50 protein-coding genes (2 of these 50 running past the window's edge) are annotated in these 56,654 nt (G+C 70.5%); 26 read left to right on the top strand and 24 right to left on the bottom strand.

Annotation, left to right across the window (positions count from 1 at the left end; translation table 11 throughout):
• Together PKF00_RS19920 and PKF00_RS19915 are read right to left on the bottom strand one after the other, a co-directional pair.
• On the bottom strand, positions 1–1,385 hold the beginning of the coding sequence (locus tag PKF00_RS19920) for a helix-turn-helix transcriptional regulator (protein ID WP_271219073.1). The gene continues 1,510 nt to the left of window position 1, outside the view; 1,385 of the gene's 2,895 nt are visible here — the first part of the coding sequence; the start codon lies at positions 1,383–1,385; its stop codon lies off the left edge, out of view.
• Between the two features lie 110 nt (positions 1,386–1,495).
• Positions 1,496–1,675 carry a hypothetical protein gene (locus PKF00_RS19915; RefSeq protein ID WP_271219072.1) on the bottom strand — a complete coding sequence of 60 codons (180 nt, stop codon included), beginning with the start codon at positions 1,673–1,675 and terminating at the stop codon, positions 1,496–1,498.
• Between the two features lie 469 nt (positions 1,676–2,144).
• Between PKF00_RS19915 and PKF00_RS19910 the strand changes: the two genes are divergently transcribed.
• From PKF00_RS19910 to PKF00_RS19890, 5 genes are all read left to right on the top strand, one after another.
• Positions 2,145–3,311: a M4 family metallopeptidase gene (locus tag PKF00_RS19910; protein WP_271219071.1), complete on the top strand. Its 1,167-nt coding sequence runs from the start codon at positions 2,145–2,147 to the stop codon at positions 3,309–3,311.
• Positions 3,312–3,480: 169 nt separating this feature from the next.
• Complete coding sequence (gene deoC, locus PKF00_RS19905) at positions 3,481–4,419, top strand: deoxyribose-phosphate aldolase (protein WP_271219070.1); 939 nt, start codon at positions 3,481–3,483, stop codon at positions 4,417–4,419.
• 3 nt (positions 4,420–4,422) lie between these two features.
• Positions 4,423–5,850, top strand: a complete 1,428-nt coding sequence (locus PKF00_RS19900; protein ID WP_271219069.1) for an aldehyde dehydrogenase family protein — start codon at positions 4,423–4,425, stop codon at positions 5,848–5,850.
• The gene (locus PKF00_RS19895) at positions 5,843–6,040 is read left to right on the top strand and encodes a hypothetical protein (RefSeq protein ID WP_271219068.1); all 198 of its coding nucleotides are present in this window, start codon (positions 5,843–5,845) and stop codon (positions 6,038–6,040) included. The genes PKF00_RS19900 and PKF00_RS19895 overlap by 8 nt, the downstream gene beginning before the upstream one ends.
• A complete protein-coding gene (locus tag PKF00_RS19890) occupies positions 6,033–6,914 on the top strand; it encodes an aldehyde dehydrogenase family protein (RefSeq protein ID WP_271219067.1) in 882 nt (293 codons plus the stop codon). The genes PKF00_RS19895 and PKF00_RS19890 overlap by 8 nt, the downstream gene beginning before the upstream one ends.
• Before the next feature lie 69 nt (positions 6,915–6,983).
• Here PKF00_RS19890 and PKF00_RS19885 read toward each other — a convergent pair whose 3' ends face one another.
• The 3 genes from PKF00_RS19885 to PKF00_RS19875 are packed head-to-tail and all read right to left on the bottom strand — an operon-like array spanning position 6,984 to position 9,497.
• Positions 6,984–8,405, bottom strand: a complete 1,422-nt coding sequence (locus PKF00_RS19885; RefSeq protein WP_271219066.1) for an amidase — start codon at positions 8,403–8,405, stop codon at positions 6,984–6,986.
• Positions 8,406–8,452: 47 nt separating this feature from the next.
• A complete protein-coding gene (locus PKF00_RS19880; protein WP_271219065.1) occupies positions 8,453–8,650 on the bottom strand; it encodes a type II toxin-antitoxin system antitoxin in 198 nt (65 codons plus the stop codon).
• On the bottom strand, positions 8,643–9,497 hold the full coding sequence (locus PKF00_RS19875; RefSeq protein ID WP_271219064.1) for an SPFH domain-containing protein: 855 nt from the start codon (positions 9,495–9,497) through the stop codon (positions 8,643–8,645). The genes PKF00_RS19880 and PKF00_RS19875 overlap by 8 nt, the downstream gene beginning before the upstream one ends.
• A gap of 104 nt (positions 9,498–9,601) precedes the next feature.
• Between PKF00_RS19875 and PKF00_RS19870 the strand changes: the two genes are divergently transcribed.
• Positions 9,602–10,339, top strand: coding sequence for a hypothetical protein (locus tag PKF00_RS19870; RefSeq protein WP_271219063.1), 738 nt, complete (start codon positions 9,602–9,604; stop codon positions 10,337–10,339).
• A 140-nt stretch (positions 10,340–10,479) separates the two neighbouring features.
• Here the strand turns inward: PKF00_RS19870 and PKF00_RS19865 are convergent, their stop codons facing one another.
• The gene (locus PKF00_RS19865; protein WP_271219062.1) at positions 10,480–13,302 is read right to left on the bottom strand and encodes an ATP-dependent RNA helicase; all 2,823 of its coding nucleotides are present in this window, start codon (positions 13,300–13,302) and stop codon (positions 10,480–10,482) included.
• A gap of 272 nt (positions 13,303–13,574) precedes the next feature.
• A complete protein-coding gene (locus PKF00_RS19860; protein WP_271219061.1) occupies positions 13,575–14,414 on the bottom strand; it encodes an undecaprenyl-diphosphate phosphatase in 840 nt (279 codons plus the stop codon).
• A gap of 148 nt (positions 14,415–14,562) precedes the next feature.
• On the opposite strand from PKF00_RS19860, the gene PKF00_RS19855 reads away from it, so the two are divergent.
• The 4 genes from PKF00_RS19855 to lipB all read left to right on the top strand — a co-directional run bounded on the left by PKF00_RS19855 (position 14,563) and on the right by lipB (position 17,237).
• Positions 14,563–15,054: a SigE family RNA polymerase sigma factor gene (locus PKF00_RS19855; protein ID WP_271219060.1), complete on the top strand. Its 492-nt coding sequence runs from the start codon at positions 14,563–14,565 to the stop codon at positions 15,052–15,054.
• Positions 15,051–16,223 (top strand): hypothetical protein, encoded by a 1,173-nt coding sequence (locus tag PKF00_RS19850; RefSeq protein WP_271219059.1) that lies wholly within the window; start codon positions 15,051–15,053, stop codon positions 16,221–16,223. The genes PKF00_RS19855 and PKF00_RS19850 overlap by 4 nt, the downstream gene beginning before the upstream one ends.
• A 173-nt stretch (positions 16,224–16,396) precedes the next feature.
• On the top strand, positions 16,397–16,582 hold the full coding sequence (locus tag PKF00_RS19845; protein WP_271219058.1) for a PspC domain-containing protein: 186 nt from the start codon (positions 16,397–16,399) through the stop codon (positions 16,580–16,582).
• A gap of 16 nt (positions 16,583–16,598) precedes the next feature.
• The gene (gene lipB / locus PKF00_RS19840; RefSeq protein WP_271219057.1) at positions 16,599–17,237 is read left to right on the top strand and encodes a lipoyl(octanoyl) transferase LipB; all 639 of its coding nucleotides are present in this window, start codon (positions 16,599–16,601) and stop codon (positions 17,235–17,237) included.
• A 133-nt stretch (positions 17,238–17,370) separates the two neighbouring features.
• Here lipB and PKF00_RS19835 read toward each other — a convergent pair whose 3' ends face one another.
• Together PKF00_RS19835 and PKF00_RS19830 are read right to left on the bottom strand one after the other, a co-directional pair.
• Positions 17,371–18,915: an amino acid permease gene (locus PKF00_RS19835; RefSeq protein ID WP_271219056.1), complete on the bottom strand. Its 1,545-nt coding sequence runs from the start codon at positions 18,913–18,915 to the stop codon at positions 17,371–17,373.
• Positions 18,869–19,870, bottom strand: coding sequence for a phosphotransferase (locus PKF00_RS19830; RefSeq protein ID WP_271219055.1), 1,002 nt, complete (start codon positions 19,868–19,870; stop codon positions 18,869–18,871). The genes PKF00_RS19835 and PKF00_RS19830 overlap by 47 nt, the downstream gene beginning before the upstream one ends.
• Before the next feature lie 76 nt (positions 19,871–19,946).
• On the opposite strand from PKF00_RS19830, the gene PKF00_RS19825 reads away from it, so the two are divergent.
• Positions 19,947–22,655, top strand: coding sequence for a GcvT family protein (locus PKF00_RS19825; RefSeq protein ID WP_271219054.1), 2,709 nt, complete (start codon positions 19,947–19,949; stop codon positions 22,653–22,655).
• Positions 22,656–22,695: 40 nt separating this feature from the next.
• Here PKF00_RS19825 and PKF00_RS19820 read toward each other — a convergent pair whose 3' ends face one another.
• Genes PKF00_RS19820 through PKF00_RS19810 form a run of 3 tightly spaced genes read right to left on the bottom strand, consistent with a single transcriptional unit; the run spans position 22,696 to position 24,688 of the window.
• Positions 22,696–23,361: an HAD-IA family hydrolase gene (locus PKF00_RS19820; RefSeq protein ID WP_271219053.1), complete on the bottom strand. Its 666-nt coding sequence runs from the start codon at positions 23,359–23,361 to the stop codon at positions 22,696–22,698.
• Positions 23,264–23,932, bottom strand: coding sequence for a thymidylate synthase family protein (locus PKF00_RS19815; RefSeq protein ID WP_271219052.1), 669 nt, complete (start codon positions 23,930–23,932; stop codon positions 23,264–23,266). The genes PKF00_RS19820 and PKF00_RS19815 overlap by 98 nt, the downstream gene beginning before the upstream one ends.
• A gap of 51 nt (positions 23,933–23,983) precedes the next feature.
• Complete coding sequence (locus PKF00_RS19810) at positions 23,984–24,688, bottom strand: hypothetical protein (RefSeq protein ID WP_271219051.1); 705 nt, start codon at positions 24,686–24,688, stop codon at positions 23,984–23,986.
• Positions 24,689–25,006: 318 nt separating this feature from the next.
• Here PKF00_RS19810 and PKF00_RS19805 point away from each other — a divergent pair, with 318 nt between their 5' ends.
• From PKF00_RS19805 to PKF00_RS19795, 3 genes are read left to right on the top strand one after another with little or no spacing between them, the layout of a single operon-like run.
• Complete coding sequence (locus tag PKF00_RS19805; RefSeq protein ID WP_271219050.1) at positions 25,007–25,357, top strand: hypothetical protein; 351 nt, start codon at positions 25,007–25,009, stop codon at positions 25,355–25,357.
• 53 nt (positions 25,358–25,410) lie between these two features.
• Positions 25,411–26,232: an MEDS domain-containing protein gene (locus tag PKF00_RS19800; protein WP_271219049.1), complete on the top strand. Its 822-nt coding sequence runs from the start codon at positions 25,411–25,413 to the stop codon at positions 26,230–26,232.
• Positions 26,229–27,182, top strand: coding sequence for a sensor histidine kinase (locus PKF00_RS19795; RefSeq protein ID WP_271219048.1), 954 nt, complete (start codon positions 26,229–26,231; stop codon positions 27,180–27,182). Before PKF00_RS19800 ends, PKF00_RS19795 begins: the two co-directional genes overlap by 4 nt.
• 186 nt (positions 27,183–27,368) lie before the next feature.
• On the opposite strand, the gene PKF00_RS19790 is transcribed toward PKF00_RS19795, so the two are convergent.
• The 3 genes from PKF00_RS19790 to PKF00_RS19780 all read right to left on the bottom strand — a co-directional run bounded on the left by PKF00_RS19790 (position 27,369) and on the right by PKF00_RS19780 (position 29,717).
• Positions 27,369–27,740 carry an STAS domain-containing protein gene (locus PKF00_RS19790; RefSeq protein ID WP_271219047.1) on the bottom strand — a complete coding sequence of 124 codons (372 nt, stop codon included), beginning with the start codon at positions 27,738–27,740 and terminating at the stop codon, positions 27,369–27,371.
• 166 nt (positions 27,741–27,906) lie between these two features.
• Positions 27,907–29,064, bottom strand: a complete 1,158-nt coding sequence (locus PKF00_RS19785; RefSeq protein WP_271219046.1) for a sensor histidine kinase — start codon at positions 29,062–29,064, stop codon at positions 27,907–27,909.
• Entirely contained in the window at positions 29,061–29,717 is a 657-nt protein-coding gene (locus tag PKF00_RS19780; RefSeq protein ID WP_271219045.1) for a response regulator transcription factor, read from the bottom strand. The genes PKF00_RS19785 and PKF00_RS19780 overlap by 4 nt, the downstream gene beginning before the upstream one ends.
• A gap of 172 nt (positions 29,718–29,889) precedes the next feature.
• On the opposite strand from PKF00_RS19780, the gene PKF00_RS19775 reads away from it, so the two are divergent.
• The 3 genes from PKF00_RS19775 (at position 29,890) to PKF00_RS19765 (ending at position 38,152) form a co-directional block, all read left to right on the top strand.
• Positions 29,890–31,428 (top strand): phospholipid carrier-dependent glycosyltransferase, encoded by a 1,539-nt coding sequence (locus tag PKF00_RS19775; protein ID WP_271219044.1) that lies wholly within the window; start codon positions 29,890–29,892, stop codon positions 31,426–31,428.
• A 730-nt stretch (positions 31,429–32,158) separates the two neighbouring features.
• Complete coding sequence (locus tag PKF00_RS19770) at positions 32,159–34,774, top strand: RCC1 domain-containing protein (protein ID WP_271219043.1); 2,616 nt, start codon at positions 32,159–32,161, stop codon at positions 34,772–34,774.
• Between the two features lie 708 nt (positions 34,775–35,482).
• Positions 35,483–38,152 carry an RCC1 domain-containing protein gene (locus PKF00_RS19765; RefSeq protein ID WP_271219042.1) on the top strand — a complete coding sequence of 890 codons (2,670 nt, stop codon included), beginning with the start codon at positions 35,483–35,485 and terminating at the stop codon, positions 38,150–38,152.
• Positions 38,153–38,232: 80 nt separating this feature from the next.
• Here the strand turns inward: PKF00_RS19765 and PKF00_RS19760 are convergent, their stop codons facing one another.
• The gene (locus PKF00_RS19760; protein ID WP_271219041.1) at positions 38,233–38,622 is read right to left on the bottom strand and encodes a winged helix-turn-helix transcriptional regulator; all 390 of its coding nucleotides are present in this window, start codon (positions 38,620–38,622) and stop codon (positions 38,233–38,235) included.
• A gap of 62 nt (positions 38,623–38,684) precedes the next feature.
• Between PKF00_RS19760 and PKF00_RS19755 the strand changes: the two genes are divergently transcribed.
• Positions 38,685–39,086 (top strand): YybH family protein, encoded by a 402-nt coding sequence (locus PKF00_RS19755; protein WP_271219040.1) that lies wholly within the window; start codon positions 38,685–38,687, stop codon positions 39,084–39,086.
• 182 nt (positions 39,087–39,268) lie between these two features.
• Here the strand turns inward: PKF00_RS19755 and PKF00_RS19750 are convergent, their stop codons facing one another.
• Positions 39,269–42,319 carry a S8 family serine peptidase gene (locus PKF00_RS19750; RefSeq protein ID WP_271219039.1) on the bottom strand — a complete coding sequence of 1,017 codons (3,051 nt, stop codon included), beginning with the start codon at positions 42,317–42,319 and terminating at the stop codon, positions 39,269–39,271.
• 370 nt (positions 42,320–42,689) lie between these two features.
• Positions 42,690–43,046: a hypothetical protein gene (locus PKF00_RS19745; protein ID WP_271219038.1), complete on the bottom strand. Its 357-nt coding sequence runs from the start codon at positions 43,044–43,046 to the stop codon at positions 42,690–42,692.
• Positions 43,047–43,741: 695 nt separating this feature from the next.
• On the opposite strand from PKF00_RS19745, the gene PKF00_RS19740 reads away from it, so the two are divergent.
• A complete protein-coding gene (locus PKF00_RS19740) occupies positions 43,742–44,881 on the top strand; it encodes a sensor histidine kinase (RefSeq protein WP_271219037.1) in 1,140 nt (379 codons plus the stop codon).
• The gene (locus PKF00_RS19735) at positions 44,878–45,537 is read left to right on the top strand and encodes a response regulator transcription factor (protein ID WP_271219036.1); all 660 of its coding nucleotides are present in this window, start codon (positions 44,878–44,880) and stop codon (positions 45,535–45,537) included. The genes PKF00_RS19740 and PKF00_RS19735 overlap by 4 nt, the downstream gene beginning before the upstream one ends.
• On the opposite strand, the gene PKF00_RS19730 is transcribed toward PKF00_RS19735, so the two are convergent.
• Entirely contained in the window at positions 45,527–46,303 is a 777-nt protein-coding gene (locus PKF00_RS19730) for a DUF2306 domain-containing protein (protein ID WP_271219035.1), read from the bottom strand. The genes PKF00_RS19735 and PKF00_RS19730 overlap by 11 nt on opposite strands.
• Before the next feature lie 283 nt (positions 46,304–46,586).
• Here PKF00_RS19730 and PKF00_RS19725 point away from each other — a divergent pair, with 283 nt between their 5' ends.
• The gene (locus PKF00_RS19725; RefSeq protein ID WP_271219034.1) at positions 46,587–47,573 is read left to right on the top strand and encodes an NAD(P)-dependent alcohol dehydrogenase; all 987 of its coding nucleotides are present in this window, start codon (positions 46,587–46,589) and stop codon (positions 47,571–47,573) included.
• A 16-nt stretch (positions 47,574–47,589) separates the two neighbouring features.
• On the opposite strand, the gene PKF00_RS19720 is transcribed toward PKF00_RS19725, so the two are convergent.
• Positions 47,590–48,690 carry a serine hydrolase domain-containing protein gene (locus PKF00_RS19720; RefSeq protein WP_271219154.1) on the bottom strand — a complete coding sequence of 367 codons (1,101 nt, stop codon included), beginning with the start codon at positions 48,688–48,690 and terminating at the stop codon, positions 47,590–47,592.
• 1,119 nt (positions 48,691–49,809) lie between these two features.
• Between PKF00_RS19720 and PKF00_RS19715 the strand changes: the two genes are divergently transcribed.
• Positions 49,810–52,380, top strand: coding sequence for an RCC1 domain-containing protein (locus PKF00_RS19715; RefSeq protein ID WP_271219033.1), 2,571 nt, complete (start codon positions 49,810–49,812; stop codon positions 52,378–52,380).
• Between the two features lie 163 nt (positions 52,381–52,543).
• Here PKF00_RS19715 and PKF00_RS19710 read toward each other — a convergent pair whose 3' ends face one another.
• From PKF00_RS19710 to PKF00_RS19700, 3 genes are read right to left on the bottom strand one after another with little or no spacing between them, the layout of a single operon-like run.
• Positions 52,544–52,843: a hypothetical protein gene (locus PKF00_RS19710; RefSeq protein ID WP_271219032.1), complete on the bottom strand. Its 300-nt coding sequence runs from the start codon at positions 52,841–52,843 to the stop codon at positions 52,544–52,546.
• A complete protein-coding gene (locus tag PKF00_RS19705) occupies positions 52,840–53,232 on the bottom strand; it encodes a hypothetical protein (protein WP_271219031.1) in 393 nt (130 codons plus the stop codon). Before PKF00_RS19705 ends, PKF00_RS19710 begins: the two co-directional genes overlap by 4 nt.
• A complete protein-coding gene (locus PKF00_RS19700) occupies positions 53,229–53,444 on the bottom strand; it encodes a hypothetical protein (RefSeq protein WP_271219030.1) in 216 nt (71 codons plus the stop codon). The genes PKF00_RS19705 and PKF00_RS19700 overlap by 4 nt, the downstream gene beginning before the upstream one ends.
• Positions 53,445–54,323: 879 nt before the next feature.
• Here PKF00_RS19700 and PKF00_RS19695 point away from each other — a divergent pair.
• From PKF00_RS19695 to PKF00_RS19680, 4 genes are all read left to right on the top strand, one after another.
• Positions 54,324–54,599: a GntR family transcriptional regulator gene (locus tag PKF00_RS19695; protein ID WP_309298418.1), complete on the top strand. Its 276-nt coding sequence runs from the start codon at positions 54,324–54,326 to the stop codon at positions 54,597–54,599.
• A gap of 152 nt (positions 54,600–54,751) precedes the next feature.
• The gene (locus PKF00_RS19690; RefSeq protein WP_271219029.1) at positions 54,752–55,600 is read left to right on the top strand and encodes a helix-turn-helix domain-containing protein; all 849 of its coding nucleotides are present in this window, start codon (positions 54,752–54,754) and stop codon (positions 55,598–55,600) included.
• Positions 55,587–55,796, top strand: a complete 210-nt coding sequence (locus tag PKF00_RS19685; protein WP_271219028.1) for a DUF397 domain-containing protein — start codon at positions 55,587–55,589, stop codon at positions 55,794–55,796. Before PKF00_RS19690 ends, PKF00_RS19685 begins: the two co-directional genes overlap by 14 nt.
• 57 nt (positions 55,797–55,853) lie before the next feature.
• Complete coding sequence (locus tag PKF00_RS19680) at positions 55,854–56,234, top strand: glutaredoxin domain-containing protein (RefSeq protein ID WP_271219027.1); 381 nt, start codon at positions 55,854–55,856, stop codon at positions 56,232–56,234.
• Between the two features lie 220 nt (positions 56,235–56,454).
• On the opposite strand, the gene PKF00_RS19675 is transcribed toward PKF00_RS19680, so the two are convergent.
• Positions 56,455–56,654 carry the 3' portion of a hypothetical protein gene (locus PKF00_RS19675; RefSeq protein WP_271219026.1) on the bottom strand. 97 nt of this gene lie beyond the right edge of the window, so 200 of the gene's 297 nt are visible here — the last part of the coding sequence; its start codon lies off the right edge, out of view; its stop codon occupies positions 56,455–56,457.

Genomic DNA, 56,654 nt, shown 5'->3' with positions numbered 1-56,654 from the left:
TCGATCTCACCGCAGGCGTAGGCGGCCTCGGAGGCCTGTTCCAGGACGGTGGTGTGGTCGACGCCGATCCGCGCGGCGGCGTCGGGGACCTTGTTCCACAGCGTGAGCACCCGCTCGAGCAGCTGCATCTTCTCGTTGTAGGCGAAGGTCCTGGCGGCCTTGCCCGCCGCCTCCCAGGCGGAGATCAGGGCCCACAGGTCGTCGCGGGCGGAGTACCAGTGGTGGGCGATCTCGATGGCGGCCCTGCCCATGGGGACCAGCTTGCGGTTCCTGCCGATCTCCTCGGCGAAGCGGGCGTGCAGCCGTACGTGCTCGCCGGGCAGGAGCTCCTCGTGTACGGCTTCGCGGATCAGGGCGTGCCGGAAGACGTAGGCCCGGTTGTCGGCGACCTGCAGCACGTTGGCGGCGATGGCGGGCCGCAGCGCGTCCTCAAGGTCCACCTCGGACAGTCCGCTGACCGCGGCCAGCAGGTCGTGGCCGACCCTGATCCCGCCGGCGGCCGCGATGCGCAGGATCCGCTGGGTCTCGTCGGGGAGCTGCTCCACGGTGCCGATCATCAGGTCGTGGAGGGAGTCGGGGTAGGAGCAGTCGCTGCCGCACTCGAGCAGCGCCTCGACGAACAGCGGGATGCCCTCGCTGAGCTCGAAGACCTGGTTGACCCGGGCGAACTCGGGTGTCGTGCCGAGGATGCCGGTCATCTGCGCGGCGACCTCGTCCCGGGTGAGCCGGGGCAGGTCCAGTCTGACGACTCCGTCGACCCGGCCGAGCTCGGCGAGCACGGGGCGGAGCGGGTGCTGGCGGTGCAGGTCGTCCGAACGGTAGGTGAGGATCATCAGGACGGGTGCGGTACGGAGGTTCCTGCTGAGGAAGGCGATCAGGTCCCGGCTTGAGCGGTCGGCCCAGTGGATGTCCTCGATGACGAGGATGACCGGGCGGCGTTCCGCCAGTCGTTCCAGGAGATTGAGGATCTGCTCGAAGAGCCGGGCCCTGGCGGTGTCGGTCTCCGCGTCGCCGCTCGGCTCGCCGAACTCGGGCAGCAGTCTGGCCAGGTCGCGCGCGGCGTGCCCGGGCAGCAGCGCGGCGACCTCGTGCGCGCCCTGTTCGCGTACGAGCTGGCGGATCGCGGCGGTGAACGGCGCGTAGGCGAGGCCCTCCGTGGACAGTTCGACGCAGCCGCCGATGAGCACGTGCGCCCCTTCGCCTGCGGCGTGCTCGGCGAAGCGCCCGATCAGCCGGGACTTGCCGACCCCGGCCTCGCCTCCCAGCAGCACCGCCGCGGCCGCGTTGTCCCTCGCCTGCTCAAAGGCCTCGGCCAGGCCAGCGAGCTCCGCCTCCCGCCCCACGAAGACGGGGCTTACCGCCCGACCCATCATGTCTTCCAGCATGTCATGCCTTATATGGGGTCCTCTTCCTATTTATCCCTCAGCGGAAGATCCCTACGGAGGCTGGGAGGCCCGGCCGGACGGGAGGCGGCGGCCGGGCTCTCGTGACCTGGTCATGCGGAGGCGATCCTGCCGAAGAGGCTCCGGCGACGCTCGCCGGAGGAGCGCTTGTCCTGCTTGTCCTGCTTGTCCTGCTCCTGCCGGGCCTCGCGGGCGCGGCGGTACTCGGCCGCCTCCCTGCGAAGTTCGGACGCCCGCTGGTCGATCATCTGACGGTGCAGTTCGGGAGACATCTCTGGTTTCTCCTCACGGGACCGCTGTCCCGGGTGGTGCGACTTCCTTACACACTCAAGAGTCGTTCTAAGGCCCCCCTCGCCACATCGGACGGATGCCCTATCTCCGGGGCGCGGCCGAGACCGGGCATACCTAGGCGACGGCGACCCGCCTTAGTGGGCGTTCGGTCCTGTGTGATCCCGGCTCTTTCGTGCCTGGTCGGAAGATCTGGGAGCTGCTGGAGCATCACCGCGTCCGGCTCCGAGGCGACGGGTGTCCCCGGGCCGCAGCGGGCGTCCCGGGCACGGGCCCGTGCCCGAATACGGCCCTCTGGCTGCTTTTCGGCTTTCTGATTCGTGTTCTCCGACGAAAAGAGCCATGCGACGGCGGTATGGAAAACAATGGGGTTCTCTTGTCGCGTTTCCGGTGTCACGTTCGACGTAGCCCGGCCGGCTGCGGCTCCTGACGAACGTGGAGGAGTCATCGGGAATGAACCCCAGGATCAGGTTGGGAGCCATCGCCGTCGTGGCGCTGGCCCTCACGGGCGCACCCGCCCTGACGAGCGGCGCGAGCGCCGCCCCGGACACGCCTTCGGCCGCCTCGGACGCGCCTCCCGCCGCCCCGGGCGGGCCCTCCACCGCCGCCCCGCCGAGCTCCCGGGCGCGTGAGCGCGTGGTCGCCCACGGCGCCGGCAACAGCCACTTCAACGGCAACCCGGTGACCATCCAGACCACGCGGACCGGGTTCGTCCACTCCATGTCCGACCCCGTCCGCCCCGGCCTCAAATGCGCGCGCCCGAGCGGAGCCGTCTTCACCAAACGGATCGACGTCTGGGGCAACGGAACGGGCACCAACCTGGAGACCGCCTGCGTCGACGTCCTGTTCGGGGCGCAGCGGTTCTCGGACATGCTCCGTGACTGGATGGGACGCGACGGGATCGACGGCGCGGGGCACAGCTATCCCGCGCGGGTCGGCCTGAACGAACCCAGGAACTACTGGCACGTCGACTTCGCCTACTTCGGCCGCAACCAGGCCCGCGCCAAGCAGCTCGTCTCCCTCGACATGGTCGCCCACGAGTACGGACGCCTCGTCTACGACACCTCGGGAAGCGGCGCAGGCCCCGCGGAAACACCCGAGGCCGCGACGCTGGCCACATCGGCCGGGGACATCTTCGGTGCGCTGACCGAGCACTACGTCAACCACCCGGTCGCGTTGGACGAGCCGGACTACACCGTCGGCGAGGAGGTGAACGTGTTCGGCTCCGGGCCTCTCCGCCACATGTACAACCCCTCCGTCGTGGGAGACCCGAACTGCTACACGACATCTGCCATGTCCGATCCGCTGAGCGGGGCGGGTCCGCAGAACCACTGGTTCTATCTCCTCGCCGAGGGCACCAACCCGCCGGGCAGGCCCGCGAGCCCCGTCTGCGGAGGCCCCTCGTCGCTGACCGGCATCGGCATCGTCAAGGCGGGGCAGATCTTCTACGCGGGACTGCAGCTCAAAACCCCTCTCTGGACACACGCCAAGGCGCGGGCCGCCACCGTCAGTGCCGCCCGGACCCTCTTTCCGGGCAGCTGCCTGGAGGTGAACGCGGTCAAGGCCGCCTGGACCGCCGTCAACGTCCGCCCGCAGGCCGGGGAGGTGGTCTGCGACTGAGGACGGAACACGGTCGCGTACGAGCGCGGACAGGCGGACGGGAACCACCGGAGACCCGTCGTGTCCACAGGCCGAAGTCGGCGAATGTTGACGAAAACCAGTGGTGGGACTGGGCAGCGTCCAGTTTGGAAGTAATCACACCAGTCGGCATGCTGGAGAGGTGTCAACTATGACTACTTCGCTCGCGGATGTGGCCTCGTCCAACGTCGCGTTGCGAAACTTCCTCCACGGCCTGCCCGGTGTCGACCGTGTGGGCGCCGACCAGCGAGCTGCGATGCTCGGCACTCGATCGATCAAGACCACGGCCAAGGCGTGGGCCGTCGACCTGGCCATCCGCATGGTGGACCTGACGACGCTCGAGGGCGCCGACACGCCCGGCAAGGTTCGCGCGATGTGCGCCAAGGCGGTCCGTCCCGACCCGAGCGACCCCTCCGTGCCGAAGGTGGCCGCCGTGTGCGTCTACCCCGACCTGGTCGCCCAGGCGGTAGGCGCGCTCGGCGGCTCAGGGGTGAAGGTCGCCAGCGTCGCGACCGCGTTCCCCAGCGGTCGCTCGTCCCTGGACGTCAAGGTCGCCGAGACCGCGTTCGCGGTCTCGGCCGGGGCCGACGAGATCGACATGGTGATCGACAGGGGAGCCTTCCTCTCCGGTGACTACCTCAAGGTCTTCGAGGAGATCGCCGCGGTCAAGGCCGCGTGCGGCGAGGCGCACCTGAAGGTGATCCTGGAGACCGGTGAGCTGGCGACCTACGACAACGTACGGCGCGCCTCCTGGCTGGCCATGCTGGCCGGGGGCGACTTCGTCAAGACCTCGACGGGCAAGGTGCAGCCCGCCGCGACCCTCCCCGTGACGCTGGTCATGCTGGAGGCGGTCCGCGACTTCCTGTCCGCGACGGGACGCAAGGTCGGGGTGAAGCCCGCGGGCGGCATCCGGACCACCAAGGACGCGATCAAGATGCTCGTCCTGGTCAACGAGACCGTCGGCGAGGGATGGCTGGACCCCGACTGGTTCCGTCTCGGCGCGTCCAGCGTGCTCAACGACCTGCTGATGCAGCGTCAGAAGCTGGCGACAGGCCGGTACGCGGGCCCCGACTACTTCACCCTGGACTGAGCGATGTTCGAATACGCACCGGCCCCCGAGTCCCGCGACGTCGTCGACATCAAGCCGTCCTACCAGCTGTTCGTCGGCGGCGAGTGGGTCGACTCGCAGGGCGAGAACCGGCACAAGACCATCAACCCCGCCTCAGAGGAGGTCCTGGCCGAGGTCTCCTGGGCGACCGAGGAGGACGTCGACAGGGCGGTCAGGGCCGCGAGGAAGGCGTTCGGCCCCTGGTCGGCGATGCCCGGCTCCGAGCGGGCCAAGTACCTGTTCAGGATCGCCCGCATCATCCAGGAGCGCTCGCGCGAGCTGGCCGTGCTGGAGACCCTCGACAACGGCAAGCCGATCCGCGAGTCCCGCGACGTCGACCTGCCGCTGGTCGCCGCGCACTTCTTCTACTACGCGGGCTGGGCCGACAAGCTGGCCTACGCGGGCCACGGTCCCGACCCCAGGCCGCTGGGCGTCGCAGGCCAGGTCATCCCGTGGAACTTCCCGCTGCTCATGCTGGCGTGGAAGATCGCCCCCGCGCTGGCCTGTGGCAACACCGTCGTCCTCAAGCCCGCCGAGACCACCCCGCTGACCGCGCTGCTGTTCGCGGAGATCTGTCGGCAGGCCGACCTCCCGCCGGGCGTGGTCAACATCGTGACCGGGGCGGGCGAGACCGGCGCCGCCCTGGTGAACCACCCGGACGTCGACAAGGTCGCCTTCACCGGATCGACCGAGGTCGGCCGCATGATCGCCAGGTCCGTCGCGGGATCGGGCAAGAAGGTCACCCTGGAGCTGGGCGGCAAGGCGGCCAACATCGTGTTCGACGACGCCGCGCTCGACCAGGCCGTCGAGGGCGTCGTCAACGGGATCTTCTTCAACCAGGGGCACGTCTGCTGCGCGGGCTCGCGGCTGCTGGTCCAGGAGTCGGTCGCGGACGAGCTGCTCGACGCGCTGAAGCGCAGGCTCGCCACACTCCGCCTCGGCGACCCGCTGGACAAGAACACCGACATCGGCGCGATCAACTCCGCGGCGCAGCTCGCCAAGATCCGCGAGCTGTCCGACCTCGGAGAGGTGGAGGGGGCCGAGCGCTGGTCCCCGGAGTGCCCGCTGCCGGACAGGGGATTCTGGTTCCCGCCGACGATCTTCACGGGGGTGGCGCAGTCGCACCGCATCGCCCGCGAGGAGGTCTTCGGCCCGGTCCTGTCCGTGCTGACCTTCCGCACCCCGGCCGAGGCCGTGGAGAAGGCCAACAACACCCCGTTCGGGCTGTCGGCGGGCGTGTGGACGGAGAAGGGGTCGCGCATCCTGTGGATGGCGGACAGGCTCCGCGCCGGCGTGGTGTGGGCCAACACCTTCAACAGGTTCGACCCCGCGTCGCCGTTCGGCGGCTACAAGGAGTCCGGGTACGGCAGAGAGGGCGGACGGCACGGTCTGGAGGCGTATCTCGATGTGTGAGCACCGTAGGCCCAGGCGCCGCTCCCGCCGCGCCCAGGCGACCAGGAACCACGGCTTCGCCAGGGCGGGACGCCCGGTGCTGCGCGGCTGGTTCGCCCATCGGTGCGGGGTGAGCCGTTGCGGCCAGATCTTCGTGCCGGCCCGGCTGGCGCAGCAGGAGAGCACGTGGAGAGGGCGGGGCGATGAGTGAGGCCGAGACGGTACGGCTGGCCGTGCGCAAGACGTACAAGCTGTACATCGGCGGGGCGTTCCCGCGTTCGGAGAGCGGAAGGTCCTACGTGGTGACCTCCTCAGGGGGCGACTTCCTGGCCAACGCGTCCAGGGCGTCCCGCAAGGACGCCCGCGACGCGGTCTCGGCCGCGCGCAAGGCCTTCCCCGGCTGGTGGGGCGCGACGCCGTACAACCGGGGGCAGATCCTCTATCGCGTGGCCGAGATGCTGGAGGGCCGCAGGGCGCAGTTCGTCGCCGAGCTGGCCGACGCGGGCGTCAGGAAGGCGAGGGACGCGGGAAGGGTCGTGGACGCGGCCGTCGACCGGCTGGTCTGGTACGCCGGCTGGTCCGACAAGATCGCCGCGGTCGCCGGGTCGACAAACCCGGTCGCGGGGCCGTACTTCAACGTCTCCTCGCCTGAGCCGACCGGGGTGGTCGCGGTGGTCGCCCCCGACGACCCCCTGCTCGGCCTCGTCTCGGTGATCGCCCCGGTGATCGTCACCGGCAACACCTGTGTCGTGGTCGCCAGCGAGCGGGCCCCGCTGCCGTCCATCACCCTGGCCGAGGTGCTGGCCACCTCCGACCTGCCGGGCGGCGTGGTCAACGTCCTCACCGGCTCGGTGGCGGAGATCGCCCCCTGGCTGGCCGCGCACATGGACGTCAACGCCGTCGACCTGACCGGCGTCGCCGACGGGGACCTGGCGGTCGCGTGCGAGGAGGCGGCGGCGGAGAACCTCAAGCGCGTCCTGCGCCCGTCCGCGAGCGCGGGGACCGACTGGTTCGCCGACCCCGGCACCAGGCGTCTGACGGCGTTCCTGGAGACCAAGACGGTCTGGCACCCGAACGGCGTCTGAGCACCGTCAGCAGGCACTGTCAGCGGGCACCGTCAGCGGGCACCGTCAGCGGGCACGTTCCGCTCGTTCTCAGCCGAGCGGGGCGTGCCTGAGCCAGGGGTGGGCCGCCTCCAGCTGGAGCGCCAGGGCCAGCAGCCGGGACTCGCCCCCGGGCGGGGCGACGAGCTGGACGCCGATCGGCATGCCCGTGGAGTGCCAGCCGTACGGAACGCTCATGGCGGGCCAGCCGGCCATGTTCCAGGCGGCGGTGGCGGGGGCGTAGGTGACGTTGACGCGCATGTTCTTCAGCAGCCCGCGGCGGCCCCAGCGTTCGGCGGGGGGCGGGACGTCGGCGAGCGTCGGGGTGACGAGCACGTCGGCGTCGCCGAACCAGTGGTCCGCCGCGTGGGCGCGCCAGCGGTCGCGGCCCGTCGAGCCGGTCATCCCGATCCGGGCGAGCAGCCTGCCCGCCCTCGCCAGCGACCTGGTGCGGCGCTCCAGCCTGCGCGGATCCAGTCCCCGCACGTCCCGTAGGGCGCACGCCAGCCAGGTGGCGATCGCGGCGCTGCCCAGCCAGCCCGGCAGCCGGGCGTCGTGCTCGACCACGGTGTGTCCCACGCCGCCGAGCGTGTGGGCCGCCTCGACGGCCGCCCGCTGGAACTCGGGGTCGACCGTGAAGCCGGACGGCAGCGGTGTGGCGGCCACCGCGATCCGCAGGCCCGTCGGCCCCGAGGGGACGAGTCCGCCCGGACGGTCGCCGACGTCGCCGGAGAACTCGAGGTGTCCGGGGGAGCCCGTCCCGTTCCCGGCCGGGGGAGCCAGGGACATGTCGCCGGCCATCACCGCCAGGGCCAGGGCGAGGTCGGTGACGGTCGTGGCCAGCGGGCCGTTCTCCGACATGCCGTACCAGTCCTGCTCGGGCGGCGGGACCACCTTCTGGCCCGGCTTGATCGAGACGATCCCGCAGCAGGCCGCGGGGATGCGCAGTGAGCCGAGCCCGTCGGTGCCGTGGGCCAGCGGGACCATTCCCGCCGCCACCGCCGCCGCGCTCCCACCTGAGGATCCGCCGGGCGTGCGCCGCGGGTCCCACGGGTTGCGGGTCACGCTGTACACGCTGTCGCAGAACCCGGCCAGGGACAGCTCGGGCACGTTGGTGATCCCGACGACCACCGCGCCCGCCGCCCTGAGCCTGGCGACCACCGGGTGGTCCTCCGTGGCGGCGGCCGACGGCGTCGCCGCCGACCCGTTGCGCGCCGCCTCGCCCCTGACCGCGACGTTGTCCTTGATCGCCACCGGCACGCCGGCGAGCGGCAGCCCGGCCAGGTCCTCCCGCTCCTGTACGGTCCGGGCCTCGGCGAGCGCCCGTTCGGCGCGGACCCTGCGGAAGGCCCCGATGCGCCCGTCGCGTTCGGCGATGACCTGGAGGTGCTCCTCGACGACCGACGGCGCGGTCGCCTTCCCCTGTCGCACGGCCTCCGCGATCTCGGCTGCGGACTTTCCCACCCAGGACATGAACCGAGTGTGATCCGGCGAGTGCGTCAGGGGAAGCTTCTCACGTCTCAATCAGATGACTTGTCCGGCTCGTCGGCGTTATCCCGCTCGGTTCGTCTGGGCTCGCGCCCCGCCCCCTTGAGGGCCAGGCGCAGTGCGTACTCCAGTTGGGCGTTCACGCTCCGCAGGTCGTCCGCCGCCCACCTGGCGATCGCCTCGTAGACGCCCGGATCCAGCCTGAGCAGGATCTTTTTCCGCTCAGGCATACAGACTGCCGGCGTTGACCACCGGCTGGGTCGCCCGGTCGCCGCACAGGACGACCAGGAGGTTGGACACCATCTGAGCCTTGCGCTCCTCGTCGAGCTCCACGACGCCCTCCTCGGCCAGCCGGTTCAGTGCCAGCTGGACCATACCAACCGCGCCGGCCACGATCTGGGTGCGCGCCGCGACGACCTGGGTGGCCTGCTGGCGGACCAGCATCGCCTGGGCGATCTCGGGGGCGTACGCGAGGTGGGTGATGCGCGCCTCGAGCACCTCGACCCCCGCGAGCTCGGTGCGCTCGACCAGCTCGCCGGTCAGCTCGGCGGCCACCTCGACGCCGTCGCGCAGGCTGGTGCGGCCCTCCTCGTGGGCGTCGTAGGGGTGGCTGGTGGCCAGGTGCCGGACGGCGGCCTCCGACTGGATCGCGATGTACTCCTCGTAGTCGTCCACGGAGAAGGCGGCCTTCGCGGGGTCGGTCACCCGGTAGACGACGACGGCCGCGATCTCGACGGGGTTGCCGTCGGCGTCGTTCACCTTGAGCTTCGCCGTCTCGAAGTTGCGCACCCGCAGGGTGATCCGCTGCTTGCTGGTGAACGGCAGCACCCACTGGAAGCCCGCGTCGTTCACCGAGCCGACGTAGCGGCCGAGGAACTGCACGACCTTCGCCTCGTTCGGGTTGATCACCACGAAGCCGGTGCTCACCACGACCGCGACGACGGCCCACAGGATCGCGACCGCGGCGATGACGATCTCCGTTCCCGACGCCAGCGCGATCCCCGCCATGACCGCGCCGAGGATCAGCAGCCCGACCAGAACGGCGAAACCGTTGACTCGGAAGGCACGTCGCTCCATGTGCTCCACCTTTGCTATCGAAGTGATATCACTACGATAGCGCGTCTCCCGGAGGCATGTGAACCGCAAGCCACCCCCAAGCGTTCGGCGGCACACTCGGAGACATGTGGTTCCTCGATCGCACGGCACGGCAGCTCCGACTCAGCCCCGCCCTGCTCACCCCCCGCCCGATAGACCTGAGCAGGCTGGAGAGCCTGCTCCGCCAGTACGACCCCGGCCTGACCGTTTCGGGGGACTGGTTCACCGCGCGGGGGACCAGGCTGCGCCGCGCGGTGATCAGCGAGGAGCAGGCGGCGCTGGCCCGCGTGCCCCTGGGCATGCGCGGCGCGGTCATCGCCCGCGGCGGAGGGAAGGCCGCCCGCCGACTTCTCCTCGCGGGACTGGCCAGCCGCCTCGGCGGCACGCTGCACCCCGTGGAGGAGCACGAGGCCCTCGACGACCACGTGGACCTCGAGGTGCGCCTGGACGCCCACCTCAGCCTCGACTGCGAGAAGGTGGCCCAGATGGTGCGCCCCATCCTCGGGGAGCGGACCGTCGACCATGACCACGACCTGCGGGTGTGCCGCATCGAGGGCAGGAAGGGCGACCCCATCCTCGTCACCTACGAGTATCCGCCCGCCCGCCGTCCGGGGGCTTCGCCGCCCGGCCTGCCCGCACGCGACTCGGGCCACGTGGTCGGCCTGGAGATCGACGCCCGCGATCCACACCGTTCGGACATGGAGGTCCTCTACCGGGCCGCTCTGGCCGTCTCCTCCGCCACCGGCGGCGGCCTCTACTCGATGGACTTCCCCGTCACCCGGTTCGAGGACATCCTTCCCGCGGGGGCCCGCACCGAGGTCTGAGCCCGCTCGCCTTCCGCCGCGGGTCCCGGCCGGTGCTCAGCGGCGTGGGCGGGGAGGCGGGCGACGGGGCCCCGGGCGGCGCTCGGTGGCGCGGCCGGTGCTCAGCGATCCGGCCCGGTGCCCGGCGATCCGGGCGGTGCTCAGCGGCGCGGATTGGCGCGGCGGGTCGCCACGGCGGACAGGGGGTCCTCGGGCCAGGGATGTCTGGGATAGCAGCCGCGCAGCTCCGCCCTGACCGCGCGGTAGCCGTCACCGCGCCAGAAGGAGGCCAGGTCGGAGGTGACCGCCGCGGGCCGTCCCGCGGGGGACAGCAGATGGATCACCAACGGCGTCCCCGCGACGCGCGGCGCCTCGTCCCAGCCGAACAGCTCCTGCAGCTTGACGGCCAGGACCGGTTGCTCCCCCGAGTAGTCGACCCTGATCCGCGACCCGCTCGGCACCTCGATCCGCTCGGGAGCGGTCTCGTCGAGGCGCGCGCTCCAGGGAACCAGGCGGCCGAGCGCCGAGGCCACGTCGAGCCGCTCGAGGTCGGCCCTGCGGCGGGCACGGGACAGCTCGGGCTCCAGCCACAGATCGGCCGCGTCGACCAGGGAGTCGTCGTCCATCGCGGGCCAGGGGTCGCCGAGCGCGCGGTGACAGAAGGCCAGGCGCTCGCGCAGGGTGACGGCCTCTGGGGTCCACCGCAGGATCGACAGGCCCTCGGCGCGCAGGCCGTACAGGAGGGCGGGCCTGACGTCGGCGTCGCTCAGCGGGACCGAGGACAGCTCGACGGCGCCCAGCCGTTCCACCCGGCGCGCCGAGACGTCCCCACGCCGCTCGCCTGGCGGGACCCGCCACCCGATCTCCTCGGCGGAGCCGTACAGGGGCGCGGCGGCGACCCTGGCGATCTCCTCGTCGATCACGACGGCCTGCCTGACGCGGGCCGCCGCCGACCCGGCGGGCCGGTCCGCGACCGCGACCGCGAGCCATTCGGCGCCGCCCAGCCGTGAGCCGGGAGGCAGTTCGGCGGCCGTCCCCGACGCCATCAGGTAGGAGCCGCCCCGCCGCCTGGCCACCCGCTCCGGATAGGCCAGCGCCACGACCAGCCCGGCCAGCGCGTCGTCACCCCGCTCCGCGTGCCAGGGCACGGAGGCCCCGCCCCGTCCCTGTCGCGACCGGACGTCGCCGCCAGGTCCAGGAGACAGAGGCACGCCGCCGGACCCCCGTCCCCGACCGACGCCTGCCCGGGAGGACTCCTGTGCCTGCCCGACTTCAGCCCGGGAGGACTCCGCTCCCCGACCGACGCCTGCCCGAGAGGAGTCCTGTTCCCGTCCGGGTTCCGCCCGGGAGGTCGGCTCTCCCGGAGGAACGGCACGGCTCAGCCGCCTCGCCTCCTGACGCCATCGGGCGGAGAAGCCGTCGCCGCCCCGGCGGGCGGAACGCCAGACCGCGACCAGGTCGTCGCCCGCGTCCGCGGGAAGCCGTTCCGACAGCAGCGCGATCACCTCGGCCGCCTCCGCGCCGACGTCGAGCAGAGCCCGGGCAAGGCGGGGATGCACTCCGGCGGCCGCCATCCCACGGCCTTTGGCCGTGACCCGGCCTCCGGGGGCGTCCAGGGCTCCCAGGGCGTGCAGGGTCCGCCGGGCGGCGTCCATCGCGGCGGGTGGGGGCGGGTCGAGGAGGGCGAGGCCGGTGGCGGCGGGGTCGCCCCAGCAGGCCGCCTGGAGGGCGAAGCCGACCAGGTCGGCGAGGGCGATCTCGGGCTGGGCGTGTTCGGGCAGCCGGTCGTGCTCGGTCCGCGACCAGCACCGGTACACGACACCCGGGGCCTCGCGCCCTGCCCGGCCCGCGCGCTGGGTCGCGGAGGCCCTGGACACGCGCACCGTCGTCAGCGAGCCGAGGCCCCTGGCGTGATCGGTGCGGGGCTCACGGGCCAGACCCGAGTCGACCACGATCCTGACGCCGGGAACGGTCAGGCTCGACTCGGCGACCGAGGTGGCGAGCACGACTCTCCTGCGCGACCCCGGAGACAGCACGGCGTCCTGGACGCGGCCCGCGGCCTGGCCGTGGACCTGGAGCACCTCGACGTCCCCGAGGCCCGCGGAGCCCTGGAGCGCCGCCGCCACCCTGCCGATCTCGCCGACCCCGGGCAGGAAGCACAGCACGTCCCCCTCGTGCTCGCCCAGCGCGCGCCGTACGACGTCGGCGACGTGGGAGAGGAACACGGGGTCGACCCGCAGGCCGCGCGGGGGCGTCACCGTGCCGGGCGCGGGCGCCCAGACGGGGACGACGGGGTGCGCGACGCCGGAGGCGTGCACGATCGGCGCCGCCGCCGTCGACCATACGTCGGGTGCGGAGCCGAGGCCGCCGGGGGCGGGGCCGGGGTCGTCGGGTACGGAGGAGGTCGGAAGGTCGGCGGGGGCGGTGGGGGTGGCGGGGACGTCGCCCGGCGCGCCGGAGACGAGCAGCCTGGCCCACGGGACGGCGTCGGCGGTCGCGGAGGCCGCGACGAGCCGAAGGTCGGGGCGGAGGGTGGAGCGGACGTCGAGGAGGAAGGCCAGGGCGGTGTCCGCGTCGAGGTGGCGTTCGTGACACTCGTCCAGCAGCACCACGTCCACGCCGTCGAGTTCGGCGTCGCGCTGGAGCCGTTGCAGGAGCACTCCCGTGGTGACGACCTCGACGACCGTCCTCGCGGAGGCCCGGCGCTCACCGCGGACCGAGAACCCGATCTCCGCGCCCACCTCCGACTCCAGCAGCCAGGCCATCCGCCGCGCCGCGGCCCGCACCGCCATGCGCCGGGGCTCGGCCACGACGACCCGCCTCGGCGGCGAGTCGCCGACCAGACCGGCCAGCGCGAGCGGGACGAGCGTGGTCTTGCCGGTGCCGGGAGGCGCGGTGAGCACGGCGACGCCGTGCTCGTCCAGGGCGGCGAGCAGCTCGGGCAGGGCATGGCGGACGGGAAGACCCGACCAGTCGGAACGCACCAGGCCAGTCTCTCCGAACCGGGCCGGTCTCTCCCAACCGGGCCGCGCGCCGCGCACCGGCGCCGATCCGCCCCGCTCCGCCGTTCGCCGTACCGGCGCTGTGGACGGTCGCGGAGGGGTGGAGGTTCAGGTGGTGCCGCGCGTCGGTGCGGTTCCGCCCTGCTCCGCCGCTCGCCGTACCGGCGCTGTGGACGGTCGCGGACGGGTGGAGGTGCGGGGCCGCGGCGAGGGAGTGGCCTGGGAGACCAGGCCGGTGGGTGAGGTGGGCGGGGTCAGGCCATGGGCTGGAGGACGTCGAGGCTGACCAGGGCGATGATGAGGATGCCGAGGAGGATCCGGTAGATCACGAAACCGGTGAAGCGGTGCGTGCTGATGTACTTCAGGAACCACGCGACCGCGGCGTAGCCGACGACGAACGAGATCACGGTGGCCAGGATCGTCGGGCCCCAGTCGGGGCTCGCGCCGTCACCGATCTTGAACAGCTCCAGCACGCCCGCGCCGAGCACCGCGGGGATGGCCAGCAGGAAGGAGTACTTCGCGGCCTCCTCCCTGCGGTAGTCGAGCAGCAGTCCCGCGCTCACCGTGCCGCCGGAGCGGGAGACGCCGGGAATCAGGGCGAGCGACTGGGCGAAGCCGTAGATCAGGGCGTGCGGGAAGCTGAGGTGCCTCTCCAGCGTGAGCTTGTTGCGGGCGGTGCGGTCGGCGAACCAGAGGATCACACCGAAGACGATCAGCGTGGTGCCGATCAGACGCAGGTCGCGGAAGACGGTCTCGATGCTGTCCTTGAACAGCAGGCCGAGCACCACGATCGGCAGCGTGCCGACGATGATGTACCAGCCCATCCTGGCCGCGTGGTGTTGGCGCAGCTCGGGCTTCCACAGCGCCTGCACCCAGGTGGAGATGATCTCCCCGATCTCCTTGCGGAAGTAGATGAGCACCGCGGCCTCTGTGCCGATCTGGATCACCGCCGTGAACGCGGCACCCGGGTCCTCCCAGCCGAACAACGCGGAGATGACCCTGATATGGGCACTGGAGGAGATCGGCAGAAACTCTGTCAATCCCTGAACGAGCCCGAGGACCACCGCTTCGAACCAGCCGATCAACTTGGGCACCTTCCGTCCCAGCGCGTGTGCGTGACGTAGGCGAGGCTAGCGGAGCCTGGGACCTTACGTGACGCGGTCATTCGGGTGGTGTCGGCTGTCATCCGGACGCCGGGTCCCGGCGGTAGTCATCCTCGAAGGCGTCACGCTGGAGGCAGGGATGACAGAGTTCGCTGAGTACGTCGCGCAGCGTCACGAACGGCTGCGAAGAACGGCGTACCTCCTCACCAGGGACTGGGCGATCGCCGAGGACCTGGTGCAGACGGCGCTGGCCAGGGCGTGGCTCGCCTGGCGGCGGATCGACGGAGACCCCGATCCGTACGTCTACCGGATCATCACGAACACGCACGCCTCCTGGTGGCGGCGGCGCTGGCGGGGTGAGATCCCGACGGCCGAGCTGCCCGACCGGGTGGAGACGAGGGACTTCACGCGTGAGGTCGGCGACAGGGACGTGCTGTGGACGGCGATCGGCGCGTTGTCGAACCGTCAGCGGGCGGTGGTCGTCCTGCACTACTTCGAGGAGATGACCCTGACCCAGGTGGCCGACGTGCTCGGCTGTTCGGTCGGGGCGGTCAAGAGCCAGCTCGGCAGGGCCCTGACCAGGTTGCGGGTCGACCAGGGGGTTCAGACGATGACGGGAGCGGAGCGATGAGCCACACCGAGCACGACCTGAGGGAGCTGCTCGCCGCGCGCAGCGAGGGCGGGCGCGGGGGCCCCGCCCGGCTCGACGAGATCGTCGCGCGGGGCAGGAGGATCCGGCGGAGGCGCGGGTGGGCGGCCGCGGGGACGGTGGCCGCCGCGTTCGCGGTCCTGGCCGTGCTGGTGCCGTCCCTGCTGTCCGGAGTGTCCGGTGCGAACGGGCGGCGGTCCGACATCGCGGCCAGGGTGGGCGAGACCGAGAGGGCGCCGAGGGAGGAGGGGGTACGGCTGGCGGGCGCGCGCTCGGAGAACACGGCCAAGGTGGAGCGGCTCTCGGTCACGCCCAGGAGCGACGAGACCTCCTACCGGGTGAACTGCGCGGAGGGCTGGGCGTTCGTGCGCCTCGGCGACCAGGTGGACGGCGGCGTGTGCGGAGCGCACGACACCCAGTGGACCCTGTCCGGCTCCCTCGACGAGGCGAGGGAGGGCGTCCCCGCCACGGTGGAGGCGTTCACCGTGCCCGCCTCCCAGGTGCCGCAGGACGTCAGGGAGCGGAGCGACGGCACTCTCTCCTCCGGGGACTTCGACCGGATGCTCGCCGACTCCGCACCGCGGGAGGCGCTGTGGGAGATCGCGATCCACGACGGAGGCGTCTCCAGCATGTCCTGCTCGCCGGACATCTGCCTGGACAGCGGCACGTTGCCCGCCGCGCACGGCGAGCGCAACCTCGCGGGCCTGCCCAACGGGCACCAGATCGAGGGCCGTCGTCTCACCGAGATCAACAGGAGAGTCGCCTTCGCGCCCGCGTTGCACGGCGGGGCGCGGGTGTACGTCCGGTGCGAGGGCGAGGAGCTGCACGCCTTCATCTGGGCGGGGAAGGGCGGTGACGACGGCGTTCTCGCCAAGTCGCTGCCGTGCGGGGCCAAGCCCGCGCTCTGGGAGTTCAGCGCCGACGGGCCCACGGATGTCACCGTCGCCGTCATACGGCGCGACCGGGTGCCGGACGGCGTCGACTTCGTGTCCGACCTGCGGGTCGCCTCGGACAGGGCCAACCTGCTCCTGCGGAAACTCACCCCCGAGGCGGGGAAGTGGGAGGTCTCCATTCAGCAGTGGGACGAGCCGGAGTCGAAGGTACGCGTCTCCGAGGGGCCCGAGGGAAGGAGCTACACCTTCGGGGACTGACCGGGTGGCAGGCCGGTGCGTCGGCCTCCGTGAGGCAGGCCCTGAAGACGGCCGGTGAGGAAACGGGCGATGGGGGAGAACCCTGACAGGGTTTTCTCAGGGATCTCTCGGGAACGTGGGTTTTCCCGCCCGTCGTTGGACCGGGTGAAGAACAACGATCCGGGGAGAGACAAGTGCACCGTTCGAGAAACCACAAGATAATCGCCGGCGTCTGCGGCGGGATCGCGGAGAGCCTCGGCTGGTCACCCACGGTTGTCCGGGTGCTGTGGCTGCTGCTCTCTCTCATTCCCGGGCCGCTGTGGGTGGTCTACGTCCTGATGTGGATCTTCATCCCCAAGGCTCCGGCGGTCCGCTACTGAAATTAGGCTGGGGGCCATGAGGGAACGGCCGCTGGCACTTTTGCAGGACGACCTGGTGGACTACGAGAAGGCGATGGAGCGGATGGCCGACCTGGTCGGCCGGCGGCAGCGCGACGAGCGCCCCGACACGCTCTGGCTTCTCAGCCATCCGCAGGTCTACACCGTCGGCAGGCGCACGCTGGAGCAGCATCTGCCCGATCCCTCACACGGCATTCCGGTCGTGAGCACGGGCAGAGGCGGCCAGCTCACCTATCACGGTCCCGGCCAGCTGGTCGGATACCTGATCGTCAAGCTCGACGAGTCGGAGGGGATCGTCGACTACGTGCGCGAGGTCGAGCTCCGGCTGGTGAGCGCGCTCGCCGCGCTGGGGGTCGAGGCCGAGCGCCGCGACACCCCGCCCGGCTCCGAGCTGCTGACCGGCGTGTGGACCGCCCAGACGGACCGGAAGATCGTTTCGATCGGCATGCGGCAGAGCCGCGGGGTCACCAGCCACGGGTTCGCCCTCAACGTCGACGGCGACCTGACCCCGTGGGGCTGGGCGGTGGCCTGCGGCATGCCCGAGGTCGACATGACCTCGCTGAACCGTGAGGTCTCCGCCGCCGGAGCCATGGACCGCGTCAGGGCGGCGGTGGCGGAGGCCTTCGAGGCGCGCTGACGAGGCAGGCCGCTCGGCGGGCCCCGCTCGGAGGGGACCCGCCGACCTCGTCGTTCAGAAACACGACCGGCCCAGGAACACGACCGGCCCAGGAACACGACCGGTTCAGGGGCGTGACCGGTTCGGCGGCCGGTCAGCCGACCGGCTGCTCCTCGCCGACGTCGTCGACGTCGTCGACCGTACGGCGCGGCCCGGTGAACCAGTGCCGGGCGGACAACGCCCACCACAGCCCGACGCAGAGGACCATCACGCCGACCACGAGGGGCGCGTAGTTCACCGCGCTCCACGTGAAGCCCTCGCCGAACGGCACGGCCGCGGGGACCAGCGGCATGACGAAGTAGACCGACACGACGACGATCTCGACGATCGCGATCCAGCACATGACCCTGTACTTCGAGCCGAGCGTCCACGGCCCCGGCTGGAACCGGTCGCCCATCCGCAGTCTGAGCCAGATCGGGATCGCGAAGGCGATGTAGAGGCCGATGACCGCGACCGAGACGACCGCGTAGAACGCCAGCGGCAGCCCGCCGGGGGCCTCGTAGAGGGCGGGAAGGGTCAGGACCAGCGCGGCGACGCAGCCGAAGACGATCGCGTTGACCGGGGTCCGGTTGGCGTCGACCCTGGACCACAGGCGCCAGCCGGGAACGGCGCCGTCCCTGGAGAAGGCGTAGGTCATCCGGGACATCGACGTCACGCAGCTCATGCCGCAGAAGAACTGGCCGACGGTGGAGATCGCGAAGATCGCCGTGGCCAGGTTGCCGGGGAGCGCGGTGTCGAAGACGGCGCCGACGAAGCCGCCCGCCTTGTTGATCGCGTCCACGTCGGTGGCCGCGAACAGGAAGGCCAGCAGCAGGATCCAGCCGCCGATCGCCGAGTAGAAGATCGACTTCCACAGTCCCTTGGCGGCCGCGGTCGAGGCGCCCTGGGTCTCCTCCGACACGTGCGCGCACGCGTCGAAGCCGGTGATCGTGTACTGGGTCAGCAGGAATCCGAGCGGGAGCACGTAGAACCAGTAGGAGGAGTCGGAGAACCCCGAGTTGTTGATCGTCTCGGTGAAGACGAACGACATCGACTGGTGCGAGTCGGGGCCGAAGACCAGGATGAGCACGACCACCGCGGCGCCGAACACGTGCCACCACACCGAGACGTTCTGCAGGACCGCGATGAGCCGGTGGCTGAAGACGTTGATCAGGGCGTGCAGTGCGAGGATCACCGCGAACAGCAGGAAAGCGCTGGTGAGGGTGGGGGTCCAGCCGGGGACGAACCGGCTGAGGGTGATGTTCGTGAACGTCGCGCAGCCGTAGTCGACCGAGGCGGTCACCGCGATCAGCCCGATGAGGTTGAACCACCCGGTGAACCAGCCGTGGACCGGCCTGCCCATCTTGGCGGCCCACCAGTAGATGCCGCCCGCCGTCGGGTAGGCGGACACCAGCTCGGACATGCACAGGCCGATGACGAGGATGAAGATCGAGATCAGTGGCCAGCCCCATGAGATGGCGATCGGACCGCCGTTGTTCCAGGCCTGGCCGAAGGTGGTGAAGCACCCGGCCAGGATCGAGATGATCGAGAAGGAGATGGCGAAGTTGGAGAAGCCGCTCCAGGTGCGGGAGAGCTCCTGCTTGTAGCCGAGTTCAGCGAGTCTCTTCGCGTCCTCGTCCTGCTGGGCTGGCTTGGTCACTCAAGCCTCCTTGCGTCGTGCGTTTCTTGCGGGGGGTGAAAGATCCGGGGTGCGAGCCCCGGACGTCGTCGACGAGCCGGCCGAACCCCGGGTCGTCCATGTCCCGTACGGCCCGCTCGAACTTGCCGGCGGCCTCCGCCTCGTAGTTGAAGTCCGCCGCGGCGGCCTGCTCGGCCAACAGCCCGTGGTGCACGGCGAACCAGAGGGTCCAGGTCAGGTTGGACATGATCAGGTTGAGCCTGACCCTGGCGGTCAGCCCGGGGTCGTCCTCGCCGAAGTAGGCGCGGGCCAGGCCACGGGTCAGCTCCGGGTCGTAGTCCGCCTCCGCGGCGATGTCGCCCAGCTCGAAGGCCGGATCGTTGTTCCCGGAGAGCTGGTAGTCCACGATCCTGATCTCGGCGCCGCAGCGGATGAAGTTCGCGGGCAGCAGGTCGTTGTGGCAGGGCACGGCGGGCAGCGGACGGGCGGCCAGCGCCCGCTCGATCTCCGCCGCGGTCCCCAGCAGGTCCTCGTAGCCGTCGGGTTTGCGTAGCTGGTGGGTGTGGCACAGGTCGAGGAAGCGTTCGAGCTTGCGGAAGACGGAGAAGTCGTTGACGAAGCGGGGACCCGCGTGCAGTTTGCGGCAGGCTGCCGCGATCGGTGCAGGGAGCGCTCTCACAGCGGGGGCGTCCAGGGTGGAACCGTCCAGATACTCCAGCAGGAGGGCGTCGGGCATCCGGCGCAGGACGCGGGGGCCGACCCCGGACTCGGCCGCCAGCAGCGTGTTGGCGATCTCCAGGTCGAGGGGGATGCCGAGCTCGGCTTCCGAGACCCGGGGGTCGAGCACCCGCAGCACCCAGCGCTGCCCGTCGGCCGCGTCGAGGCGGGCGATCCGGTGACTGAGCCCGCCCTTGATCGGCGTTTCGACGACGGGCTGTCCGGCCCATTCCCGGACCTCTGCGAGAGCATCTGGCATGCCGCACTCCTTTGGCCTACCTTCATACCATTGATCTGATGCCGCGGACAGAGTCGTTACAGAGGGGTTGCCGACCTTGAAACTTCCCAACTCCGCGCGGGCCGTCGTGATCGGCGGCGGGGTGGCCGGGTGCAGCGTCGCCTACCACCTGGCCAGGCTCGGCTGGACCGAGATCGTCCTGGTCGAGCGGCACGAGCTGACCGAGGGGACCACCTGGCACTCGGCCGGGTTCGTCGGCCAGCTCCGCTCGACCGTCACCCAGACAAAGATGATCATGTATTCGGCGGGGCTCTATCCCGAGCTGGCCGAGCTGACCGGGATGGACCCCGGCTGGCGCGGGGTCGGCGGACTGCGCCTGGCGACCACGCCCGAGCGGGTCGAGGAGTCCCTGCGTCTGGCGGGAGCGGGGGAGACCTACGGCCTGGACCTTTCCGTCCTGTCGGGCGCCGAGGCGGGCGAGATGCTGCCGCTGCTCGACGTGCGTGACGTGCGCGCCGCGCTCTGGCTGCCGGGGGACGGCTGGCTCGACCCGGCGCTGCTGGCCAGGGCGCTGGTCGCGGGAGCGGAGAAGCTGGGCGTGCGGATCCTTACCGGCACCCGGGTGACGGGGATCGAGGTGGTCGGCGGCGAGGTATCCGGGCTTCGCCTGGCGTCATGTGTGAAGCCGGGCACGGACACGGACATGGACATGGACATGGACACGGGCGTCGGCTCGGGCGTCGGCTCGGGTTCGGCCGGGGGCTCCGGGGCGAGATCGGGCGCGGAGGTCGGTCCGGGCTCAGGCTCGGGGGCGGAGGTCGGTCCGGGCTCGGGCGTCGGCTGGGAGGAGTGGTCGCTGCGGGCCGAGGTCGTGGTCATCGCGGCGGGAGCCGCCAGCGGGCGGGTCGGACGGCTGGCCGGGGTGGACATCCCGATCGTGCCGATCAAGCACCAGTACGTCGTCACCGAGCCCTTCGGGGTCCCCGCCTCGACGCCGACGGTCCGTGACCCGGACAACATCGTCTACTTCAGGGAGGAGGGCGGCGGGATCCTGGTGGGAGGCTACATCCGGACTCCCGAGATCTGGGACGTGGAACGCCCACTGGAGGAGCCCAGGACACTCTTCGCCCCGGACATGCCGAAATTTCAGGAGTCCTGGGAGTCGGCGACGCGGCGGGTTCCCGCGCTGGGCCGTACCTCGATCGTGAAGGTCGTCCACGGTCCCGAGGCCTTCACCCCGGACGGGGAGTTCCTGCTGGGGGAGACCCCGGTCAGGGGTCTGTGGACGGCGGCGGGGTTCTGCGTGCACGGCCTGGCGGCGGCGGGCGGCGTCGGCAAGGTCATGGCCGAGTGGATCGTGGACGGCACGCCCGAGTACGACGTGTTCGGCATGGACCTGCGCAGGTTCGGGACCCACGCCCGATCCGCCCGGTGGGCGCGGGCGAAGGCGCTGGACTCCTACTCCAAGTACTACGACATCGTCTACCCCGGCGAAGAGCGCACCGCCGCCAGGCCGCTGCGCCGTTCCCCCGCGTGGGTACGGCACGCGGAGCTGGGGGCGGTGTTCGGCGAGAAGGCGGGCTGGGAGCGGGTCAACTGGTTCGAGTCCAACGCCGTCCCGGTCGACGCCGTCCCGTCCGCCGAGGGCCAGGCCGACACGGGCCGGTCGGAACCGGGGCCGGCCGGCGGGCACGCGCCTGGGCGCACCGGCGGCCGGGGGCGTCCCGAGGGCTGGGCGGGCCGGATCTGGTCCTCGGCGATCCGTGCGGAGTGCCTGGCGACCCGGGACGCGGCGGGCCTGTTCGACCAGACCTCGTTCTCCAAGCTCGAGGTGTCGGGCGACCGCGCGCTGGAGGGGCTGCAGTGGGTGTGCGCGGGGCAGCTCGACCGGCCCCCCGGCTCCGTCGTCTACACCCAGCTGCTCAACGACCGCGGCGGCGTCGAGGCCGACCTGACCGTCACCCGCCTGGCCGAGGACCGCTTCCGCCTGGTCACCGGAACCGCCTTCGGCGTCCACGACGCGGCCTGGCTGCGCCGCCACGGCCTCGACGTCCGCGACGTCACCTCCGCCCACGCCTGCTACTGCCTGTGGGGTCCGCGCGCGCCGGCCGTCCTCGGCTCGCTCTCCGACGACGACCTGACCTTCGGATACATGAAGGCCAGGGAGATCACCGTCGGAAACGTCCCCGTGCTGGCCCAACGGGTGACGTTCGTCGGCGAGTTCGGCTGGGAGCTGTACTGCCCCTCGGAGTACGGCCTCACGCTGTGGGAGACGCTCATGGCGGCGGGCACGCCGTACGGCATGCGCCCGGCGGGCTACCGCGCGATCGACTCGATGCGCCTGGAGAAGGGGTACCGGGTCTGGGGCCTGGACGTCACCCCGGAGACCACCCCGTTCGAGGCGGGCCTGGACTTCGCGGTCGCCGGGGACAAGGACTTCCTCGGCAGGGCCGCGCTGGAGGCCTCCCGACGTCCCCGCTCCGGCGCGCCCGCCTCCGACGTGTCCGCGGACGATCTCGGCGGCGCTCCCGCCAGGCGGCTGTTCTGTCTCGTGCTCGACGACCCTCGCCAGGTCTGCCTGGGGGGCGAACCGGTCCGGGTGGACGGCAGGCCCGCCTCGCGCGTGACCAGCGGCGGGTACGGCCACCGGGTGGAGCGCTCGATCGCCTACGCCTACCTGCCCGAGGGCGTCGCCCCCGGCGACCGCGTCGAGGTCGGCGTCACCGGGGCCTGGATCGGCGCGGCCGTCGCCGCCGAACCCCTCTACGACCCGTCCTCCGAGCGGGTCAGGCGTCTGCCTGGCTGATCCGGGAAGAGGCCGGGCGGTTCTTCTTCTCGTGACCGCCCTACCGGACGGTCGCCAGGCCGTTGACGGTCCGGCGGACGGGGATGCCCGGCCAGGGGGCCGCTCCGGTGCGGTTCACCCAGCAGAAGTCCACCCCGGCCGCCTCCGCGCAGCCGCCGTCGCTCACCGGGGAGTCGCCGATCATCAGGGCGTCGCGGGCCCTGACGGCCAGCAGGTCCAGGGTGTGGTGGAGCAGCGCCCCGTCCGGCTTGCGCAGGCCGACCTCGGGCGCGATCACCACCTGCTCGAAGAACCCGCCGATGCGGGTACGGCGCAGCTTGGCCCGCTGGACGTGGGCGATGCCGTCGGTCACCAGAGCCAGCCTGAACCGCCGGGAGAGCCGCCGCAGCGCGGCCCTGGCCTCGGGGAACAGGGCCACGTTCCGGCCGAGCGCGTCCTCGAACGCGGACGCGACCGACGGCGGGGCGCCCATCCTGGCCCAGCGTTCGAGGCGCAGCTCCGCGAGGGTGATCCGGTGCTCCCGGTAGGCCGCCCACAGCGGCTCGTTCGCGGCGTGGAACGCCGTGAGGAACTCGGCGCGGCTCATCCGGAAGAAACGGCGGTGAACCTCATGAAGCGCGTCGCGCTCCGTCCGGGCGTAGTCGACCACGGTCCCGTCCAGGTCGACCAGCAGGACCCCGTACCGATGTCTCCCCGCCGAGCCCATCGCGCTCCGACAGCCGGAGGATCTCCCCGACCGCCGCCGCGTCCGCGGCGTAGATGTGGGGCACGTCGACGAAGACCCTCATTGATCCACAGCTCACCCCGAGGTCGTCCGCGACCTCGCCCTGGATACTACGCAGCGGAACGTAGTTCAGGTAGGAGGTGTACGCGTTCTGCGACCTGAAGGCGGCGGTCATCACCAGTCGTCCGTCGCGGAGCCTGAAGGCCAGGCTGGTCAGGCAGGGCACCGCGTCCGGCGACTCGCCGGGGGCGGTGAGGGAGATCCAGCCGCTCTTGGAGTACGGCTTGGCCCGCAGCACCCCGGCCACCCAGCGGAGCTGGTCCACGCCGAGGAAACGGCGCAGCCGCCCGCCGTAGCTGTACTTGAACGGGGGCACGACCGTGTTCTCGCTGAACTTCCTGCTGTACAGCGGGATCTTTCCCGCGTCGCCGTAGGAGCGCAGTATCGGGTCCTCCCAGCCGAGTCCCGCGATCTCGAACAGCACCGCCGGGGCTTCGATGATCGGGCCCCGGTCGTCCTCGGCGGGCCCGCCGTTGTTCCTCACGTGTCGCATTAACCAGATCCACGTCTCCCCACAAGACACGAATCTGAGAAGGTCGGGCATTCAGGTCTCCACATTGGGGAAATGGAAGGGATTCTGTGGGAGCCGGCGCTGCCGGGAGACATTGGCGCGGACGTAGTACGCGAAGTAGTGCACCAGCGCCAGCAGCCCGATCACCACGGCCAGGAGCGCGGCGTCGGGGTCGGCGCCGACCAGGCCGAGCACGCCGACGGCGATGTAGGAGCCGTTGACGAGGGCGAGCATCATGACGTTGATCCCCGGCCAGGCGAGCGGGGCGTAGGTCTCCGGATAGCGGGGGTCGACCGGCAGGTTGGGGGTCCAGCCGAGGGCCGAGAAGTGGTCCTTGAGCTGGACCACGTAGAGCAGGCGGAAGTTGTTGAGCGCCCGCGCGGTCCGCATGTGCGCGTTCACCGCCTCGATCAGACGCAGGAACGGCAGGACGCTCAGCAGCCCGAAGGCGGCGACCACGGCGAACAGGTACCACGGGACCCTGTCCCACGAGGCCAGCGCCGCGGGGTCGATCACCTTCGTGCTCGCCAGCGCGATCGTGGCGGCGAAGGGCGCGGCGAGCAGGCTCATGGAGAGCCGGGTCATCTTGAGCCGCTCGTCCTTGGCGGCGAGGTAGACGTTGTAGGTTCCCGCGAAGTCCACGGACACCAGCTGGACGAACTCCCGGGGCTCGACGGGCAGCCCGTCGAGCCGCTCGGGCAGAGCCTCCGCGGTCTTCCGCGGCACCGTCTTCCGCATCGGGACCCCACTTTCGAGGAATAGTGGATTTTCCCGTAAGAAGATTTTGGCTCACTTACCAGTTTGATGTGTGCGATTTACTCACATGCCTCTTGGAACTTCTCGGGTGGAGGGACTCGGGGTTACCGCGGTCGCGGGAAATCCAGGTCGGTCCTGCCGGGCGGACAGCCGCCACGGCAGGGTGAGGGAACCGGCCGGGGATGCGCGGCGGCCGCTGTCGCCGCTGCCGCCGTACGCGCAGTGACCACGCGTGGCGGACAGGGTCAAATCGGTGACACCGGAGGGCGGCGGGCGGGGCGGCCTGCGTAGGCTCGGGACGTGGATGAGAGCCAGGAGTACACCAGGTACCGCCAGGACGCGGCGGTCCTCGCCGAGATCGGCCGTTTCCTCGGACCCCAGGTCACGCGCCTCACCGTCCGCCTCTCCAGGGACCTGGCCGGGACCGCGATCGCCGCGTGGGAGCGCGACGAGGAGGGCGAGGTGGGGCGGGAGACACCGGAGCAGGCCCGCGTCCGCGACCGCGCGGCGTCGCTGGCGCTGATCGGCCTGGCGGTGTCGGACCGGGGCGTCGCCTCGGGGGACGAGGTCGTCGTCGAGCTCGACGTGACCGAGGTGGCGGCGGCCCTGCTGGCCGCCTACGACGAGGACGTCATCCCTCTGGAGTCGTAGGAGGGCACTAGGCTACGCCGGGGGTGTCGCTGCGAGGGCGAGGTGGGTTCGCGGTGCGGAAGTCAGGCGTCACGCCGACGCTCGATCTGGTCGACGTCGGCGAGCACGTGTGCTGGACCGTCGACCCGCTCCAGGGATACGCGGCCGCCACCTCGGCGTTCCTGGCGGACGGCGAGCTCTTCGGCGACAAGGTGGTCATCGTCGGGTCGCCGCTCGCCCCCTTCCCGCCCGCGGGCGTCCCGAGGGACGCCGTCCTCGTCGACCCGCGCTCGGTCCGCGGCGACGGCCCGACGCCCGACCTGGGGTCGATGCGGGGCCTCGTGCGGCGCGAGGCGGACATGGCGGGACGCCAGGGCTACCGCGCCCTTCGCGTGCTCGCCGTGATGGACCAGCTCGTGTCGCCGGAGGTCGGCCCGGACGTGCTGATCGACCACGAGCTGCGCCTCGACGAGCTCGTCGCCGACAGCGAGGCCATCATGGTCTGCGCCTACGGCCGTGACCGTTTCGGCGCGGCCATCCTGGACCAGGTCGCATGTGTGCACCCACGTGAACTGGGTAACGGACGTTCTGGACCGTCGTTTCGGATGTTCAACTCGGGCCCGGACAGCTGGACCGTGTGCGGAGTGGTCGACTCCGACGGAGCCGCCGCGTTCGGCGCGGCCCTGGTCGCCGCGACGGCGCTCTCGCCGGTGCTACGGCTCCGCCTCGACGAGCTGGAGCTGATGGACGCCGCCGGGATGCGCGCGCTCGCGGAGACCGCCGTGGGCGGCTCGGTCCGCCGGATCACGGTCGAGGGCGCGAACCCGACAGTGAGGGCGTGCTGGGAGATGCTCGGCTACAGCAACTGCGAGATACCCGTGGAGCTGACGCCATGACCACCGAGACGACCGGCGTGGCGGACGCGGCGGGTCTCCGTCACGAGATCTACTCCTACTCGGGTGAGGCGCAGTTCCTCACCGGAGTCCTGTCCTTCATCGACGACGCCCTGGCGGCGGACGAGGTCGTCCTGGTGTCCGTCCCCAAGGACAGGGAACGGATGCTCCGCGACGAGCTGACCGGGCCCGACCCGAGCGTGGTGTTCATGGACACCTCGGCGCTCGGCCGCAATCCCGCCCGGCTCATCCCCGCCTGGCAGCGGTGGATCAGCGAGCGGGCCGGAGAGGGCAGGCCGGTGCGCGGCATCGGCGAGACCGACTGGAACGGGCGCGGCACCGCGGAGATCGAGGAGCTGCGTTACCACGAGTGGCTGCTCAACCTGGCCTTCACCGGCTCGCCCGCCTGGTGGCTGCTGTGTCCCTACGACACCGGCACGGTCGATCCCGAGATCATCCGGGGCGTCAGCAGGTGTCACCCGTTCGCCCTGGGGGACGGAGGGCACCGGCAGGTCCCCGGCTTCGTCCAGGAGCCCTTCGTCTGGGACGACCTTGAGCCCGCCTGCGACCCCTTCGAGGAGTTCTCCTACACCAGGGGAGACCTCGCGGCGGTCCGCGACAAGGTGGTCGCCTGCGTGACGCCGTACGGCCTGGAGGGCGACAGGCTGCGGGAGACCCTCGTCGCGGTCACCGAGGTGGCGGGCAACAGCATCGCGCACGGCGGTGGGCGGGGGACCCTCCGCACCTGGGTACGGCAGGGCACGCTCGTCTGCGAGTTCAGGGACGAGGGGGTGATGAGCGACCCCATGATCGGCCGCAGGGCTCCCGACGCCCGCTCGCTGCACGGCCGGGGCATGTGGCTGGTCCACCAGCTGTGCGACCTGGTGCAGATCCGCTCGACCCCCGAGACGGGAACGATCATCCGCCTCCACATCGCCCTTCCCCGGCCCTGACCGACGCCCGCCTCCCGGCCGCGACCGGATCCGAGGCCCGTCTTCCGGCCACGACCGGGTCCGCGTCCGGCTCCCGGCTTTCGGCCCTCGGCCGCGCCCGGGTCCGCGCCCGGCTCCGGCTCCGGCTCCGGCTCCCGGCGAGAACCCCGCGGAGCGTCCCTCGGGCCCGCCCCGTACGGGGCGATCTCACCGTTCCTCCAGGGCCTCCTCCACCGAGGAGGACAGCTCGAAGAACTGCAGCAGCCCCGTGGTGGTCAGCATGTGCCGCAGTGTGCGGTTCGCACCCGCCAGGACGAGGTGAGTGCCGGTCTCCTTGCTCCGGTGCAGCGCCCACAGCAGCTCGGCGAGGCCCGTCGAGTCGCAGAAGGTGAGGCCGGTGAGATCGAGGATGATCGAGGGGGAGGGGTCCGCGCCCGTGCCGGCGCCCCAGAGCTCGCTGAGCTCCTGCCGGAACATCGGCGCGTAGTCGTAGTCGAGTTCGCCGACGGCACAGATCACGATGGCGTTCCCCCGCGAGCCCGACGACAGAAACAGCGCGCTCGCACTCTCCGATGACATGGGAAAACTCCTTAGGCCCGCGGTTCACAGGGCGGGCGTTCCCCCCGTCCTACCAGGTATTCGGACTCAGCGTCGATGCGGGTCGGGATTCGATGATAATTGACGCTACTTCAAGGCATTTGTCGGAATTTCCGTACGGACAGAGCGCCTTGTCCGTCGCCCCAGGTCAGGTCGGCGGGGCGTCGAGGAGTTCGACGGTTATGGTGAGGCCGCCCTCCTCGCGGGGGCGGGCGGTGACCGTGCCGTCGTGGGCGTTGGCGATGGCTCGGACGATCGACAGCCCCAGACCGCTGCCGCGTTCCGAGCGCAGCCGGTCGCCGTGGAGCCTGCGGAAGGGCTCGAAGATCGTTTCGATCTCGTACGGCGGGACCTGGAGCCCGGTGTTCGCCACGACCAGCTCGGCCACGCCCGCACGCTGCCTGGTGGTCACCCACACCTCGCCGCCCGCCTGGTTGTGCCTGATCGCGTTCTCCACGAGGTTCTGCACGAGCCGTTCCAGCAGCACCGGGTCCCCGGCCGTCGGCGTGGTGTCCAGCAGCCGGTGCAGGGTCACCTCGCGCTCCTCCGCCTCGGCCCCCGCCTGGTCGAGGACGTGCTCGACCACGTCCGTCAGGTCGAAGGGACGCCGGTCGATGACCGTCTGCTCGCCCTCCGCCAGGGCGAGCAGCCCGTCGATCAGCCGTTCGTGCCGGGTGTTGACCAGTAACAGGGACTCGCCGAGCCGTCTGACGTCCTCGGTCGCGTCCGGCCGCCTGACCGCCACGTCCACCAGCGTCCGGTTGATGGTGAGCGGGGTGCGCAGCTCGTGCGAGGCGTTGGCGACGAAGCGGCGCTGACCGTCGAAGGCGCGGGCCAGCCGGGCGAGCATGGTGTCGAAGATGTCGGCGAGTTCGGCCACCCCCTCACGAGGCCCGGTGTAGGCGATGCGCTCGGTGAGGTCGTGGCTCTGGGCGACCCGTCTGGCGGTCTCCGTCACCTTCTGGACAGGGCGCAGCGCCCAGCGGCCCGCCCACCAGCCGAACCAGACCGCTCCCGCGCCGGTCACGACGAGCACGAAGCCTCCCACGTTGAGCAGCGTGCTCAGCGTGTCCCGCTGGTAGATGCGCCGCGTCTGCTCCACCCGCTTGACGGCCACCTCGTACTCAGGGGTCCGACGCTGGTAGTAGCCGTTCGGGACCATGATGTACTCCGGCTGTCCCAGCCCGTCGCGAGGCTCCAGGCTGTTGCGCACCAGGAAGTAGATGCCTCCGAGCAGCACGGACCCCACAAGGAGGAAGATCCCGCCGCAGGCCAGTGCGAACCGCGTCCGGATGGTCGGCTTCATGGAATGCGGTACCCCACCCCGGGGACGGTCTCGACGACGGGAGGATCGCCCAGCTTGCGGCGCAGCTTCATCACCGTCATCCGCACGGCGTTGGTGAAGGGGTCGATGTGCTCGTCCCACACCTTCTCCAACAGGTCCTCGGTGGAGACGACCGCCCCACCCGCCCGCAGCAACTCGGCGAGCACGCCGAACTCCTTGCGCGCCAGCGGCACGTACCGCCCTTCGCGGAAGACCTGCCGGTGGGCGCTGTCCAGCCGCACGCCCGCCCGTTCCAGCATCGGCGGATCGGCGGGCCTGGCCCGACGGCCCAGCGCGTGCACGCGGGCGACCAACTCCTCGAAGGCGAACGGCTTCGGCAGGTAGTCGTCGGCGCCGAGGGACAGCCCCGCCACGCGGGAGCGGACGTCGGCCGCGGCGGTGAGCATCAGAATCCTGACGAGGGCCCCCGAGCCGATGACGGCCCTGCAGACGTCGTCGCCGTGCACGAGAGGCAGGTCCCGGTCCAGGACCAGCACGTCGTAGGCGTGGAGACCGAGCCGTTCGAGCGCGGCGTCACCGTCGTAGGCGATGTCGACGGCCAGGGCCTCCGCGCGCAGGCCTTCGGCGATCGAGTCGGCGAGCATGCGTTCGTCTTCGACGACCAATACGCGCAACGACCCCTCCCCCTGAACGCCCCGACGCGCACAGAACGCGCGTTCCGCCCAGCGTGCCGCAAGTCGTATAACGCGGGCGTAACCAGTTTCGGTGACGCCCAGGTTAGCGATCATTCGCTCTACTCCACCACCGGTGAGGGCGACCGTCCCCGCCGGAACAGGAGATCGACCGATGCCCCATCCGGAGTCGCCCGCCCCACCCGCCGCACCGGGGACGTCCGGTCCGCCCGCCGCACCGGAGTCGCCCGCCCCGCCCGCCGTACCGGAGACGCGTGACCCGCACGTTCCCCCGGAGGCGTACGGACCTCTCATCCCACCGGAAGGGCACGGCCCGTCCGCTCCGCGCCGAGGGGACGGCCGACTCCGCCGAGCCCTCGCGGACCACTGGCTGTTCGCGCTGGTCGTCGCGGCGGCGGCGGCGCTGCGGGCGGTGACCATGCTGGGCTACCGGCCCGCCCAGCTCTACTGGTACGACTCCTTCACCTACCTCGACACCGCCGTGCACATGAGGCCGTCCGGGCAGTTCCACCCGACCGGTTACCCCTTCCTGCTGTGGTTGCTGCGTCCCTTCCACAGCGTCGAGGTGATCGCGGGCGTCCAGCACGCCATGGGGCTGTGCATCGGCCTGATGGTCTACGCGACACTGCGGCGCCGGTCGCTTCCCGCGTGGGGGGCGACGGCGGCCACGCTGCCCGTCCTGTTCGACCCGGCGTTCCTGAGGCTGGAGCACGCCGTCCTGTCGGACACGCAGCTCATCTTCCTGGTCACGGCCGCGCTCACGGTTCTGCTGTGGCGTCGTGAGCCGTCGGTCACGGCCGCCGCAGGCGCGGGCCTGCTGCTCGCGCTCGCCGGGCTCACCCGGACGGTCGCGGTACCCCTCCTGGGCCTGTTCCTGCTCCACCTCCTGGTGCGCCGCATCGGTCGGCGGCCCGTGGCGGCGCTCGCGCTGGCCGCGATCCTGCCGTTGACGGCCTACGCGGGCTGGTACGCCGCGCACCACGGCAGGTTCGCGCTCAGCGGTTCCGACGGCGTGGCACTGTGGGCGCGCACCATGACCTTCGCCGACTGCTCGGTGATCGAACCGCCGACGCGGGAGGCCGGACTGTGTCCGAACGGCTCGGTCGTCGACGCCGCCTCCGAGTACGTCTGGGCCCCGGGCTCCTCGCTCAACAAACTGCCCGGTGACCGGTTCTCCCACAACGACCTGGCCCGCTCCTTCGCCCTGCGCGCCATCGCCGCCCAGCCGCTCGACTATCTCCGCGAGGTCGTCAGGGACACCTCCCTCACCTTCGCCTGGACTCCGGTCGCCCACCCCAAACGGGTCAACGCCTCCCTCACCTTTCCCAGGGGGAGCTGGCCGCTGCCCGACTTCCCGCTGATCGACCAGGTCCGTCGTGAGTACGACTCGGACATCCGCGGCATGTACTCCGTCGAGCCGTACGCGAGCCTGCTGGCGGCCTACCGCTACCCCGCGTATCTGCACGGCCCGCTGCTGGGCGCGGTCCTGCTGCTGGGCGTGCTCGGCGCACTGCCACGGCGTCGCCAGGCCCTGCTGCCCTGGGCCGTCGCGATGTTCCTGCTTGTCGCGCCGGTCGCCGTCCTCGACTTCGACCACCGATACGTCCTGCCGGTCTTCCCGGTGGCCTGCCTCGCCGCCGCCCTGGCCCTCGCGGGCTCCCGTACGGCGTCCGGGGGAGGGCGGCGTGGATGAGTCGCCCGGTCGTCCCCGTGTCGCATCCGCGCCCTGAGAACCGCCGGCTTCGCCCTCGCGGCGGGGAAGGGATTTTCCGCGCCGCAGGGGACGCCCGGACACGTTTCTTTCTGATCTGTTTCACCGGATGTTTCGTTCGGCTCCGCCTCGTGCGGGAATCCGCCACTCCGGACGTGCCCCGTTTTCGAGGAGAAAGTGTGCTGCGTGCGTTCTTTTCACGGTGGTGGAATCAGCCGGGCACGTGCCGCGAGAGTCGCCCTTCTCCCAGTGTGAAGGCATACGAAGACCGCGTGGACACGGAGTGCGGCGGACGGCCGGGCGTCGGAGGGCCATCACTTCTATGACGTTCTTCGGCCGCTGTCAAGCGCATTTGAATGAGCCGTTGAGTGCTGGCTCCGTTCTGCCGTGAATCGATGCAATGACTCCGCGCGTTCGCCTAATGGCCGACCGTGTAAATCGCTTTTTCGCTTGATTTTAGAGCGGGTGATCGGCCTATGCTGACTCGCCGAGTTTGTTGTTTTCGTGACACATGTCGATTGTGCGAGTAACGGGTCTTCCGACGGTGGTGACGCCTCGGACCGATGTGCTCGGGTGGGCATGCCGCCGCTGGTCGGCATGCCCGGGATCACTGACTGCAAGGCTCTGAACTCGTGCGTCGCGAAAGACGCCAGAGGAGAATTCGTTGTCAGCTCACTCCAATGCTCGGGATCGCGGAAGGTCACGGTCGTCGATGCGGCGGCTCGCCGCGGCCGTGCTCGCCGTGACCGTCGGCACGCTGTCGGCTGTGACACCGGCGGGCCCCGCCTCGGCCGAACCGGTCCCGGCGTACGACCACAGCAAGGACAAGGGGAAAGCACCGGGCACGCACGGCCCGCTTCCCGAGGGCTTCTCCACGACCCAGCTCACGGTGAAGTTCAAGCCAGATCTGACCGTACGGCTCCGCGGTCAGAAACTGGTCGCGGAGAACACCGCCGACGCCGCCGAGGTGCAGCGGGTGCTGGCCAAGCACAAGGGCGCGTCGATCAGGCCGTTGTCGCGCACGTCCGAGGAGAAGGTCACCCGGCAGCGCCTCCAGTTGGAGAAGCGGACCGGCCGTGAGCTGCCTGACCTGAACTCGTGGTTCGTCGTCACCGTTCCCGAGGGCATCGAGTCGCTGCTGGGCGACCTGAACGCCCTGCCGTCGGTGGAGATCGCCCAGGCCAGGCCGAACCTGGCGTCTCCCAGCGAGCCGTTGAGCTCGCACCAGAAGTACCGCAACGCGGCCAACTCCGTACAGGGCGGAGGGGTCGACGCCGAGTACGCCAACGCGCAGCCCGGCGGCAAGGGCGACGGCATCACGGTCACCGACCTCGAGGTGCAGAGCACGGTGCTCCCGAACCAGGGGCCGCAGTCGATCTCCGCGGGCGACGAGCACACGCTGATGATGGCGTGGGGCGCGTTGGGGGCCGGGAATGTGTGGGCGTGGGGCGACAACTCCCAGGGCCAGCTCGGCATCGGGAACACCACGACCAAGAAGGTCCCGGTGCGGATCCCCACTCTGACCGGCGTCAGCGCCGTCTCCGCCGGCAACGGTTTCTCGGTCGCGCTGAAGCTCGACGGCACCGTGTGGGCCTGGGGCGACAACAGCCAGGGCCAGCTCGGCAACGGCACCGTCGTCGACAGCTCGGTCCCGGTGCAGGTCACCGGCATCACCAACGCGGTCGGCGTGAGCGCGGGCGCCGGCCACGTCCTGGCCGTCCTGTCGAACGGCACCGTCAAGGCCTGGGGTGACAACAGCCAGCGCCAGCTCGGCTACGGCACCACGGGCGCCGACTCCTCGACCGCGACCGTCGTCCCCGGCCTCACGGGCGTGTCCACCGTGTTCGGCAGCGTCGCGGCGGGAACCGCCCACTCGGTCGCCCTGCTCTCCGGCGGCACGGTCAAGGCCTGGGGTGACAACAGCCAGGGGCAGCTCGGCGACGGCACCACCACTGACCGGACCTCCCCTGTCACCGTCTTCGGCCTGACCGGCGTCAGCCAGGTCAGCAGCCGCGCCGACCACGTGCTCGCCCTGCTCACCAGCGGCACGGTCAAGGCGTGGGGCGACAACTCCCAGGGGCAGATCGGCAACGGCACCGTCGTCGACAGGAAGACCCCGGTCGCGGTGTCCGGCCTGGCCAACGTCAGCAGCGTCTCCGCGGGCTCCCTGCACAGCGCCGTCACGACGGCGTCGGCCGGTTCGCCCGCGACGACGTACACCTGGGGCGACAACGCCCAGGGGCAGCTCGGCAACGGCACCGTCGTCGACTCCACCACCCCCGTCGCGCTCTCCCTGTCCGCTGACACGATCGCGGCGGGCCTGGCGCACACCGTCAGCAAGGTCAGCCCGGTGTTCCACGTCTGGGGCTCCAACGGCAGCGGGCGGCTCGGCGACGGCACCACCACCTCCCGGACCGGTCCGACCCCGCTGCTCGGGGTGACCAACTCGTGGAACATGTGCCACGAGGACCTGGCCGGGCGTGTCGCGACCGGTGCGGTGGTCCAGTCGCCGACCATGTTCGGCGACCCGTGCTCCAACGACTTCGCGGTGCAGCACGGCACCGCCGTCGCCGGGGTCATCGGCGCCCAGGACGACAACGGGGTCGGCATGGCGGGCATCGCGCCGCACGCCAAGCTGCACCTGACCGGCACCGACATTCCCGACTCCGTCGCCTACGCCACCGCGCACTCCGTGCCGGGCGACGTGTTCGTGTACGAGAGCGCGATACCGATCTCCGGTCCCTGGTATCCCTGGGAGCTGGAAAGCAGCGTCTACGACCAGACGGTGCTGGCGACCGCGGCCGGGGTGACCGTGGTCGAGGCGGCGGGCAACGGCGGCAACGACCTCGACGACCCGACCGACCCCTACGCCGTCACCGTCATGGGACGTCCCGACTCCGGCGCCGTCATGGTCGGCGCGGGAGCGCCGCCGAGCCCCGGCGGGACGAACTGCACCGGGTCCACCCCTGCCGCCGAGCGGACCGCGCTGTCGTTCTCCACGTACGGCTCGCGCGTCGACGTCCAGGCCTACGGCGCGTGCGTGGCGACCCTGGGCGTTCCCGGCTGGCAGGACCTGACCCCCTCGGAGACCGATCCGACCAAGATGTACGCGCCCTACTTCAGCGGCACCTCCAGCGCCAGCGCCGTCGTCGCCGGCGCGGTGGCCGACCTCCAGGGAGTCGCCAAGGCGGCGAGCGGGGTGCTCACCCCGGCCCAGGTCCGCGACACCCTCAAACTGACCGGCACGCCGCAGCCCGCCGGCGACCCCCACCACATCGGCCCCCAACCGGACCTGCACGCCGCCATCGACGCCATCCTGGCTCCGTAGCGGATCACCGTGCGCTCCGGCCCCGCGCTGAACGACGCGGGGCCGGGACCCGTCGCCCGCCGACACACTCGACCCGCTGTGGGCCGTCAGGACGCGTTCCTTTCCGCTCTCATTCACCTGGGTTTCGCCTGGCTCAACCTCATGGCCGACGCCGTCGGCTGCGGCCACCGCGTGATCTTCGGTGTCTTCACAAACTTCGCGTAATCACGGAGTGGCCGTTCTCGTGCGACCTCGACCCCAAAAGTCGCGAAGTGTCACCGGAACCCTGAACCGGCCGGGCGCTTGCCGTAGGAGTCCGGTGTCGCGGCGTGACGGCGCGAGACGGCAGGGTGGAAATGAGTGCGACAGGTGACCGGGCGGCGAGGGCGATCTTTTCTACGACTTTTCCCCGGCCCTGTCAACCGTGCCGAAATTAACTTTCCGACGACAGGTCGACATTGCAGGAATCGATGAAATGACTCCGCGTGTCCGCTCGGCGTCCGACCGTGTAAATCGGTTACCCGCTTGATTTTCGTGTGGGTGATCAGCCTATGCTGACTCGCCGGGTCTGCAGGTTTCACCACATATGTCGATTGTGTGATTAACGGGTCTCCCGGCGGCCTCGGATTGATGTTCTCAGGAAGCATGCCGCCGCCGATCGGAATGTCCCGGTAACCGGATGTGACGCTCTGAACTCATGCGGCATTGAGGGCTCCATAGGAGAATTCGTTGTCAGTTCACTCCAATGTCCGGGACCGTGGAAGGTCTCAGACAGCACGACGGCGGCTCGCCGCGGCCCTGCTCACCGTGACCTTCGGCATGGTGCCGGGAGTGGTCTCGGCCGGACCGGCCTCGGCCGAACCCGCTCCCCCCTACGACCACAGCAAGGAGAAGGGGGTCGCGCCGGGGACGCACGGGCCGCTTCCCAAAGGGTTCTCCAGAACCCAGCTGTCGGTGAAGTTCAAGCCCGACCTGGTCGTACGGCTGCGCGACCGCAAGCTGGTCGCGGAGGACGCGGCCGACGCCTCCGAGATCCAGCGGGTGCTGGCCAGGTACAAGGGCGCGTCGATCAGGCCGCTGTCGTCCACCCCTGAGACGAAGGTCACCGAGCGGCGCCTCCAGTTGGAGAAGAAGACCGGTCGCAGACTCCCCGACCTGAACTCGTGGTTCGTCGTCACCGTTCCCGAGGGCGTCGAGCCGCTGCTGAAAGACCTGAACGCCCTGCCGTCGGTCGAGATCGCCCAGGCCAAGCCCATCCCGGTGTCGCCCACCGAGCCGCTAAGCTCGCACCAGAAGTACCGCAACGCGGCCAACTCCGTACAGGGCGGAGGGGTCGACGCCGAGTACGCCAACGCGCAGCCCGGCGGCAAGGGCGACGGCATCACCGTCACCGACCTCGAGGTCCAGTCCACGGTGATCCCCGGCTACGGGCCGCAGACCATCGCCGCGGGCAACGACCACTCGCTGGCGCTTCTGTGGGGTGCTTCCGGCGGAGAGGCGTGGGCGTGGGGTGACAACGCCCAGGGCCAGCTCGGTCTGGGCCACACCACGGGCAGGAAGGTCCCGTCACGGGTTCCCGGCCTGACCGGTGTCCAGTCCGTCTCCGCCGGCAACGGTTACTCGGTCGCAATGAAGATCGACGGCACCGTGTGGGCCTGGGGCGACAACAGCCAGGGGCAGCTCGGCAACGGCACCTTCACCGACAGCCTGGTCCCGGTGCAGGTCACCGGCATCACCAACGCGATGGCGGTGAGCGCGGGCGCGGGCCATGTCCTGGCCGTCCTGTCCGACGGCACCGTCAAGGCCTGGGGCGACAACAGCCAGCGCCAGCTCGGCTACGGCAGCACGGGCTTCGACTCCTCGACCGCGACCACCGTTCCCGGCCTCACGGGTGTGTTCGCCGGAAGCGGCGGTGTCGCGGCGGGAGGCGGCAACTCGGTCGCCCTGCTGTCCGCAGGCACGGTCAAGGCGTGGGGCGACAACAGCCAGGGCCAGATCGGCGACGGCACCGTCATCGACCGGCTCTCCCCGACCACCGTCCCCGGGCTGAGCGGCGTCACCCAGGTCAGCAGCCGCGGCGACCACGTTCTCGCCGTGCTGTCCGCAGGCACGGTCAAGGCGTGGGGCGACAACAGCCAGGGCCAGATCGGCGACGGCACCCTGACCGACAGGAAGACCCCGACCACCGTCCCCGGCCTGAGCAACGTCAACAGCGTTTCCGCGGGCTCCCTGCACAGCGTCGCCACGACGTCGTCGTCCGGCACGCCCACGGCGACGTACACCTGGGGCGACAACGCCCAGGGCCAGCTCGGCAACGGCACCACCGTCGACTCCAAGACGCCCGTCGCGACCTCCGTGTCCGCCGACTGGATCGCGGCGGGCCTGTCCCACACCCTCACCAAGGTCACCCCGACCTTCCACGTCTGGGGTTCCAACGGCAGCGGCCGGCTCGGCGACGGCACCACCGTCTCCCGGACCAGCCCGACCCAGCTGAGCGGGGTGACCACCCGGTGGAACCTGTGTCATGAGGACCTCGCCGGGCGCGTCGCGACCGGCGCGGTGGTGCAGCTGCCGTCCATGTTCGGCGACCCGTGCTCCAACGACGTCTCGGTCTACCACGGCACCTCCGTCGCCGGGGTGATCGGCGCCAAGGACGACAACGGGGTCGGCATGGCGGGCATCGCGCCGCACGCCACGCTGCACCTGACCGGCACCGACATCTCCGACCCCGTCGCCTACGCCACCTCGACTTCCGGACCCGGTGACGTGATCCTGTACGAGCTCGCGGTGGTGCCCGGCAACCTCGACGAAGGCTGGTACCCCTGGGAGGTGGACAGCAGCATCTACGACCAGACGGTGCTGGCCACCGCGGCCGGGGTGACCGTGGTCGAGGCGGCGGGCAACGGCGGCAACGACCTCGACGACCCGACCGACGCCTACGCCGCCACCTTCATGGGGCGTCCCGACTCCGGCGCCATCGTGGTCGGGGCGGGCGCGCCGCCCAGCCCCGGCGGGACGAACTGCCTCGGCTCCTCCCCGCCCGCCGAGCGGACCGCCATGTCGTTCTCCACGTACGGCTCACGCGTGGACGTTCAGGCCTACGGCGCGTGCGTGGCGACCCTGGGCACCACCAGCTCCAACGACCTGACCCCGTCGGTGACCGATCCGACCAAGATGTACACCGGCGTCTTCAGCGGCACCTCCAGCGCCAGCGCCGTCGTCGCCGGCGCGGTGGCCGACCTGCAGGGCGTGGCCAAGGCGGCGACCGGGGTGCTCACCCCGGCCCAGGTCCGCGACACCCTCAAACTGACCGGCACGCCGCAGGCCACCGGCGACCCCCACCACATCGGCCCGCAACCCGACCTGCACGCGGCCATCGACGACATCCTGGCTCCGTAGCGGAACATCTTGCGTCCCGGCCCCCGCGTCGTCCGACGCGGGGGCCGGGACATGTCCTGCGAACTCTCGCGCCGGCGCGATCAGGGCTCGGACGCCGGGGGCGGCTGCTGGGCGCCCCAGTCCCAGAGCGCCTGGAGGACGGGGCCGAGGCGTCGTCCGTGGGGCGTGAGCCCGTAGTGGGTGCGGGGCGGCCAGTCGGCCTGACGGCGGCGGTCCAGGACACCGACCTGGACGAGGTGCGCCAGCCGGTCGGACAGCACCTTGTCCGACAGCGCGGGCAGCGCCTGGCGGAGTTCGCTGAAGGTGCGGTCGCCGCGCAGAAGCTCGCGGATCACGAGGGTCGTCCAGCGACCGCGCAGGGCCGCGAGGGTGACCTCCACCGGACAGGACGGGGTGGGTTCGCCGACGCTCGCGAGAGGGTCGTCGGGCAGGCCCGGCCGGGGCGGGTGGCCAACCGTTTGGTGAGTCACGAGAGCGCCTCCTAGCGTTTCCGCGTCTCGGTGATTTCTACCCGCTGAAAGGACGTGCGGTGATGACGCGACGACTGGCAGACCGTCCCGAGGACGTGCCCCTGGTGTTCGCCGAGCGGTTCAACAGCGGTGATCCGGCGGCGGTGGCGGAGGTGTACGAGAGCGGGGCGGTGTTCGTCCCCGAGCCGGGCTCCCCACTGACCGGACCCCAGGCCCATGCCGCCAACGAGGAGTTCATGAGCATCGGGGCGCCGATCGCCGTCCGGCCGCGGCACGTCTACACCGCCGGCGACATCGCGCTGCTGATCGTGGACTGGACCATCGACGGCACGGACCGTGACGGCCGCCCCGTGCACGTGGAGGGCACCGCCACCGACGTCGCCCGGCGCGGACAGGACGGGCACTGGCGTTACGTCGTCGACAACCCGTTCGGCGTGGGCCCGGAAGGCGATGACCCGCGGTGACACCGCGTACCGGCGGGTGCCGTCGGGGAACCGTACGGTCGTCGGCCGCGAGCTCCCGGAAGAGCCCCGGGGAACGGCGCTGTTCCTGGTAGGGGGTGGGGACGGGGGAGCCCCCGTCCCGGCCGGGAGGCTGGGACGGGGGCTTCGGCGCGGGGCGGTCAGCGGCGGTGGGGCGCCCGCTGTCAGGGCACCGTCAGGGTCACCGGGACCTGGAAGACCGGCCGGCGCCCGCTGGTCGAGCGGATGACGAGTTCGCCGCTGCGCGTGTCGCCGGGCGCGAGACCGGCGGTGGAGACGGTGACGGTCAGGGCCGCCGACTGGTCCTTGAGGAGTCCGCCCGTCCCGGGAGAGACGCTCAGCCAGCCGGGCCGGTCCGATTCGGCGGTGACGTCGAAGGGGGTCGGCCAGCCGTGGTTGGTGAGTGTGACGGTCGCCGTCCTGGTGGCGCCGGGCGGAGCCGTCAGACTCACCTGCGCGGGTGAGGCGGTGACCTTTCCGGTGATCAGGGCGGTGTCCACGGTGGTGACGGCACGCGGGGCGACGGTCACGTACCGGGTGGTGGTGCCGTAGTGCTGCCTGGACACCTGCGCGGTGTGGTTTCCGGCGGGGATCTGGCCGTAGAAGGTGCCGTCCTGGCCGGTGGTGAACGTGGCCACGTGGGGGAACGTCACCGTCGCCCCGGCCACCGCCTGGCCGTCGTTGGCGTCGGTGACCGTGCCGCGCACCACGCCGCGATCGGCGGTGAACGTCAGGCTCTGCCCGTTGGTGAGCGAGGTGGTGTTGTAGGAGTAGAGCAGCGCGTCGGTGCTGGTGGCGTTCTCGATCCCGATCGTGGCGTCCTTGCCCTGCTCGAGGTCGGTGCCGAGGTCCTTGTAGCGGTAGCCGATCGTGCCGTCCTCGCCCAGCAGTACGGAGAACGACAGGCGCGGGCCGGTGTCCAGCAGGGCGACGTCGCGCCATTCGATCACGAAGGACCGGCGGGGGGCCGTGCCGACCGTGGCGGTGTAGACGCCGGCGCCGCCGCTCACGTTCAGGTCGTCCCAGAACGGATAGACCGCCAGATGAGGGGACTCCCCGTCCGGCAGGGCCGCGTTGTGCCCGTCGGCGGATGAGATCGCGGTGAAGGACGCGAACCCGTCGGAGGCGACCCAGATCTCGCTCCGGGGGGCGCCGTAGAAGGGCACCGGGAACGGCAGCGTCACCCGCTCGGCCGCCGTTGCGCCGGCCAGCGCGAGGCGCTGGGTGCCCGCCACGTACGGCTCGGCGCCCTCGGTGCAGGTGTAGCCGAAGGCGTCGCTGCGCAGCCGCAGATCGATGTTCTCGGTCTGGTCCGCGGTCATGGTGATCTGCTCGGTGGCCGCGGCGACGCAGCGGGAGGTGGCTTTGATCTCCAGGCGGTGGGAGCCGTGCGGCAGCTCCATCCGGTAGCGGCCCGCACCGTCGGTGACCACCTTGACCGACGTGCCGGACACGGTGATCGTGGCACCCGGCTCGGGTACGCCCGCCGCGGTGACCGTGCCGGAGACGACAGCGTGGGGCAGGCGGGTCAGCGTGAGGTCGGCGCTCACCGTCTGGCCGTCCGCGACCGTCACCGTCCGGGAGGAGGCCTGGTAGCCGAACCGGGTGGCGGTGACCTGGTAGTCGCCGGGAGGCAGGCGCGGCACGGAGTAGGTGCCGTCCTCGCCTGTGGCCACCGTACGGCCCAGCGGCCCGGTGACCGTCACGTCGGCCTTGGGCAGGGGCAGGCCGCCGGCGGTGAGCGTGCCGCGCAGGTCGCCGAGCGGTTCGTCCGGCGCGGCCTGCACGGCGGCGTGGGCGTCCAGGGCGCCCTCACCGGCGACGTTGTTGTCGTCGGATGTCCCGCCGCATCTCGTGTCGGGGATGTCGACGGCGGTGTCGTCGAGCAGCAGCCGGGTGGCGGCCACGTCCCTCCTCAGGGACGGCGCGGCGGACCACAGCAGCGCGACCGCGCCGGCCACGTGCGGGGACGCCATGGAGGTCCCGGTGTCGTTGACGTATCCACCGCCGAGAGCCGCCGAGCGTATGTCGGTCCCCGGGGCGGAGATGTTGGGTTTGATCTCCCCGTTGTCACCCGGACCCCGGCTGGAGGTGTAGTACATGTTGCCGTTGCTGTCGAGGTTGCCCGCGCTGTAGCTCGCGACGTACTTGGCGGGGCTGATGCTTGAGTCGCACGGTGTTTCGTTCCCCTCGTTGCCGTTGGCGAACATCGGGAAGATGCCCGCGGCGACCCACGCCTCGACGGTCTGCCGGTAGTCGAAGACACGCTGCATCCAGCCCCAGGAGCTGTTGATGATGTCGGGGGCGAGGTCGGGACGGGGGTTGTGGCCGTTCAGGTCGGTGGGCGCGATCATCCACTGCCCGGCCGCCAGCAGATCGGCGTCCCCGCAGCTGCCGGTGCTGCAGCCGTTGGTGGCGATCCACCGGGCGCCGGGCGCGACCCCGATCCCGTTCTTGCCGGTCATGATGCCGGCCACGTGCGTGCCGTGCCCCTGCCGGTCGCACGGCGCCTGCTCGAGGCAGAGTCCGCTGGGGTCGAACCAGTTGTAGTTGTGGTCCACGCTGCCGTCGGCACGCCTGCCGCGGTACTGCTCGATCAGCTCCGGGTGCTCGAAGTCCACTCCGCTGTCGAAGACGGCGACGACGATGCCCTCGCCCCGGTTGTTCAGCTCGTTCCACACCCGCGGCGCCTTTATCCGGTCGATGTTCCATTCGACCGTGTTCGCCGCCCTTGCCCTCGCGTCCGCCTTGCCCGGCTTGTGTTTGGGCATCTCGACCGTGCCGACGGGTTCGACGGCGGCCACCTCGGGCAGGGCGGCGATCCGTGCCGCCAGCTCGGCGTCGGCGGTCACCTTCACCGCGTTGACGATCCAGAACGGGGTGTGCTCGGCGTGCCGTTCGGTCAGCAACGCGCGGAGCCTGGCCTGGGACCTCTTCGCGTGCGAGGTCTTGGAGTCGTACACCGCCTTGGCCTTGGCCGCCTTCGTGACGGCCGCGCGGGCGGCGCCGAGATCGGCCTCGCCCTTCAGGCGAACCCAGAAGGTAGCCTGGCCGTCCTTCAGGTCGGCGCGGACCGCCGCGTCGATCTTGCCGGGCTCGGACGGCGCGGCGTTCGCCATGCTCTGGGGAAGGACCAGGCACAAGAGCGCGAGCATGCCGACGAGCGCCCGGACCAGACCCCTGGGTAAGGCTGGGCGCTGTGGGGGATGAGACATCTGTTCTCCTTGTAGGGCGGCAGGGGGGATGGCGTGCCGTCCGGACACGGCTCCGATGCGAAGCGCGTCTGTCCTGCGGTGTCGGCGGAGCCCGCCACGATGTCCGCCTCCACGGCCGGGCCGTGTCTCCGCCTTCACGGCCGCGCCGTGTGCCCGGGGCGTCCCGTATCGCGCAGGTGATGTGTCCGGCCGGGCCGGCGTGCGGTGCCGAGCGCCGTGGGGTCGCGCTGCGGCGCTCGGCACCGCGCACCGGCCCGGCCGGGACGAAGCTCCGTGGCCGGGGGCCGGGGCTCCGGCTGTTTCCAAGGGGTGCGGGCTCGGGAAAGGTCCCGGCCGGATCGGGATCCGGCCGGGGGAGGGCGGGCGCGGGTCAGCTGACGGCGGCGCAGATCGCGTAGACGCTGATGCCGACGTCCTGGTAGTCGTTCTGGCGGCCGAGGCCGATCCATCCCGTGCCGTCGTCGGTGGGGAAGGAGCCGACCAGGATCGCGTCGTTGCCCTGGGCCTCGGCTCCGCCGCCGACGGCCCGCTTGCCGGCGGGGCACTTGACGACGCGGCGGGTGAAGTTGGGGACGTTGGCGTTGGGCAGCTTGACGATCTGGTAGCCCTTGAAGGCGGCCACGGAGGTGGAGGAGGCCGTGGCCGGGGTGACGACGGCCACCGCCGTCAGGCCTGCACAACCGACGAGGGCGGCCAGGGCGACAGATGTGAGTTTGTTAGGACGCATGCTCTCTCCTGGGTCGGATGATGCTGCTGTGGCGACAAAGGCACGACGCGCGGAGCCGGTTGTCTCCGGTCGCGGGAAGACGGTGGTACGGCCGGCGCCGCCGTCGGTCCTGCACCGTCGGACGGCGCGGAGTGCGCGGCTTTCGATCGGGGAGAGGCGGCACCGGTGGAGGATGGAGCCGATGTGGTGACCGATGCGCCTCGCAGGCCTGGGTGCGTCCCGGCTACGCGCGGGTGTGTGGGGCGCACAGAACGTGAGGGGCGCACAGAACGTGTGGGGCGCGCAGAAGGGGAGTGCTCATCGGGGGAGCCGCACTCCCCGGACGCGGGGCCGGTGGCGGTCACGGTGAGACAGGCGGTCAGGGAGTTCGCCGTCGGCCGTCATCTGTGAATTCTGTGGTTTCTTGCGCATTTACCTCCCTTCTTGGGTGAATCTTTAATTAGTTTGTCGGGTTACGGGTGGGTTGTCATTGACCATTTCTGTAATTGTTGTTGACGGTTTCTGCACTCCCTCGCGGCGGGGAGAAAGCGTGGGCGCCCTCCGGGGGGTGGGACCTGTCGTGGCGAGAGGTGTGCCACGCCGGTTCCTCCGGGTGACGGCACGGCGACGCGCCGATGCCGGTGGAGGCGAGCGTGCCGGTGAAACGTGTGTTTTCAGATGCTCCAGGGTGGAACGGGCTCTCGTACGATGATGTGGTGTCCGGCCTGCTGCGCTCCGTGTGGAACGAGCCCCGCCCTCCCGATCCGCCGTCGCGGGTGTGGCGGGACTGGGTGCTCGTGGGGGTGCTCGTGCCGGTCGCGATCCTCGAAGGGGTCCTGCGGCCCGACCTTCCGTGGCGGGCCGTCTCGGTGATCGTCACCGTCGGGCTGACGCCGACGTTGCTGTGGCGTCGGACCAGACCGCTGCCGATGGTCGCGATCGTCTGCGGCGTCACGAGCCTCGCCCCGCTGCTGACGGACGGCGTCCCCCTGGAGACGTACACGATGGTGTACCTCCTGGTCGTGTTCTACGCGCTGTTCCGGTGGGGGTCGGGACGCGAGGTCGCGATCGGGTTGACGCTCATGATCGTCATGGTCTCCCTCTCGCTGCTCTTCGGCCGCCTCACCCCCGGCGACATGGTCGGCGCGTTCGCCGTCACGTCCTCTGCCGTCGCCCTGGGCGGGGCCTTCCGCTACCGCGCCGGGGCGAGGACGCGCGAGCTCGAGCAGATCAAGCTGCTCGAACGCGAACGGCTGGCCCGCGACCTGCACGACACCGTCGCCCATCACGTCTCGGCGATGGCGATCCGGGCACAGGCCGGCATCGCCACGTCGGCGTCGCGGCCGGACGCCGCCACCGAGGCGCTCCACGTGATCGAGGCCGAGGCGGCGCGCGCCCTCGACGAGATGCGCGCCATGGTCCGCCTCCTGCGCCGGGACGAGTCCGCGGAACTGGAGCCGGGCCGCCGCATCGCCGACCTCGAACAGCTCACGGGCCGAGGCCGTTCCGGCCCGTCCGTCGACGTGGAGATCTCAGGCGACCTCGGCGACCTTCCCCCGTCGGTCGAGGCCGCGATCTACCGCATCGCCCAGGAGTCGGTCACCAACGCCCGCCGGCACGCCCGGCACGCCACCCGCGTCGAGGTCCGCGTCACCGCCGACGACACCTCGGTGCGCCTGCGCGTGAGCGACGACGGCGACAGCGGCCTCATCCGTCCGGCCGCGTCGCCGGGGTACGGACTCATCGGCATGATCGAACGCGCCGACCTGCTCGGCGGAACCTGCGAAGCAGGCCCCGACTCCGATCGCGGCTGGACCGTGACCGCCGTGCTGCCCCGGACCGGGGCGGCGACATGAGCGGCATCCGGGTGCTCGTCGCCGACGACCAGGAGATCGTCCGCACCGGGCTCGTGATGATCCTCGGCGCCCAGCCGGACATCGAGGTCGTCGGCGAGGCCGCCGACGGGCGGCGAGCCGTCGAGCTCGCGCGACGCCTACGCCCCGACGTGTGCCTGTTCGACATTCGCATGCCGGGCCTCGACGGCATCGAAGCCACCCGATCCCTCGCCGGGCCGGACGTCGCCGACCCCCTCGCCGTCGTCGTCATCACCACATTCGACCTCGACGAGTACGTCTACGCCGCCCTGCGAGCCGGTGCCCGGGGGTTTCTGCTCAAGAACGCCGGGGCCGCCATGCTCTCCCAGGCCGTCCACGCCGCCGCCGCAGGCGACGCGCTCATCGCCCCGAGCGTCACCGCGCGCCTGCTCGGAGCCTTCGCCCGCACCGGGCCCGCCTCGGCGCCGGTGCACCCCGTCGAGGTGCTCACCGACCGGGAGGAACAGATCCTGGCCGTCGTGGCACGCGGGAGGACCAACAACGAGATCGCCGACGAGCTTCACATCTCGCTCAGCACCGTCAAGTCCCACGTCGCCAGCCTGATGGCCAAACTCGGCGCCCGCAACCGCGTCGAGATCGCCATGTGGGCCTACGAGACCAACCGCGTCAGGAGCTGAGCCGGGTCGTGCGACCGCCCGCGTCGGCGGGACCTGACCTGGCGCGGCCCGGCCTGTTCGGCCGCCTGCGGATGATCCATTCGGCCACGGCGACGTTTATCACCCAACCGGCGCCCATGAGCAGCGCTCTGGGAAGCTCGCCAGGCGTGCCGACGAGCAGGAACCAGGGCAGGTGGGTCAGCGCCTGCGTGCCCGCGCCCAGGCCGATCGCGTAACCACGGATCATCCAGGCGCGGTGCCGGGCGAAGTCCCGCCGCCGGATCGCGGTGAAACCGAGAACCACGGCCAGGAGCATGGCCGAGCCGAACACGAGCCGGAGAGCGGACACGAGATCACCGTCACCGGCGGGGCGCGGATAGAACAGGGTCATCCACAGCCCGGAAAGCGCCGAGACGAGTCCGCACAGGACCAGGACCCGTCCGGCGACGCGGTGCCAGCCGGGCCTCCGGCGGCGGAGACGGGGGGCGAACTGGAAGGCCCCCGCGACGCTGTACAGGCTGACACCGAGGATGTGCAGCACCACGGGCAGGGGAGCGGCGAAGAACCGCGCGTTCGCCGGGGTGACCTCCGCGCCGCCCGTCAGCTCGGTCAGGCGGACGGTTCCGGCGATCACCGGAATCGCGCTGAGCAGAAGCAGCGCGGCAGGCACGAGCCAGGACGTCCCGGCTGAGGAGGCCACGGCGGAAGTCCGTTCCGTGCGCCCGCCGTTCGTCGCCCGGTCGCCTCTCTGCGGCGGAAGGTGTTCTGTCAGGCTCTCGTCGGTCATGACCCGATCGTGACGACCGGGACGGTGACGGTTCATCGGCGGAACGGTCTGACCTGAGCCGGCCGATCAGCCGCCAATCAGGCGTACTTTCGGCTGATGAGCCCTCTGAACAGGCCTTCTACGCTGATTTCTCGTGGCCCGTGACACGCTCGCCGTTCTCAGGGCGGCGACGTCTCGGCCCTGTCGACGCGGCCCACGACGTCGATCCGTGAGCGCGGCGGTCCCCGGCGGGCCCGCTGCGCGGCAGAAGACCCCCGCACCGGTGATGGATGAGGAGAATGTGATGAAGGCGTTCGTCCTGCGTTCGTACGGCCCACCCGAGGCGTTGGAGCTCACCGACCTCGACAGACCCGTGCCCGGCGACGACGAGGTGCTGGTCCGGGTGCGCGCCACCTCCGTCCAGCCGTACGACTGGCACCTCATGAGAGGCGAGCCGTACCTCGCGCGCCTGATGGGCGGCGGCCTCGGCCTGCGCAAGCCGAAGATCGACATCCTGGGCGCCGACGTGGCGGGACAGGTCGAGGCGGTCGGCAGGGACGTGACGGAGTTCCGCCCCGGCGACGAGGTGTTCGCGATGTCCAAACAGGGCGGCTTCGCCGAGTACGTCTGCATCAAGGAAGGCGAACTGGCGCCCAAACCGAAGAACCTGTCGTTCGAGCAGGCGGCGGCGGTGCCGCTGGCCGCCAACACCGCCCTGCTGGGCCTGCGCGACCAGGGGCGGGTTCAGCCGGGGCACAGAGTCCTCGTCAACGGGGCCTCAGGAGGCGTGGGCACGTTCGCCGTGCAACTCGCCAAGGCGTTCGGCGCGCACGTCACCGGCGTCTGCGGCCCGCGGAACACGGACCTGGTCCGGTCGATCGGCGCGGACGAGGTCGTCGACTACACCAAGGAGGATTTCACGCGGAACGGCAGGCGCTACGACCTGATGCTGGACATCGCGGGAAGCCGCCCGGGATCGGCCTGCCGACGGGCGCTGACCCCCAGGGGGACCTACGTCGCCGTCGGCGGACCGGGTGGCCGATGGCTGCAACCCATGGGGCACATCATCTCGGCGCTCGCGGTTTCGCCGTTCGTGTCCCAGAGGATGTTCCTGACGAATGTGGTCCGGTGCACGGAGAACAAACAGAACCTGATGACGCTGACCGAACTCGTCGAGGACGGCAGGGTCACCCCCGTCGTCGACCGGCGCTACCGGTTCGAGGAGATCCCCGCCGCCGTCAGGTACGCGGAGGAGGGACACGCCGCGGGGAAGGTCGTCGTCGCGCTCTGAGACACCGGACCCGGTCTCACCCGGCGCACATGGCCGCGTCGAAGGTCGCGATCAGGTCGGCGGCTTTGCGGGGGGTGTCGGCCGAGCCGGTCACGTAGACCGTCGCCGTACGGCCCCGCTCGGACCTGCCGCTGAGCACCGTCACCCCGGGCACGTCACCGCCGTGCAACCAGGCCGTGCCGCCGCAGGGCAGCTTTCGCTTCCCCAGGCCCAGGCCGTACCTCTCGCTGAGCGGCCATCGCTCGGGATCGGCCGTCGCGACCGTCGGCGAGAACATGGCGCGCAGAGTCGCGTCGGGGACCAGCTCGCCGTTGAAGACCCCCTCCCAGAAACGGTTCATGTCGGCCGGGGTGGACACCAGCCCGCCGCTGGCGCCCAACTCGTAGCCGGGCAGCGCGGTGACGTCGCCCTCCTTGTCGGGAGCGGTCGGGAGGGTGCCGTAGAAGCGGGCGTGCGGCCCACGCAGACCCGTCTCCCCGCGCCTGGGCCAGTAGGTGCCCTTGAGCCCGAGCCTGCCGAAGATGTTCCTGGCCGTCACGACGCGGAAGTCCTGCCCGGTGACCCTGTTCACGATCATCCCCGCCACCAGGTAGTTGGTGTTGGAGTAGGCCCACCGCTCACCCGGCTTCCCCGTGGGTTTCTGTGCCAGGGCCAGGGCCAGGTATCCCTTGGTGTCGGGAAACGGCTTGTTCCAGTCCACCAGGAACACGTACTCCGGCAGCCCGCTGGTCTGCTGCAGCACCTGCCGTACCGTGATCTTCCGGCCGTCGCCTCCCTTGCCCCGCACCACTCCGGGCAGGTAGCGCTCCAGCGGAGCGTCCAGCTCGATGCGCCCCTGTGCCACGAGCTGCAACACCGCGACCGCCATGACCGGCTTGGTCACGCTGGCGATCCTGAATCTCCCCTCCGCCCCGACCATCGGCGTGTCGGTTCCGCGCTCGGCCACCCCCGAGGTGAGCGTTCCCCCGTCACTCGTGTGCAGCAACGCGCCCGTGAACCCGTCCGCCTTGGTCAGCGTGTCCAGCATCGTCTGCGGATCCGCCGGGCCGGCCGCCGCCGCGAAGGCCGGAGCCCCCGCACTCAGCGCCACCGCCGTCAGCACGCCGACCGCTGCCATCCGTCGCACAGTTGATCTCCCCATGCCCTGAAGTCTGTCGGCCCGTGATCGCCAGGACAGTCATGTCGGCAGCCGTACCGGGGGTAGGGCGTGCCCTACCGCAGCCGGGAAAATCCCCACCGAATCCTCCACACGAGGCCAGCCGTTTCTGCACATGCCAGCCGTGCCGTGCGGAACATGACAGACACGCGGGACTTCGGCGAGTGGGTGCGGGATTTCGAGGCGGAGGCCGAGCGTCGACGGCCGTCGACTCGCCTTTTCCACGCGTCGGCATGTGGCTGCGGCGTTCGCGAGGGCGAGTGTCGTCCGGTCGTCGCCGTGCCGTGTTCGTGCCCTGAGAACCGCGTTTGTTCGTCCCCGTGGTGTGGCGGGGTGTTTCTCGCACGATGAGGTCCGAAATTCTCGCACGATGAGGGCCGTCAGGGGCGTGTTTCCTTCGGCTCTGTTTCACCGGGGTTTCGCCCGGATCCGCTCCGCTCCGGAAGCCGCCCTCTCGTGGCAGTGTCCTGTTCCGGGAAGAGCGCGTGGTCCGTGCGAGCCTTCTCCGGTGGTTCGTGCGCGCCTTCTCCGAAGGGAAGTCCACCGGCTCCGGAAGGAAGCCCGGCGGGCCCCCGCCGGGGGCCACCCTTCCCGCGACGTGGTCGCGTACGACGACCGGCCGGACACGGAACGCGGTCGAATATCGAATGACCGTCATTTCTACGGGCTTTTGTGATCGCTGTCAAGCGTACCCTCATTAAATTTTCGCGACAGATCAAACCTTTTAAGAATCGATGAAATAACTCCGTGTGCCCACTTAACAGCCGATCGTGTAAATCGCATTAAAGGTTGATTTTTAAGTGGGTGATCGGCCTATGCTTATTCGTCGGGTCTGTTGTTTTCATGACGTATGTCGATTGCGCGAGTAATGGGCCTTCCGGTGGCGTCGAGGCTCCGGATCAATGCGCTCGGGAAGCACGCCGTCGCTGTTCGGCATGCCCGGGGTCACTGATGGTGAGGCTCTGAACTCGTGCGTCGAAGACGACGCCAGAGGAGAGTTTGTTGTCCGTTCACTCCAATGCCCGGATTCATAGAAGTTTATGGTCGTCGCGTCGGCGACTGGCCGCGGCCGTGCTGGCCGTGGCGGTCGGTGCGCTGTCCGGGATGGTCTCGGCGGGGACAGCCTGGGCCGAACCCGCTCAGGCCTATGACCACAGCAAGGACAAGGGGAAGGCACCCGGGACGCACGGGCCGCTTCCCAAGGGGTTCTCCACCACCCAGTTGTCGGTGAAGTTCAAGGCCGACCGGGAGGTACGGCTGCGCGACCGCAAACTGGTCGCGGAGAACTCGGCCGACGCCTCCGAGGTGCAGCGGGTGCTGGCCAAGTACAAGGGCGCGTCGATCAGGCCGCTGTCGTCCACCCCCGAGACGAAGGTCACCCAGCAGCGCCTCCAGCTGGAGAAGCGGGTCGGCCGGGAGCTGCCCGACCTGAACTCATGGTTCGTCGTCACCGTGCCCAAGGGCATCGAGTCGCTGCTGAGCGACCTGAACGCCCTGCCGTCGGTGGAGATCGCCCAGGCGAAGCCGATCCTGACATCCCCCACCGAGCCGTTGAGCTCGCACCAGAAGTACCGAAACGCGGCCAACTCCGTCCAGGGCGGAGGGGTCGACGCCGACTACGCCAACGCGCAGCCCGGCGGCAAGGGCGACGGCATCACGGTCACCGACATCGAGGTCCAGTCCGTGGTGACCCCGCTGTACGGGCAGCAGACGGTGGCGGCGGGTGACGACCACTCCCTGCTGGTGTCGTGGGCCCCGACGTTCGGGCAGGTGTGGTCGTGGGGTGACAACGCCCAGGGCCAGCTCGGTCTGGGGCACACCACGACCAAGAAGGTCCCGGTCGCCGTCCCCGGCCTGACCGGCGTCACCGCCGTCTCCGCGGGCAACGCCTTCTCGGTCGCAATGAAGAACGACGGCACCGTGTGGGCCTGGGGCGACAACAGCCAGGGTCAGCTCGGCAACGGCACCCTCACCGACAGCTCGGTCCCGGTGCAGGTCGCCGGAATCTACAACGCGGTGGGCGTGAGCGCGGGCGCGGGCCATGCCCTGGCCGTCCTGGCCGACGGCACCGTCCGGGCCTGGGGCGACAACAGCCAGGGCCAGCTCGGCTACGCGGGCACCGACTCGCCGGTCGCGATCGCCGTCCCCGGCCTCACGGGGGTGTCCGCGACGCTCGGCACCGTCGCGGCGGGAACCGCCCACTCGGTCGCGGTGCTCTCCACCGGCACGGTCAAGGCCTGGGGTGACAACAGCCAGGGGCAGCTCGGCGACGGCACCACCACCGACAGGATCTCCCCGGTCGCGGTGTCCGGCCTGACCGGCGTCAGCCAGGTCAGCAGCCGCGCCGACCACGTGCTCGCCCTGATCTCCGGCGGCACGGTCAAGGCCTGGGGCGACAACGCCCAGGGGCAGCTCGGCGACGGCACCACCACCGACAGGAAGACCCCGGTCGCGGTGTCCGGCCTGACCAACGTCAGCAGCGTGTCGGCGGGTTCGCTGCACAGCGTCGCCGCGACGTTGTCGGCCACCTCCGACACCTACACCTGGGGCGACAACGCCCAGGGGCAGCTCGGCAACGGCACCACCACCGACTCCACCACCCCCATCGCGATCTCCGCGAACAGCGAGACGATCGCGGCCGGGCTGGCGCACAACGTCACCAAGCTCGGCCAGTGGCTCTACGTCTGGGGCGCCAACGGCAGCGGCCGTCTCGGCGACGGCACCACCACCGGCAGGACGTCCCCGGTCGAACTGCTCGGGGTGCTGAACTCGTGGAACCTGTGCCATGAGGACCTGGCCGGGCGCGTCGCGGCCGGCGAGGTGGTCCAGGTGCCGCCCATGTTCGGCGACCCGTGCTCCAACGACTCCTCCGTCCACCACGGCACCGGCGTCGCCGGAGTCATCGGCGCCCAGGACGACAACGGGGTCGGCATCGCGGGCATCGCGCCGAACGCCACACTGCACCTGTCCGGCACCGCCGTTCCCGACGCCGTCGCCTACGCCACCGCGCACTCCAGCCCCGGCGACGTGATCCTGTACGAGGTCGCGATCGTGACCTCCAGCGGTTGGTACCCGTGGGAGGTGGACAGCAGCGTCTACGACCAGACGGTGCTGGCCGTCGCGGCAGGGGTGACCGTGGTCGAGCCGGCGGGCAACGGCGGCAACGACCTCGACGACTCCAGCGACACCTACGCCACCACCATCATGGGCCGCCCCGACTCCGGCGCCATCATGGTCGGTGCGGGATCGCCGCCCAGCCCCGGCGGGACGAACTGCACCGGCTCCAGCCCGGCCCCGGAGCGGAGCGCGCTGTCGTTCTCCACGTACGGCCTGCGGGTGAACGTCCAGGCCTACGGCGCGTGCGTGGCGACGCTGGGCGCCCCCGGCTGGCAGGAACTGACCCCCTCGGAGACCAACCCGAACAAGCTGTACGCCGGCACCTTCAACGGCACCTCCAGCGCCGGCGCCATCGTGGCCGGAGTGGTGGCCGACCTCCAGGGAGTGGCCAAGAACGCGGGCGCGGTGCTCACCCCGGTCGAGGTCAACGACACCCTCAGAAGCACCGGCACGGGCCAGCACATCGCCGACCTCCACCACATCGGCCCGCACCCGAACCTGCACGCCGCGATCGACGAGATCCTGGCTCCCTAGACGAGATCCTGGCTCCACAGACGAACGAGTCCGGGCGGCCGTGACAAGGGCGCGGCCGCCCGGACGCGGACAGGACGAGGTGCCCCACTCCTTCCCGGGTCGCACGATCAGGGGGTACGGCGTGCCGTGCGGGTTCGCGGAGCCGTACCGGGTCGGTCAGGACCTACAGGAAGGTCCGAGGGGTGATCGGCGGCTCCGGAGGAGGCAGGGCGGCCAGGATCTCGGTCTGGGCCTTCAGTTTCTCGTCCAGTTGCTCGGCGGTGGCCGCCCTGATCAGGAGCCGGACACCTGCCGCGACTTCCTGTTTGGTGGGGAAGGCGCGGCGGTAGGCGCTCCAGACGCTGTTGCCGGTTCCGGCGTCGTGAAAGACCCGCCAGCCCGGATGCGTCTCCTCCAACGCGGTGCACTGCCGCCGCCGTGCGGGGTCGGGGCGGCTGGGACGAGGCGGTGGATCAGTGTTCATGCGACCCACTGGTAGGGATGCGGCGGTCCGGGCACCCGCGTCGGGGAAGTGACGATGCGCGGAGGGGAGGGAGCGTCGTGGTGCCCGTTCGGGAGAGGGGACACGGAGAGCGTCCGGGCGAAGGCCGTCTCCTCCTCGCGCATCCGCGCTTCCAGCCCTTCGGCGGTGTCGTCGCAGACGATGACCGGCTCGGCTGTTTCCCAGTGCCTGGCGATGGCGTAGAAGCGGCGGTTGCCCAGGCTGTAGAGAACCAGCCAGGCAGGCATGGAACGTTCCAGTCGTTGGGCCTCATCCCGGGCGGGGCCGTCCCACAGGCGGCGGTGGACGCTGGTGTGCGGCTGTCCGTCGCGGTGGCGTCCCGGCGGGCGGGAGCGACGCAGCCTGATCACGAGGTCACCTGCCGGGCGATCTCCTCCTGCCGCTCCACCGCGTCCCGAACCTCGGCGAAGGTGTCGGCGTCCACGGCGGGATCGGCCCCGGCGCGCAACGCGTCGATGGAGAAGGGCGCCTGACGGAAGGCCCAGAAGCGTCCGGCGTCGCTGAGGATCAGCCGCCAGCCCTCGATCGTCTGACTCGTCAGGATGGCCTTGGCATTCTCCATGGATCGCGCTCCTTCGCGCTCAAGGGTTCGGCTGGAGCTGCGGGCGTCCAGCCGGACTCGGCTTGTGGGGTGGGTGAGGAGAACGTGCGGCGCGCCGCACGACGTGGGCGGCCGAAGCTCGGGGACGGTCCAGGCCTGGCCGGTGCCATGAGACGGGGGCAGGCGGTCGCGGGCAGGCCGACAGCTGCCGACCCGTGGGCCGCCGGGCCGCGACAGCCCGATGGATCGGGGACGCGGGCGGGGGAGGGGACGGCGTGTTCTTCTGGGCAGCGGCGGCCGTACCGGTGGTGTGGCCGAGACCGACGTGCACGGCAGCGGTTCGCTCCGAACAGGCCCGTTCGATGTCAGGGGCTGGGCGGCGGTCTTCGGGGCGGGCGACGTCTCCGAGGCGGCCGGTGACGTCCGTACGGCGGGCCGCTCGGGGCGGCGCTGGGCGGGCACCTTGGCCGTCGCGATTGGAGCCACCTCTGCGGGCGCTGCGACACGGGGAAGAACGCACGCCCCGGCGCGACGCCGTTCCCGAAGACGGGCCGCCATCAGCGCGCCGTCCGGCTGGACGTAGTCATGGTCGGAGCGGTGACCGGGACAGCCGTGCGCGTAGGGGGCGTGACCGCAGTCGGCACACCCCATAGGCATCGGTGCGGCGTCGGCGAAGCAGCCGCAGTCGTCCCTGATCGACAGCCGGTCCAGGACCGGAACACTAGGGTTGGTCATGGGTCAGGAGTGCCTTCCTGATCAAGGACCCGTCCGGACGTGGCAAGCGTCGGCCGGGTCCGTTTCATAGAGTCATTTGGGCAGTGAAGTCGCTCGCATGTTCGAATACTTGTATCTACTCGTCTGTACTCGTGTGCACTCGTAGCTAGATGATCTAGCTCGTAGGTGCGCGTCTACATTCGTCTGGTGATCGAGTTTGAGCCTGACCGGCCCATATGGATCCAAGTGGTCGAGGTCCTTCAGGGGAGGATTGAGCGGGGGGAGTACCTGCCCCGCCACCTTGTGCCCTCCGAAGCGCAGATGGTCCAAGAGTTCGGTATTGCGCGCACAACTGCGCGAAAAGTGGTCGCGTACCTGAGGGATCAAGGGTTCGTTTATACCGTTCCGCAAATCGGAACTTTTGTGCATAGTTCGGATAAGTGGAGTAAAGAGCGGGATTGATGGGGTAAAATCTGACATATAGGAAATAGATCGAACTGGTTTCGTCATAGTGTTCCCTTCGGGGGTGCCGGTCACATCATTGACGTGCAATGCGCACCTGTGCAAGCGATTTGCCTGTAGAGTTTTTGGAACAGGGGCGGCAGAATGCCGTCATGTCGATGAAGTCCCCCACCGTTCGCCATCGCCGTCTAGGCCGTGAGCTGCGACGACTTCGAGAGAATGCTGGTCTTAGCGTGGCGGAGGTGGCCGTCCAGCTTGGCTGGTCAGTCAGCAAGGTGAACCGGATCGAGAATGCAAGGATCGCTCTAACGCCATCCAGCGTCAGCCACGCTTGTGACCTCTTCGGTGCGGACTCGTCTACGAAAGCCGGGCTGATCCAGCTATGTAAGGATGCCGCCGTGCGCGGTTGGTGGACTGCGTACCATGACGTGTTCGGGGGCTCATATGTCGTTCTAGAGGCAGATGCGTCGGTTATCCGTACTTGGGAGCCGCTGTTGATTCCTGGCCTACTCCAGCACAAGGAGTACGCCCAGGAGCTGATCCGAGGTGGTCGCCCCGACCTTGGCGCATCCGATATCGAGCGTCGCGTGGCTGCCCGGATGACCCGCAAGATTCACCTGCTCGGGCCGAACGCGCCCACGTTCCACGCTCTGGTGGATGAGGGAGCCCTACGGCGTCCGATAGGGCCGTCTTCCGTCATGGCTTGCCAACTCGACGATCTACTCCAGGTCGCCGACCGGCCAAACGTCACTATCCAGATCCTGCCTTTGGCGGCTGGCCCGCACATCGGTCTGGACGGTGCTTTCTCGGTGCTGTCCTTCGATCCGGAGGACCCTGACGTGGGCTACACCGGTTGCCCTGGCGGAGATGTCTACGTAGAAGCCACTGATCAGGTCCGTAGCCTTAGGGTGGCATTTGAGCGCCTCATTGACACGTGCCTGTCCCCCGAGGAGTCCACGGCGGTTATCGCCGAGGCGAGGAGTGAACATGACCGCCCCTGACTTGTCTACCGCCGTGTTCCGCAAGTCCAGCCTTAGCGGCAGCAGCAACGACAACTGCGTTGAGGTGGCGACGAATCTTCCCGGCCTCGTCGCGGTCCGCGACAGCAAGGACCCTTCCGGCCCGGTACTGACCTTCCCTCCGGGTGTCTGGAGTGACTTCCTGAGGAGCATCCGCCACGGGCACCTCCAGGAGTGATGAAGGTCGGCAGGGTGCGCGGAGGGGCAGGTGAAGCGGCCTTGAGATACTTCCCCCATGTCCCCTTCGCTGGTCGTTCTCCTCGTCGCACTCGCGTTGCTGGTCGTCACGAACCTCCCTCGCCGGGGCCGGGCTGCGTCATACAAGGACGCGGACCACAAGGGGGTGGTCGTCTACTGGCGGCCCGGCTGCACGTACTGCATGAAGCTGCGCACACGACTGCGCTTCACGCGGCTGCGCTACAACGAGGTCAACATCTGGGCGGACCCCGACGCGGCGGCGTTCGTCCGTTCGGTCGCGGACGGAAACGAGACCGTGCCGACCGTGACCGTGGCGGGAGAGGCGATGGTCAACCCGTCGAAGAGCCAATTGCTGGAAGCGGTCAGAAAGCACACCCCACACCTGGCCCCCGACACTGACAGACCAACCAAAAGCTAAGAAACCAGAGCTGAGATCCCCTAGAGCCCCTACTGGTGACGTTCCGTGCTCCTCGGCGGCGTAGCGGTTCATCTGCGGAACCCGTGGAAGACGCCGTCCGCATCGACGCTCTTGCCGAGGTCCATGTTGGCGATGGAGACGCCGTCGTTGACCAGGCGGCGTGGACGTGCGCCAGGGCGGCTTAGCGCTGACGGCCGCCGCCCTGACGCCTTCTGCCGTTCTACGGCTCCAGTTCGAGGCAGAGTCCCACCTGGTGGCCACCGGCCCTGCTCTGCAGCGGGATTGTGGTGGTCTCACCCGTCGGTGCCACAGCCGTGGCGCCGGAGGTCACCAGGGCATAGGCGCGGGCGAGTTCCTCCACCGCCGTGGACGCCTGGCCCTGATGTCCGTCAGCGATGGCGTTCGCCTGGGCCGTGATGG

The organism is Streptosporangium carneum (assembly GCF_027922005.1).
Taxonomy (GTDB): Bacteria; Actinomycetota; Actinomycetes; order Streptosporangiales; family Streptosporangiaceae; genus Streptosporangium; species Streptosporangium carneum.
Note: the sequence above shows the minus strand (reverse complement) of the source record. Positions and strands in the feature narration are given on the sequence as shown.

Excerpts from the sequence above, each read along its gene's own strand:
- PKF00_RS19830 (WP_271219055.1), bottom strand. The coding sequence starts at position 19,870 with ATGCCAGATGCTCTCGCAGAGGTCCGGGAATGGGCCGGACAGCCCGTC.
- PKF00_RS19730 (WP_271219035.1), bottom strand. The coding sequence starts at position 46,303 with ATGACCGACGAGAGCCTGACAGAACACCTTCCGCCGCAGAGAGGCGAC.
- PKF00_RS19910 (WP_271219071.1), top strand. The coding sequence starts at position 2,145 with ATGAACCCCAGGATCAGGTTGGGAGCCATCGCCGTCGTGGCGCTGGCC.
- PKF00_RS19815 (WP_271219052.1), bottom strand. The coding sequence starts at position 23,932 with ATGCGACACGTGAGGAACAACGGCGGGCCCGCCGAGGACGACCGGGGC.
- PKF00_RS19680 (WP_271219027.1), top strand. The coding sequence starts at position 55,854 with ATGTCCCCTTCGCTGGTCGTTCTCCTCGTCGCACTCGCGTTGCTGGTC.
- PKF00_RS19900 (WP_271219069.1), top strand. The coding sequence starts at position 4,423 with ATGTTCGAATACGCACCGGCCCCCGAGTCCCGCGACGTCGTCGACATC.
- PKF00_RS19885 (WP_271219066.1), bottom strand. The coding sequence starts at position 8,405 with ATGTCCTGGGTGGGAAAGTCCGCAGCCGAGATCGCGGAGGCCGTGCGA.
- PKF00_RS19720 (WP_271219154.1), bottom strand. The coding sequence starts at position 48,690 with ATGGCAGCGGTCGGCGTGCTGACGGCGGTGGCGCTGAGTGCGGGGGCT.
- PKF00_RS19785 (WP_271219046.1), bottom strand. The coding sequence starts at position 29,064 with ATGAAGCCGACCATCCGGACGCGGTTCGCACTGGCCTGCGGCGGGATC.
- PKF00_RS19700 (WP_271219030.1), bottom strand. The coding sequence starts at position 53,444 with ATGGAGAATGCCAAGGCCATCCTGACGAGTCAGACGATCGAGGGCTGG.
- PKF00_RS19895 (WP_271219068.1), top strand. The coding sequence starts at position 5,843 with ATGTGTGAGCACCGTAGGCCCAGGCGCCGCTCCCGCCGCGCCCAGGCG.
- PKF00_RS19820 (WP_271219053.1), bottom strand. The coding sequence starts at position 23,361 with ATGGGCTCGGCGGGGAGACATCGGTACGGGGTCCTGCTGGTCGACCTG.
- PKF00_RS19685 (WP_271219028.1), top strand. The coding sequence starts at position 55,587 with ATGACCGCCCCTGACTTGTCTACCGCCGTGTTCCGCAAGTCCAGCCTT.
- PKF00_RS19735 (WP_271219036.1), top strand. The coding sequence starts at position 44,878 with ATGAGCGGCATCCGGGTGCTCGTCGCCGACGACCAGGAGATCGTCCGC.
- PKF00_RS19890 (WP_271219067.1), top strand. The coding sequence starts at position 6,033 with ATGAGTGAGGCCGAGACGGTACGGCTGGCCGTGCGCAAGACGTACAAG.
- PKF00_RS19690 (WP_271219029.1), top strand. The coding sequence starts at position 54,752 with ATGTCGATGAAGTCCCCCACCGTTCGCCATCGCCGTCTAGGCCGTGAG.
- deoC (WP_271219070.1), top strand. The coding sequence starts at position 3,481 with ATGACTACTTCGCTCGCGGATGTGGCCTCGTCCAACGTCGCGTTGCGA.
- PKF00_RS19710 (WP_271219032.1), bottom strand. The coding sequence starts at position 52,843 with ATGAACACTGATCCACCGCCTCGTCCCAGCCGCCCCGACCCCGCACGG.
- PKF00_RS19770 (WP_271219043.1), top strand. The coding sequence starts at position 32,159 with ATGCGGCGGCTCGCCGCGGCCGTGCTCGCCGTGACCGTCGGCACGCTG.
- PKF00_RS19810 (WP_271219051.1), bottom strand. The coding sequence starts at position 24,688 with ATGCGGAAGACGGTGCCGCGGAAGACCGCGGAGGCTCTGCCCGAGCGG.
- PKF00_RS19775 (WP_271219044.1), top strand. The coding sequence starts at position 29,890 with ATGCCCCATCCGGAGTCGCCCGCCCCACCCGCCGCACCGGGGACGTCC.
- PKF00_RS19790 (WP_271219047.1), bottom strand. The coding sequence starts at position 27,740 with ATGTCATCGGAGAGTGCGAGCGCGCTGTTTCTGTCGTCGGGCTCGCGG.
- PKF00_RS19855 (WP_271219060.1), top strand. The coding sequence starts at position 14,563 with ATGACAGAGTTCGCTGAGTACGTCGCGCAGCGTCACGAACGGCTGCGA.
- lipB (WP_271219057.1), top strand. The coding sequence starts at position 16,599 with ATGAGGGAACGGCCGCTGGCACTTTTGCAGGACGACCTGGTGGACTAC.
- PKF00_RS19795 (WP_271219048.1), top strand. The coding sequence starts at position 26,229 with ATGACCACCGAGACGACCGGCGTGGCGGACGCGGCGGGTCTCCGTCAC.
- PKF00_RS19870 (WP_271219063.1), top strand. The coding sequence starts at position 9,602 with ATGTGGTTCCTCGATCGCACGGCACGGCAGCTCCGACTCAGCCCCGCC.
- PKF00_RS19875 (WP_271219064.1), bottom strand. The coding sequence starts at position 9,497 with ATGGAGCGACGTGCCTTCCGAGTCAACGGTTTCGCCGTTCTGGTCGGG.
- PKF00_RS19880 (WP_271219065.1), bottom strand. The coding sequence starts at position 8,650 with ATGCCTGAGCGGAAAAAGATCCTGCTCAGGCTGGATCCGGGCGTCTAC.
- PKF00_RS19915 (WP_271219072.1), bottom strand. The coding sequence starts at position 1,675 with ATGTCTCCCGAACTGCACCGTCAGATGATCGACCAGCGGGCGTCCGAA.
- PKF00_RS19725 (WP_271219034.1), top strand. The coding sequence starts at position 46,587 with ATGAAGGCGTTCGTCCTGCGTTCGTACGGCCCACCCGAGGCGTTGGAG.
- PKF00_RS19745 (WP_271219038.1), bottom strand. The coding sequence starts at position 43,046 with ATGCGTCCTAACAAACTCACATCTGTCGCCCTGGCCGCCCTCGTCGGT.
- PKF00_RS19750 (WP_271219039.1), bottom strand. The coding sequence starts at position 42,319 with ATGTCTCATCCCCCACAGCGCCCAGCCTTACCCAGGGGTCTGGTCCGG.
- PKF00_RS19850 (WP_271219059.1), top strand. The coding sequence starts at position 15,051 with ATGAGCCACACCGAGCACGACCTGAGGGAGCTGCTCGCCGCGCGCAGC.
- PKF00_RS19755 (WP_271219040.1), top strand. The coding sequence starts at position 38,685 with ATGACGCGACGACTGGCAGACCGTCCCGAGGACGTGCCCCTGGTGTTC.